Below are 56,176 nucleotides of genomic sequence, written 5' to 3'. Positions count from 1 at the left end.
GAGCAGGAAGACGGTGAGGACGATGTACGTCAGGACGGGGCGGCGACGTTCGATCATCACTTCTCCCTCATGAGGCGGAACTGGACGAGGGTGACGATCGCGATGACGAGGAAGGTCAGGTACGCCATGGCGCCCGCGACCCCGTAGTTGCCGAAGCCGAACTGGCTGTAGGTGTACATCGAGGCGGAGATCGTCGAGTTGAGCGGCCCGCCGTTCGTCATGACGAAGGGCTCCTCGAAGAACTGCAGGTAGCCGATCGACGTCGTCACGAGCACGAAGAGCAGCGTGGGGCGGATCGAGGGGACCGTGATGCTGCGGAAGCGCTGCCAGGCGTTCGCGCCGTCGAGCGCGGCGGCCTCGTGGAGCTGGCGGTCCACGGCCTGCAGGCCCGCGAGGAAGATGACCATCGAGGTGCCGAAGTTGCGCCACACCGCCATGATCACGAGCGAGAGCAGCGCGGTGCGCTGGTCGCCGAGCCAGTGCAGGCCGTCGATCCCGACCCAGCCGAGCACGGTGTTGACGAGGCCGTTCTCGGGCTGGAGGAGGAAGCGCCAGACCACGGCGACCGCGACGATCGAGGTGATGACGGGGGTGTAGAAGCCGACCCGGAACACGGCCCGGAGCTTCCCGACGCCCTTGTCCAGGGCGATCGCGGCGGCGAGCCCGGCGATGATCGTCAGCGGCACGCCAAGCAGCACGAAGACGGCGGTGTTGAGGGCCGCGCGGCGGAACACCGGGTCCTCGAAGGCGGTGAGGTAGTTCTGCAGGCCCACGAAGTTCACGGCGAAGGGGCTGCGGATGTCGGAGATCCGCATGTCCGTGAAGGACATGATCATCGACTGCAGCACCGGCCAGGCCGTGAACACGAGGAAGAGGACCACGAAGGGCAGGGCCAGCAGCAGCCCGGCCCGGGCCTCCGCACCGCCGCGGCGCGAGCGGCGGCGGGCGGGGGCGGAGGCGGAGGCCGGCGCCGGCGCGGTGGAGCTCGTCATCTCAGGCCCCGGTGCCGATGCCCTGGGCCTCGGACTGGGTGGTCGCCAGCGCGTCCGCGGGGGCGAGGCCGTTCTTGCAGACCTCCTCGATCTGCGCGTCGAACTTCGCGGCGACCTGTTCCCAGGTGCCGATGACGGGCGGGGCGAGGGCGGTGTCGAGCTGCTTCCGGAACACCTCGAACTTCTCGTTCGCGGCGACGGCCTTGTCCTCCCAGCCCTTCTGGAGGGAGGGGAGGTCCGTGGAGAGGCCGAACCACTCGACCTGCACCTCGGGGGTGGAGAGGTGCTGGACGAGCTTCCAGGCGGCGTCGCGGTTCTTCGTGCCCTGGAAGACGCCGAGGTTCGCGCCGCCGAGGAAGCTCGCGCTGGTCTCCTTCTGCGGCATGACGAAGACGCCGTACTTGTCGGCGAAGCCGCCCCCGCCGAGCGCCTCGACGGCGCTCATCATCCACGGGCCGGAGATGAACATGGGGACCGAGCCGGAGACGAAGTCCTGCTCGGTGACGCCGTCCGCCGGGGCGGGGTTGGCGACCTTCTCGGTGAAGTAGGACTGGTAGTAGGCGAGCGCCTCCTCGTTGGGGGCGGACTCGAAGGTGAACGCGGTGCCGGCCTCGTCGACGACGTTGCCGCCGTTCGACCAGATGAGCGGCATGAGGCTCTGCCAGGATCCCTGGCCGCCGGGCTGGAGGGCGATGCCCCAGGTGGCGTCGGCCTTCTGCTGGAAGGCCTGGGCGAGGGCGAGCAGGCCCTCCCAGTCGGTGGGCGGCTCGGTGATGCCGGCCTTCTCGGCGAGGTCCTTGCGGTAGAAGACGACGCGGGTCTCGACGTACCAGGGCACCCCGTAGACGGTGCCGTCGACGGTGACGGAGTCGATCGCGCCGGCGAAGTAGTCGTCGGTCGCGATCTCGGAGGGGGTGGGTTCGAGGGCGTCCAGGCCCACGAACTCGGCCATCCAGGTGGAGCCCACCTGGGCGACGTCGGGGGCGGTGCCGGCGGCGATCGCGGAGGTGAACTTGTCGTGCGCGCTGTCCCAGGGCACGGGGGTGACCTCGACGGTGACGTCGGGGTTCTGCTCCTGGAAGCCCTTGAGCAGCTCGGGGAGCTTCTCGCCCTCGGCGCCCATGGCCCAGACGGTGAGGCTGCCGGTCGCGGGACCGTCGACGAGGGGCTCGGCGCTCGCGGAGGCGCCGGCGGAGGTGCCGGCGTCGGGCCGGCCGCAGGAGGCGGCGAGGGCGGCGGTGGCGGTGACGCCGAGGCCGGTGAACGCGCGGCGGGAGAGGCGATCCATGGTGACTCCTTCGTCCGGGGCGCCGTCGGGAGGGGCCCGCGGCGCCGGCGCCTCACGTATGGAAGCGCTTACATCAAGCGGCAACGGTAGCGCAGGGCCGGGGAGCCCACAACTCCCCGGCCCGGTGTCAGGTGTCCGAATTCTCCGGACCGCTCCGGAGCGGCGAGGGCGCCTCGCCCCCGCCCTGCTCAGCGCTCGAAGCGGATGTCGATCGCGCGCCCGTGCGCGGGCAGCCCCTCGGCGGCGGCGAGCGTGGTCGCGGCGTGCCGGGCGCTCTTCAGCGCGGCCTCGTCGTAGTCGACGACGTGGATCCCGCGCAGGAAGGTCTGCACGCCGAGCCCGCCGCCGAACCGCGCGCTGCCGCCGGTGGGCAGCACATGGTTGGAGCCGGCCGCGTAGTCGCCGAGGCTCACCGGCGCGTGCGGGCCCACGAACACGGCGCCCGCGTTCGTGACCCGGGCGGCCACCTCGGCGGCCTCCGCGGTGTGGATCTCGAGGTGCTCGGCGCCGTAGGAGTCGACGACCTCGATCCCCTGTTCGACGTCCCGCACGAGCACGACGCCGCTCTGCTCGCCGCGCAGCGCCTCGGCGATCAGATCGGCGCGCGGGGCCTGCGCGACCTGCTCCGCGAGCTCCGCCTCGACGGCGTCGACGAGCTCCGGTGCATCGGTGACGAGCACGCTCGCGGCCATCGGGTCGTGCTCGGCCTGGGAGATGAGGTCCGCGGCGACGTAGGCGGGGTGCGCCTCGGCGTCCGCGAGGATCGCGATCTCCGTGGGGCCGGCCTCCGCGTCGATGCCGACCCGCCCGCGCACGAGGCGCTTCGCGGCGGCGACGTAGACGTTGCCGGGACCGGTGATCATGTCCACCGCGTCGAGGCCGCGGCCGTCGCCGAGGTCCTCCGCGCCGTGGGCGAGCAGGGCGATCGCCTGGGCGCCGCCCGCGGCGATCACCTCGGTGACGCCGAGCAGCGCGCACGCGGCGAGGATCGTGGGGTCCGGGAGGCCCCCGCGCTCCTTCTGCGGCGGGGAGGCGAGGACGATCTGCCGCACCCCGGCGACCTGCGCCGGGACGACGTTCATGATCACGGAGCTCGGGAGCACGGCGCGGCCGCCCGGCACGTACAGGCCCACGCGGCGCACGGGCACCCAGCGCTGGGTGACGGTGCCGCCGGGGACCACCTCGACGCGCTCGTCGGGCCGGCGCTGGGCGGAGTCCACGGCGCGCACGCGCGCGATCGACTCCTCGAGGGCGGTGCGGATCGCCGGGTCGAGCTCCGCGAGGGCTTGCTCGATCGCGGCGGCGGGCACGCGCAGATGCTCCGGCCGGATCCCGTCGAAGCGCTCGGAGGCGTCGAGCACGGCGGCGGCGCCGCGGGCGGCGACGTCCTCGACGACGGGGCGCACCGCCGCGGCGGCGGCCTCGACGTCGAGCTCGGCGCGGGGCAGCGCGGCGCTGAGCTCCGCGGCGCTGAGGCTGCGCTCGCGCAGGTCGAGGACGGAGAGGAAGGGAGCGGGATCAGGCATGGGCGCCAGTCTAGGAGCGGCGCCCGGTGCCCGGCCGAGGAGCCCGGCCCTCGGTCCCGGCCGAGCCCTCCCGCGTGCTCCTCCGCTCCCGTACCGTGGGCATGTCCGGACCGACGGGCGCCGAGGCCCCGCCCAGGCGCTGTCGATTAGTCTTGACGTCAAGACATCTGCCACGTCGACCCGAGGGAGCCCCCCGACACCATGGCGCGCATCATCTACACCCATACCGACGAGGCGCCGATGCTGGCGACGGCGTCGTTCCTGCCGATCCTCGAGGCGTTCTCCACCACCGCCGGGATCGACGTCGCCACCCGGGACATCTCGCTCGCGGGCCGCATCGTCGCGGCCTTCGGCGACCTCCTGCCCGAGGACCAGCGGGAGGCGGACGCCCTCGCCGAGCTCGGCGACCTCGCGAAGTCCCCCGAGGCGAACATCATCAAGCTGCCCAACATCTCCGCCTCGGTGCCGCAGCTGAAGGCCGCGATCGCCGAGCTGCAGGGCCAGGGGATCGACCTCCCCGACTACCCGGACAACCCCGAGACCGAGGCCGAGAAGGACGCCCGCGCCCGCTACGACGCGGTCAAGGGCTCCGCCGTGAACCCGGTGCTGCGCGAGGGGAACTCCGACCGCCGCGCCCCGCTCGCCGTGAAGAACTTCGCGAGGACCCACCCCCACCGCATGGGCGCCTGGAGCGCGGACTCCCGCACGCGCGTCGCCACGATGGACGGCCAGGACTTCCGCGACTCCGAGCAGTCCGTGGTCCTCGAGGAGGAGGACACCCTCTCGATCCTCCACGTTGCCGCCGACGGCGCCGAGACCGTCCTCAAGGCGGAGCTGCCCGTGCTCGCCGGCGAGGTCGTCGACTCGACCGTCCTGCACGCCGCTGCGCTCGACGCCTTCCTCCAGGAGCAGATCGCCGCCGCGAAGGCCGACGGCGTGCTGTTCTCCGTGCACCTCAAGGCCACGATGATGAAGGTCTCCGACCCGATCATCTTCGGGCACGTCGTCCGCGCCTTCTTCCCGACGCTCTTCACGCAGTACGGCGACGTGCTCGCCGAGGCCGGGCTCTCCGCCAACAACGGCCTCGCCGGCATCCTCTCCGGCGTGGAGGCGCTCGACGAGGCGACCCGCGAGGGCGTCAAGGCCGCCGTCGCGCAGGACCTCGCCGACGGCCCCGCCCTCGCCATGGTGAACTCCGCCAAGGGCATCACCAACCTCCACGTCCCTTCCGACGTCATCGTCGACGCCTCCATGCCCGCGATGATCCGCACCTCGGGCCACATGTGGAACGCGGACGACGCCGAGCAGGACACCCTCGCCGTCATCCCCGACTCCTCCTACGCGGGCGTCTACCAGGCGACGATCGAGGACTGCCAGGCCAACGGCGCCTTCGACCCGACCACCATGGGCACCGTCCCCAACGTGGGCCTCATGGCGCAGAAGGCCGAGGAGTACGGCTCCCACGACAAGACCTTCGAGCTCGACGCCGCCGGGAAGGTCGAGGTGCGCGACGCCTCCGGCGCCGTGCTCATGAGCCACGACGTCGAGGCCGGGGACATCTTCCGCGCCTGCCAGGCGAAGGACGCCCCGATCCGCGACTGGGTCCAGCTCGCCGTGCGTCGCTCGCGGCTCTCCGGCATGCCGGCCGTGTTCTGGCTCGACGAGTCCCGCGCCCACGACCGCAACCTCATCGCGAAGGTCGAGACGTACCTCGCCGAGGAGGACACCGAGGGCCTGGACATCCGGATCCTGAACCCGGTCGCGGCGACGAAGCACACCCTGGAGCGGGTGCGCCGCGGCGAGGACACGATCTCCGTGACCGGCAACGTGCTGCGCGACTACCTCACGGACCTCTTCCCGATCATGGAGCTCGGCACGAGCGCCAAGATGCTCTCCGTGGTGCCGCTCATGGCCGGCGGCGGCCTCTTCGAGACCGGGGCCGGCGGATCCGCCCCCAAGCACGTGCAGCAGCTCGTCGAGGAGAACTACCTGCGCTGGGACAGCCTCGGCGAGTTCCTCGCGCTCGCGGAATCCCTGCGCCACCTCTCCCGCACCGCGGACAACGCCCGCGCCGCCGTCCTCGCCGACGCCCTCGACCGCGCGACCGAGACCCTGCTGAACACGGGCAAGTCCCCGCAGCGCAAGCTCGGCTCGATCGACAACCGCGGCAGCCACTTCTACCTCGCCCTGTACTGGGCGCAGGAGCTCGCGCAGCAGAGCGAGGACGCCGAGCTGCAGGCGGCGTTCGTGCCGATCGCGAAGGAGCTCACCGAGGGCGAGGAGACCATCGCCGCGGAGCTGCTGGCCGTGCAGGGCTCCCCCGTGGACATCGGCGGCTACTACCGCCCGGACCCCGAGAAGGTCGCGGCCGTCATGCGCCCCTCGGCGACCTTCAACCGCATCCTCGAGGAGATCGCCGCGGCCCTCTGACCGCCCGCTCCCCTCAGGCCTGCCGGCCGGCCCCTCGGGCCGGCCGGCAGGTCCGTCCCGGAAGGATCCTCCGTGCCCGTCATCCCCTCCCCCGTCGATTGCATCGACCTGCGCTACGACGTGACCGGCGCGGGATCGCCGGTGGTGCTGCTGCACGGATCGGTGCTCTCCCGCGCGATCTGGCGGGGCCTCGGCTACCTCGCCCCGCTCGCGGCGGAGCACCGGGTGATCCGGGTGGACCTCCGCGGCCACGGCCGCTCCGGGAAGCCCGACGATCCCGCCGCGTACACCCAGGACGCCTTCGTCGCCGACCTCATCGCCGTGCTCGACGCGGAGGGGATCGACCGTGCCGCGCTCGTGGGCTACTCGCTCGGCGCGAGGGTCGCGCTCACCGCGGCGCTGCGCCACCCGGAACGGGTGACCCGCCTGGTGAGCCTCGGCGGGAGCGCTGCCGCCCAGCACGGCGCCGTCGACCAGGTGTTCTACCCGGGCGTGATCGACTCGGTGCGCGAGCACGGCATGGAGGAGTTCTGCGCCGAGCAGGGCCTGGGCCCCGAGGTCACCTCCCGCCGGGGGGCGGCGACCCGGGCGGCGTTCCTCGCCGCGGACCCGGCCGCGATGGCGGCCCTGCTCGCCGCGACCGATGCGACCCCCGCGATCCCCGAGGAGGACCTGCGCGCGCTCGCGGTCCCGTCGCTGTGGATGGCCGGCGGGGACGACCACCCGCGCTGCGAGGAGTCCCGGGAGTCCGCCGCGGTGATCCCCGGGGCCCGCTTCGTGGAGCTGCCGGGCCGCACCCACGGCGGCACGCTCAGCCCCGCGGAGCCCGTGCTGGCGGAGGTCCTGCCCTTCCTTCGGTGAGCGCCGCCGGAGGGGCGGGCTCGGGGCTCAGAGCACCTGCCGCACGAGGGCCACGATCGCGACGAGGACGATGATCCCGCGCAGCACGCCCTCGGGCAGCTTCTTCGCGAGGCGCGCCCCGAAGTAGCCGCCCAGCAGGGCGCCCACGGCGATCGCGGCGGTCGCGATCCACACGATCTCGACGCCGAGCACGACGTGCGCCACGAGGTAGACCGTGGCCGCGGCGGCGTTGACCACGAGGCTCGCGAGGTTCTTCACGTGGTTGACCTCGCCCATCGGCCTGCCCGTGATGGCGCCGAGCACGCCGAGGTAGAGGATCCCCTGGGCGGCGGTGAAGTACCCGCCGTAGACGGAGGCGCCGCCCATCGCCGCGAGCAGCGGCGGGGAGCGGTACGGGCTGCCGGAGTGCTCCGCGCTCACGCGGCCGGCGCGTCGGGCGGCGATCGCCCGGGTGATGGGCTTCTGGAGGACGACGAGCAGCAGCGCGAGCACGATGAGGACGGGCACCACCACGTCGAGCGCGTCCGAGGGCGAGAGCAGCAGCAGCACGGAGCCGGTCGCGGCGAGCACGGCCGTCGTGACGATCAGCGGGACCAGGGCGCGGCCCTCGGCGGCGATCTCGCGGCGGTACCCGGTGACCGAGCCGATCGTCGAGAAGAGGATGCCGATCGTGTTGGTGCGCACGGCCGTGCCCGGCGGGATCCCAAGGGCTAGCAGCACGGGGAGGGTCAGCAGGGACCCCGAGCCCACGGCCGCGTTGATGGCGCCCGCGAGGGTGCCCATGATCAGCAGGACGAGCAGGGAGAGGGGATCCACGGCCGCTGACCCTACCGCCGGCCACGGCGGGGGTGCTCAGGCGTCCCGGGAGCCCTGCGTCTCCTCGAGCACCTCGCGCAGCACGAGGGCGTGGTTGTGCTCGGCGTCGGCCGCGGCGTAGAGGAGGCTCAGGCGCTCCGTCCCGGCCTCCCGGGCGGCGGAGAGCAGCGCCTCGGCGGCGCCGCTCTCCGCGAGCTCGGCACGGTAGCGCTCCGCGAACGCCTCGAAGCCCAGGTCCCCGCCGTGGAAAGCCGTGCGCAGCTCCGTGCTGGGGGCGACGTCCTTGTCCCAGCGGTCGTGCACGAGGCGGTCCTTGCGCACCCCGCGCGGCCACAGTCGGTCCACGAGCACGCGGGACGTGCCGGCCGCGGCGCCGCCGTCGTCCAGCACGTCCCGCACGCGCTCGAGATCGATCTCCATGTCAGGCGAGGGCGGCCTTCGCGGCCTCGTAGTCGGGCTCCTCGGAGACCTCGGCCACCTGCTCGGTGTAGGTGACGGTGCCGTCGGCGTCGGCGATGACGACCGCGCGGGAGAGCAGGCCGGCGAGCGGGCCGTCCTGCATGGTGACGCCGAAGTCCTCGCCGAAGGAGGAGCGGAAGGCGGAGCCGGTGACGACGTTCTCGATGCCCTCGGCGCCGCAGAAGCGGGCCTGCGCGAAGGGGAGGTCCTTCGAGGCGCAGACGACGACGGTGTCCTCGAGGCCGGCGGCGATCTCGTTGAAGGCGCGCACGGACAGGGCGCAGGTGCCGGTGTCGAGCGACGGGAAGATGTTCAGCACGATGCGCTTGCCGGCGAGGTCCGCGCTCGAGACGGGGGCGAGGTCCTGGCCCACGAGCTCGAAGGCGGGCAGGGCGGAGCCGACGGCGGGGAGCTCACCGACGGTGGTCACGGGGGTGTTCTTGAAGGTGATGGAAGCCATGCCCCCATCCTCACCCCCGTGCGGGGGAACCTCAAGCCGGCTCCGCGCCCACCCTGCCCGGACCCGTCAGTCGAGGGTCGCCGTGAGACGCTCGAGCTCGCCGCGGATGTCGAAGTCCGCCGCGGGCCACTGCGGGTCGATCCCCTGCAGGGCGTCGAGCAGCAGCTGCTGCACGGCGATCCGCGCGTACCACTTGCGGTCCGCGGGGACCACGTGCCAAGGGGCCGCCTCGGTGGAGGTCGCCGCGAGCGCCTTGTCGTAGGCGTCCATGTACTCCTCCCAGCGCAGCCGCTCGTCGACGTCGCCGGGGTTGTACTTCCAGTGCTTGTCCGGGCGCTCGAGCCGCTCCATGAGCCGCTCGCCCTGCTCCGCGTGGGAGAGGTGGAGCATGACCTTGACGACCGTCGTCCCGGCCTCGACGAGCTCCTTCTCGAAGGCGTTGATCGCGGCGTACCGGTGGCGGATCTCGTTGCCGTCGGCCCAGCCGTGCACGCGGTGGATGAGCACGTCCTCGTAGTGGGAGCGGTCGAAGACGCCGATCATGCCGGGGCCGGGCACGCGCTTGCGGATGCGCCAGAGGAAGTCGTGGCGCTTCTCCGCCCGGGTGGGTGCCTTGAAGCCGGTGATCTGCACGCCCTGCGGGTCCACGCCGCCCACGACGTGGCGCATGATGCCGCCCTTGCCGGAGGTGTCCATGCCCTGCACGACGAGCAGCACCGAGGGGCCCTCGCCGGTCGCGCGGGACTGGGCGTACAGCCGCTCCTGCAGCTCGTCGATCGGGGCGTCGAGCTCCGTGAGCCGCTGCTGGCCGTCCTTCTTCTTCCCGTCGAAACCCGGGGTGGAGCGCGGATCGATGTCGCGGACGGTGCCCGTCCAGCCCGGCTCGATGAGCACCCCGCGGGGAGGGTCCTCCGTGTCCTTCTGCTTCTTCGCTGACATGGGCACACTCTAGTCACGGGCGCTCACCCCGCTTGACCTGCGACGCGCCCCGGGGAAGGGTGCGGGGATGAGCACCCTCGCGATCACGAACGCCCGCCTCCTGCCCGTCTCCTCCCCCGCCGTGGACGGCACCGTGATCGTCGAGGACGGACGGATCGCGGCGCTCGGCGCGGGCGTGGCCCCGCCGCCCGGGACGGAGGTGCTCGACGCCGCGGGCGCCTGGCTCACCCCGGGCCTCGTCGACGCGCACGTGCACCTCGGCGTGCACGAGGAGGGCGAGGGCTGGGCCGGGGACGACACCAACGAGATGACCGATCCGGTGATGGCCGCGGCCCGCGCGATCGACGCGATCAACCCGCTGGACCTCGGCTTCGACGACGCGATCATCGGTGGCGTCACCGCCGTGAACATCAACCCCGGCTCCGGCAACCCCATCGGCGGGCTCGCGGTCGCGCTGCGCACCCACGGCCGGGTCGTGGACGAGATGGTGCTGCGCGAGCCCTCGGGGCTGAAGGCGGCGCTCGGCGAGAACCCCAAGCGGGTGTACGGCGAGAGGAAGCAGACCCCCTCGACCCGGCTCGGGGTCGCGCTGACGATCCGCACGGCGCTCGCGAAGGCGCGCGCCTGGGCGGCGGAGGACCCCGAGGAGCGGGACGTGGACCTCGTCTCCGCGGCGCTCGCGCGGGTGCTCGCTCGCGAGATCCCGTGGCGCCAGCACTCCCACCGGGCCGACGACATCGCCACCGCGCTGCGCCTGGCCGAGGAGTTCGGCTACGACCTCGTGCTCGACCACGGCACCGAGGCGCACCTCATCGCCGACCGGGTCGCCGCCGCCGGGGTGCCCGTGCTGTACGGGCCGCTGATCGTCTCCCGCTCGAAGGTCGAGGTGCGCCGCCGCACCCCCGCCGCGCCGGGGATCCTCACCCGCGCCGGGGTGGAGGTCTCGATCATCACCGACCACCCGGTGGTGCCGATCGAGTTCCTCGTGCACCAGGCGGCGCTCGCGGTCAAGCACGGCATGGACCCCGCGGACGCCCTCGCCGCGATCACCCTGCACCCTGCGCGGGTGCTCGGGATCGACGACCGCGTGGGCAGCCTCGAGGTGGGCAAGGAGGCGGATCTCGTGCTCTGGGAGGGCGATCCGCTCGACGTCCGGAACCGGACCCTGCGCGTGTGGCAGTCCGGCCGGGAGGTCATGCACCGCGGGGCCGACGGCGAGCCGGTCATCGCCCCGCGCTGAGCGAGGAGGGCGCCGGGACCGAAGGCCTTCCCCCTCACCGTCCTCGAGCCGTAGCGTTGGCGACGCGGACGCTTCCCGCCCGCTTCCGGTCCCCTGCTCCAGGAAGGCACCATGAACACCGCTACCGTCTGGCCGAACTCTCCGTCCCACGCACCCTCGACGGAGGAGCTGACCGCTCTCCACGCCTGGTGGCGCGCCGCGAACTACCTCTCCGTGGGGCAGATCTACCTCATGGACAACCCGTTGCTGCGCACCCCCCTCACCCGGGACCACGTGAAGCCGCGCCTGCTGGGTCACTGGGGCACCACCCCGGGCCTGACCTTCCTCTACGCCCATGCGAACCGGGCGATCGCGCAGCGCGACCTCAACGCGATCTTCGTGACCGGCCCCGGTCACGGCGGCCCGGGGCTGGTGGCGGCGAGCTACCTCGAGGGCACCTACACGCAGACGTACCCGGCGATCACGCAGGACGAGGCCGGGCTCAAGCGCCTGTTCACGCAGTTCTCCTTCCCGGGCGGCATCCCCTCCCACGTGGCACCGGAGACGCCGGGCTCGATCCATGAGGGCGGCGAGCTGGGCTATGCCCTCTCGCACGCCTACGGCGCGATGTTCGACAACCCCGACCAGATCGCCTTCACCGTGGTGGGCGACGGCGAGGCGGAGACCGGTCCGCTGGCCACCTCGTGGCACTCGAACAAGTTCGTCAACCCTCACTCCGACGGGGTCGTGCTGCCGATCCTGCACCTGAACGGCTACAAGATCGCCAACCCGACCGTGCTGTCACGGATCGGGGACGCGGAGCTCGAGGCGCTCATGCGCGGCTACGGGCACGAGCCGTTCGTGTTCACCGGCGGGTTCGACGACGAGGACCCGCTCGAGACCCACGCCCGCTTCGCCGCCCTGCTGGACGAGGTGCTGGACCGGGTCGCCGCGATCAAGGCGGAGGCCGCCGCGGCGGCGGAGGCCGGGCGGGAGTACGAGCGCCCCGCGTGGCCGATGATCGTCTTCCGCACCCCCAAGGGCTGGACCGGCCCGAAGCAGATCGACGGGAAGAAGACCGAGGGGTCCTGGCGCTCGCACCAGGTGCCGCTCGCGAGCGCCCGCGACACTGACGAGCACCTCGCGGACCTCGACGCCTGGCTCCGCTCCTACCGGGCGGAGGAGCTGTTCGACGAGGACGGCGCCCTGCGACCGGAGATCGCCGCGGCGGCGCCGACGGGGACGCACCGGATGTCCGCCAACCCCATCACCAACGGCGGCGCGGTGCTGCGCGCCCTGCGTCTGCCGGCCTTCCAGGACTATGCGGTGGACGTCCCCCACCCGGGCGGCAGCGTCTCCGAGCCCACCCGCGTGCTGGGCGACTGGCTGCGGGACGTGGTGGCGCAGAACCCGGACAACTTCCGGATCTTCGGTCCCGACGAGACCGCCTCGAACCGTCTGCAGGCCGTCTACGACGTGACGGACAAGCAGTGGAACGCGGACTTCGTGCCCGAGGACCTCGAGGAGCACCTGGCGCGCAGCGGCCGCGTGATGGAGATGCTCTCCGAGCACCAGTGCCAGGGATGGCTCGAGGGCTACCTGCTCACCGGGCGCCACGGCCTGTTCTCCTCCTACGAGGCGTTCATCCACATCGTCGACTCGATGGTGAACCAGCATGCGAAGTGGCTCAAGGTCACCAACGAGATCGAGTGGCGCCGGCCGCTGGCCTCGTTGAACTACCTGCTCAGCTCGCACGTGTGGCGGCAGGACCACAACGGCTTCAGCCACCAGGATCCTGGCTTCATCGACCACATGGTCAACAAGAAGGCGGAGATCGTGCGGGTGTACCTGCCGCCGGACGCCAACACGCTGCTGTCCACCTACGACCACTGCCTGCGCTCGCGTCAGTACGTGAACGTGGTGGTGGCCGGGAAGCAGCCGAACCCGAACTGGCTCACGATGGAGGAGGCCGTGCTGCACTGCACGCGCGGACTGGGCATCTGGGACTGGGCGGGCACCGAGGTCGAGGGCGTGGAGCCGGACGTGGTGCTCGCGTGCGCCGGGGACATCCCCACCATCGAGGTGCTCGCGGCCGCGCGGATCCTGCGCGAGGAGATGCCCGAGCTGAAGGTGAGGGTGGTCAACGTCGTGGACCTGATGCGCCTGCAGGACGACTCCGAGCACCCGCACGGGCTCTCCGAGAAGGACTTCGACGGGATCTTCGGGAAGGACGTTCCCGTCGTGTTCGCCTACCACGGCTACCCCTGGCTCATCCACCGCCTCGCCTACCGCCACGACCGGAACGGCCGGATCCACGTGCGCGGCTACAAGGAGGAGGGCACCACCACCACGCCCTTCGACATGCTCATGCGCAACGACACCGACCGCTTCCACCTGGTGATGGACGTGATCGACCGCGTGGACGGCCTGGGCACCCGCTCCGCCGGGCTGCGCCAGCGGATGGCGGACGAGCGGATCCGCGCCCGCGCCCACGCCTACGCCCACGGGGAGGACCTCCCCGAGGTCGCCGGCTGGCAGTGGGACGACAACGCCGACGAGGCCGACGCCGGGAAGGGCACCATCGCGGACACCGGCGGCGACAACGAATGAGCGGTGACGACGCCCTGCGCCGGGTCGTGCGGGTGCACGGCCGGGTGCAGGGGGTCGGCTTCCGCTGGGCGACCGCGCAGGAGGCGGAGCGCCTCGGTGTCGCGGGGACGGTGCGGAACCTGCTCGAAGGCACCGTCGAGGCCGACGTCGAGGGGCCGGCCGCCGAGGTCGCGTCGCTCGTGGACTGGCTCGGCCACGGGCCGCCGTCGGCGCGGGTCGAGCGCACCGAGGTGACGGTGCGGGCACCGCGCCCCGCTCCCCCGTCGGGCTTCCGGGTGCTCTAGGCCGTGCGGGGCCCGGGCCGGGCCCGGTAGCGGGCGACGAGCGCGGTGCCCGCGGCGCCGAGGAGCACCGAGACGGCGAGCATGCCGGTACGGCCCGCGGTCTCCAGGAGGATTCCGCCGAGGGCCGCGCCGAGCGCGATCGAGACGTTGAAGGCCGCGCTGTCCAGCGCCGTGCCCTCCTCGACGCGCGCCCCGGCCTCGGAGTCCACGAAGGACTGGATGGTGACGGAGGCGGCTCCCGCGAAGAGCCCCCACGTGGGCAGCAGGAGCACGGCCGCGACGGGGGTGCGCAGCAGCACCGCGACCGCGAGCAGGGAGAGCGTGAGCCCTGCGGCGACGACGAGCACGGCGGTCGGGGCGCCGCGGCGGCGGATCACCGGGGCGATCGCGACGTTCCCGATCATCCCCGCGATCCCGAAGAGCAGCAGGAGCAGGCCCGTGCGCCCGAGCGGCACCCCCGCCTCCTGCAGCAGCGGGCTCACGTAGCTGTAGGTGGCGAACTGGGCGACGATCAGCAGGAGCGTGAGGCCGACGGCGTGGCGCACCCCGCGCTCGCGCGCGGCCTCCCGCATCATCGCCGGGGTCACGGGGACGGCCGCCCGCACGGGCCGCACGAGCACCGCGACAAGCAGCGCCATGACGAGGGCGGCGGCGCCGACCACCGCGAAGGCCTCCCGCCAGCCCAGGTGGGTGCCGATCCAGGTGGCGAGCGGGACCCCGAGCACGAGCGCGCCGCCGGTGCCGCTGAAGGCGAGGGTGAGGGCGGTCGCGTGCCGGGCGGGGTCCACCTGCCCCACGGCGACGATCGGCAGCACCGCCCAGTACAGGCCGATCGACACCCCGGCGAGGACCCGCGCCACGAGGACCACGCCGAAGCCCGGGGCGAGGACGGTCAGCAGCGACGAGGCCGCGACGCAGAGCAGCGCGAGGACCAGCACGAGCCGGCGGTCCAGGCCCCGCACGAGGACGGGGGTCGTCACGGAGGTCGCGGCCGCGACGAGACCGGGCACGGTGACCGCGAGACCGGCGACCCCCTCGGGGATGCCGAGCTCCGCGGACATCACCGGGAGCACGCCGATCGGCAGCTCCTCGATCGTGATGAGCACGAAGATCCCCACCGCGAGGGACGTGACCCCGGACCACTTCCGCATCGGCTCCCGCTCCTCCTGCTCCTCGTCGCCCCGCCGTCCCCGGCGGCGCGCAGCGCGGACAAGCCTACGGCCGGGCGACCGACTACGCTGTGGCCCTGAGCCGCCGCCGCGACCAGCTGGGCCGGCGCACGACGACTCCCGAGGGGGACCCGCATGGCCGGAGGCCTGGCTGCACTGCTCGACGACGTGGCCGCGATCGCGAAGATGGCGGCCGCGAGCACGGACGACGTCGCCGCCGCGAGCGCGAAGGCGTCCGCGAAGGCGGCCGGCGTGGTCATCGACGACGCCGCCGTCACCCCGCAGTACGTGAAGGGGCTGAATCCCTCCCGCGAGCTGCCGATCATCTGGCGGATCGCCCGGGGCTCGTTCATCAACAAGCTCGTGATCATCCTGCCGATCGCGCTGCTGCTCTCGTGGCTCGCGCCGTGGGCGCTCACGCCGATCCTCATGATCGGCGGCACCTACCTGTGCTTCGAGGGCGCGGAGAAGGTCTGGGAGCTCGTCTCCGGCGCCGAGCACGAGGAGCAGCCCGCCGCGGCGAAGGGGGCGGACTCGGAGAAGGGGATCGTCTCCGGCGCCGTGCGCACGGACCTCATCCTCTCCGCGGAGATCATGGTGATCTCCATGAACTCGATCGACGCGGACTCGATCTGGATGCGCGCGATCATCCTCGCCTCCGTCGGCATCCTCATGACGGTCGCCGTCTACGGCGCGGTCGCGCTGCTCGTGAAGATGGACGACGTGGGCCTGGCCCTGTCCCGCCGCGAGCGGAAGGGCAGCCAGAAGCTCGGCGAGGCGCTGGTGCGGGCGATGCCGGTGGTCATGACCGTCATCAGCTACGTCGGCATGGTCGCGATGCTGTGGGTGGGCGGCCACATCATCCTCGAGGGCCTGCACAACTTCGGTCTCGCCCAGCCCTACGGCCTGGTCCACCACCTCGAGGAGGCCGTCGCGGGCGTCCCGGGCGTGGGCGCGGCGCTCGCCTGGCTGGTCAACACGTTCTTCAGCTTCGTGCTGGGGCTCGTGTGGGGCGCGATCATCGTCGCGGTGCTGCACGTGCTGCCCTTCGGCAACAAGGAGCACGGCGGATCGTCCGAGCACGGCGCGGCGGGCACCGACGAGGCGGCGGGGGCCGCCCCGCGCACCGACCACTGAGCCCGGAGCCCTGAGCGAAGGGAGAGGGCCCCGCACCGGACGGTGCGGGGCCCTCTCTCCTGTGCGGGTGGGCTCAGGCGCGGCCGACGGCCTCCGCGATCGGCGTCTCGCCCGAGTTGAAGGCGATGAAGCGGCCGTGGGTGTCCTCGCGGTCCACGACCTCGGCGATGACGGCGGCGACGTCGGCGCGGCTCACGGTGTCACCCTCGGCGGCCTGCGTGTCGATGCGGCCGGTGGGCTCCTCGAGGGTGAGACCGCTGGGCCCGAGGATCGTCCAGTCGAGGTCGGTGCCCTGGAGGTGCTGATCCGCCGCGGCCTTGGACTCGGCGTAGGCGAAGAAGCCGTCCTCCGGGTCCACGCCGTGATCGGGGCCGGCCCCGAAGTAGCTGACCATGACGTAACGGCGGGCGCCCTGGCGCCCCGCGGCCTCCATGGACGCGATGGCCGCGTCGCGGTCCACGCGGTACGTGCGCTCCGGGGCGCCGCCGCCGGCACCCGCGGACCACACGACGGCGTCGCTGCCGGCGAGCAGCGCGTCCCAGCCGGAGTCGTCGAGCGTCTCGATGTCCGTGACGACGGGCGTCGCGCCCGCCTCCTCGATCTCGGCGCGATGCTCCGGGTTGCGGATCACCGCGCTCACCTCGTGGCCGGCCTTCGCGAGCAGCGGCTCCGCGAGCAGCGCGACCTTGCCATGTCCTCCGACGATCATGATCTTCATGGGACCCACCCTGCCACCGCGCGGCGCCGAGCGGCAGGGGTTCGGCGGTCCGCGAACTCGTCGCTCGCCCCGCCCGCCGCACACTCCCCCATAAAACAACAGATCCACATGTTGCTCTGTGTGGGCTTCAGGGCTAAGGTGGGCACACCCCGCAGCACCCTCTCCTCCGACGACGCAGGTGATCGATCCCCATGTACGCCCCTCAGCGCCACCGCGCGATCCTCGACGCCCTCGCGACCGAGGGCCGGGTCGCCGTCTCGGATCTCGCCGAGCAGTTCGAGGTCACGACCGAGACCGTGCGCCGCGACCTCGACCAGCTGGACCGCCGCGGCGTCCTCGCCCGCGTCCACGGCGGCGCCATCCCCCGCGCCGCCGCCGTGCTCGAGCCGGACCTCGCCTCCCGCCGCGACACCCGCACCGACCTCAAGGCGCGCATCGCCGCGGCCGCCGCGACGCTCCTGCCGCTGGACCCCGAGGCCGCCGTGCAGCTCGACGCGGGCACGAGCACCCTCGCCCTCGTCCCCCACCTCTCCGAGCGCACCGGCGCCGTGGTCACCCATGCGCTCGACGTCGCCCAGGCGCTGCTCGCCCTCGACGGCCCGCCCGTGCACCTGCTGCCGGGGCGGCTGCGCCCGGGCACCGGGGCCGCCGTCGGCGCCGCGACCGTCGACGCGATCCGCGCCCTGCGCCCCGAGGTCGCCTTCCTCGGCTGCAACGGCTTCGACGCCGAGGGCCTCTACACCCCGGACCCCTCCGAGGGCGCCGTGAAGACCGCGCTCCTGCAGCAGGCAGGCCGGCGTGTGGTCCTCGCCGACTCCTCGAAGGCCGGCGCCCGCCGGCTCGTCCGCATCGCCGACCTCGAGGAGATCGACGTGATCGTCACCGACGACGGCCTCGCCCCCGCCCTGCGCGGCGAGCTCGAGGCGACCGGGGTGGAGGTCGTGATCGCATGATCATCACCCTCACCGCGAACCCGTCCCTGGACCGTACCGTCACCCTCACCGCCCCGCTCGTCCCCGGCGGCGTGCACCGCATCGCCGAGGACGCCACCCAGGCGGGCGGCAAGGGCGTGAACGTCTCCCGCGCCCTCCACCAGGCCGGCGAGGACACTCTCGCCGTGCTCCCCGCCGGCGCCCAGGACCCCTTCACCGCCCTGCTCGCCGGCGCCGACCTCCCCCATCGCACGGTGCCCGTCGCGGGCCCCGTGCGCACGAACCTCACCGTCGTCTCCCCGCCCGGGGTGACCACGAAGATCAACGAGCCCGGCCACGCCCTGACCCCGGCGGAGGCGGAGACGCTCGCCACCGCGCTCCACGGCGCCACCCGACCCGGCGATTTCGTCATGCTCTCCGGCTCCCTCGCCCCGGGCCTGCCCGCGGACTGGTACGCCCGCCGCATCCAGGAGCTGCACGAGGCCGCGGTCCCGGTGGGCGTGGACACCTCCGACGCCCCGCTCGCCGCCCTCGCCGCCGCCTGGCGGGCGGACCGCTGCGCCGCCCCGGACCTGCTGACCCCGAACGCCGAGGAGCTCGGTCAGCTCACCGGGGCCGACGGCGCCACGATCGAGGCCGCCGCCGAGCAGGGCGAGCTCGCCCCCGTAACGGAGGCCGCCCGCGCCCTGCACGCCCAGGGCGTCGGCGCCGTGCTCGTGACCCTCGGCGCCGCGGGCGCCGTGCTCGCCACCGCGGAGGGGACCTGGCACTGCGCGGCCGTCTCCGGTGAGGTCCTCTCGACCGTCGGCGCCGGGGACTCCGCGGCCGCCGGATACCTCCTCGCGAGGGTCCGCGGCCGCGAGGAGCCCGAGCGGCTCGCCTGCGCCGTCGCCTACGGCACCGCCGCGGTGGCGCTGCCCGGCACCACGATCCCCCGCCCCGACCAGGTCGCCGTCCGCGAGGACCTCGTCCGCGCCCTCTGAGCATCCCCGCCGTCGGCCTCCCGGCCGTCGGCCCCTCCCCGGGACACCCCCGGGCCACCAGTGAAGGAGCTGGCATGTCCGCACTCATCACCGCCGACCTCGTCCGCCTGGACGTCGCACCGGCCGGCGACAAGCTCGCCGTCATCGGTCAGATGGCCGATCTCATCGCCTCCACCGGCCGCAGCGAGCGGGACGGTCTCGAGGCCGGCCTGCTCGCCCGCGAGGAGTCCTTCGCGACCGGCATGCCCGGCGGCTTCGCGATCCCCCACTGCCGCACCGAGGCGGTCCACGAGGCCGCCCTGGGCCTGATCCGCCTGAGCGAGCCGGTGGACTTCGGCGCCCAGGACGGCCCGGCCGACGTCATCATCGGCATCTCCGCCCCCGCCGGGACCGACGACCAGCACCTCCAGCTGCTCGCCCAGCTATCCCGCGCGCTGATCCGCCCCGAGTTCCTCGCCTCGCTGCGCGCCGCCACCACCTCGCAGGAGGCGGCGGACCTCGTGCTCGACGTGCTCGAGCCCGCCCAGCGCGGCGAGCAGCCCGCTGCCGCCCCCGTGGCCGAGGCCGCCCCTGCCGACGCGACCGCGGAGGACCTCCCCGTCCTCCTCGCGATCACCTCGTGCCCCACCGGCATCGCCCACACGTACATGGCCGCCGAGTCGCTCGAGAACGCGGCGAAGGAGCGCGGCGTCGAGCTGCACGTCGAGACGCAGGGCTCGGGCGGCATCACCCCGTTCACGCCCGAGCAGATCGAGCGCGCGGGCGCGCTCATCGTCGCGGCCGACGTCTCGATCTCGGGCCGTGACCGCTTCGCGGGCCTTCCCCTCGTGGAGCATCCCGTCAAGCGCGCGATCTCCCACGGCCCGCAGATGATCGACGAGGCGATCGACGCGGCCGGGGACCCCGCCGCGCGGCGCGTCCCGGCGACGACCGGCGCCGCCGCCGCGTCCTCGTCCTCCGGCGGCGAGCAGCAGCAGTCGTGGCCCAAGCGGATCCAGGCGGCCGTGATGACGGGCGTCTCCTACATGATCCCCTTCGTCGCCGCAGGCGGCCTGCTGATGGCGCTCGGCTTCCTGCTCGCCGGCTTCGACGTCGCCTTCGTGGCGCAGGACGTCGCGACCGGCAGCAGCCTCACCGACCTCCCCGGCCACGTCACCTACGACGGCGCTGCGGGCGAGCTCCTCTCGAAGCGCTCGGGCCTGCTGCTCTACCTGGGCTCGGTCGCCTTCCTGCTCGGGAACACCGGCATGGGCTTCCTCGTCGCCGCGCTCTCGGGCTACATCGCCTTCGGCCTCGCCGGGCGGCCGGGCATCGCGCCCGGGTTCCTGGGCGGTGCGATCTCGGTGCTCGTGGGCGCCGGCTTCCTCGGCGGTCTCGTGACGGGCCTGCTCGCCGGGCTCATCGCGCTGTGGCTGACGACCTTCCGCCCGCCGCGCTGGCTCGCGGGGCTCATGCCCGTGGTGATCATCCCGCTCGTGACCTCCGCCGTGGTGGGCGGGGCGATGCTGCTGGCCATCGGCCGCCCGCTCGCGTGGGTGATGACGACCCTGCAGGATGCCCTCACCGGCATGAGCGGCTCCTCCGCGATCCTGCTCGGCGCGATCCTGGGCCTCATGATGTGCTTCGACCTGGGCGGCCCCGTCAACAAGGCGGCCTACCTCTTCGCGACGGCGGGCCTCTCCCAGGGCACCGAGGCGTCCTTCGAGATCATGGCGGCCGTCATGGCCGGCGGCATGGTCCCGCCGCTCGCCATGGCCCTGTCCACGACGATCGCCCGCCGCCTCTACTCCCCCGTGGAGCGGGAGAACGGCACGACCGCCTGGCTGCTGGGCGCGGCCTTCATCTCCGAGGGCGCGATCCCCTTCGCCGCGGGCGACCCGCTGCGCGTCATCCCCTCGATGATGGCGGGCGGCGCCCTCACGGGCGCCCTCACGATGGCCTTCGGCGTCGGCTCGCAGGCCCCGCACGGAGGCATCTTCGTGTTCTTCGCGATCTCCCCGCTGTGGGGCTACGTGGTCGCGATCCTCGCGGGCACCCTGCTCTCCGCGGCGCTCGTGACGCTTCTGAAGGCACGCCACGCCCGCACGTCCGCCGCCGCCGTCGCCGCCTGAGGCGCGCTGCCGCCACCGCATCCGGAGCGGGGGCCGCACGGGGAGCTAGCCTCCCGGTGTGGCCCCCGCTCCATTCGCGCGCATGACCCCCTACGGCACCGAGCATCTCGTGGTGCTCGCCCTCACCGCCGTGGCGGCCGTGCTGCTCGTGCGCTGGGCGCGCCGCACCCCCGCCGAGCGCCGGGACCTGGTGCTGCGCCGCGCGGGAGGGGTGCTGCTCGTGAACAACCTGCTGTGGATCCTGTGGGGCTTCGCCCCGTGGTCCTGGAACATCGACGAGTCGCTGCCGCTGCACTTCTCCGACGCCCTGCGCGTGCTCACCCCGATCGCGCTCATCACCCGGGCCCGCTGGGCGGTCGCCGTGAGCTGGTACTGGGGGCTCACGCTGAACCTGCAGTCCGTGCTCACCCCGGACGTCAACTTCTTCGTGTGGCCGCCGCTCGAGCTCGCCGAGTACTGGATCGGGCACAGCACGGCGCTGCTCGCGCCGATCGTGCTGTGCTGGGGCTGCGGCTTCCGGCCCACCTGGCGCGCCTACGGCCTCGCCTATGCGGCGACCGTCGGCTGGGCGGGGGTCGCCTTCGTCGGCAACCTGCTGAGCGGCGCGAACTACGCCTACCTCATGCACGCCCCGGCCGGGCCGAGCCTGCTCGACGTGCTCGGGCCGTGGCCGTGGTACCTGCTCGTGGAGGCCGCGGTCATCGCCGCCGTGTGGGCGGCGATGACCTGGCCGTTCACGCGCTCGGGGTGACCGGGGGCTCCGCGGACCACGGGAAGACGATCCAGCGGTCGGTGCGGCGCCACGCGAAGTCGGGGGCGATCACCGAGGCGGACTTCGCGTAGAGCACGGCGCTGCGGGCGTCCGCGCCGGTCTCCCGCAGCAGGTCGAGCACGAGCGCGAGGGTGCGCCCGGAGTCGGCGACGTCGTCGACGACGAGCAGACGCTTCCCGGCGATCGACTCGGTGTCGAGCATCGGGGCGAGCAGCACCGGATCCGGCAGCGTCTCGTGGACGTCGGTGTAGAACTCGACGTTGATCGCGTCGGAGAGCTTGAGGCCCAGCGCGTAGGAGAGCGAGCCCGCGGGCAGCAGGCCGCCGCGCGCGATCGCGATGATGATCTCCGGGGCGAAGTCGGAGTCGGCGATCTTCTGCGCGAGCTCCCGGGAGGCGGTGCCGAACTGCTCCCAGGTCAGCACCTCCTTCTCCGCGAGATCGGAGGAATCGGCGTGGTAGGCCTGGGTCATCGTGGGACAGCTCCTGGATCGGTGGGGCGCGAGGTCCCCGATCGTACCGATGCCCTCAGGCGAGCAGCTCCGCCTGGGCGAGCCGCACCGCCGCCCCGGTGCCGCGCAGCACGATCCGGTGGTGGGCGACGGGCGCGTGCTCCGGCAGGGCGAAGGGCCGGGTCTGCCGCCGCCACGGGAAGGTCAGGCCCTCGCGGGCGTCGAGCAGCTCCCAAGCGGCGCCGTCGGAGGAGATCTCGAGCCGCCAGGCGATCGGGTCCGCCCCCTCCTCGGCGCCCGAGGTGAGGGTGAGGAAGCGGGCCGCGGACGGCTCCTCGAGCTCGGGCAGCACGATCGTGATCTTGTCGGCCCCGGCCGGCTCGGCCCCGGTCAGCTCGACCTCGGTCCGGGAGTCGTCGTCCAGGAGCGGATCCGCACCGTCGCGCGGCAGCAGGTCGAGCAGCGGGCGGGGGCTCCGGCCGGGCGCCGTGGGCGAGGGCGGCACCTCGCCCCAGCCGGCCGGCTCCCCGGCGAGCGCCATCGCGATCTCGCCGCGCAGGTCACCGTGCTCGATCCAGGCCTGGGGATGGTCCTGCCCGCGCACGGTCATCGCGGTGACAAAGGGGTGGTCCGGGGCCTGCCCGGTCGCGGTCACCGTGAACGCCTCGCCGCCGAGCGGCCGCACGCGGGCCTGCGCGAACAGGGGCGCGACGAGGTGGTAGCGGGGCGTGCCGAGCTGCAGCGGGTACAGGCCGAGCGCCGTGAGCAGCCACCAGGCGCTCATCTCGCCGTTGTCCTCGTCGCCGGGGTAGCCCTGGCCGATCTGCTCGCCGACGAACAGCCGGCGCTGCACCTCCCGCACGACCTCCATCGCCCGCTCGGGGGCGCCCGCGTGGTGGAAGAGGAACGGGATGTGGTGGGAGGGCTGGTTGGACATGCCGAACTGGCCCATCCTGACGGCTCGCGCCTCGTCCATCTCGTGGATCGCGTGGCCGTAGGTGCCCTTGCGGTCCGCCCGCTCCGGGGTCGCGAAGAACTCCTCGAGCTTCGCGCGGAGCCCGTCGCGGCCGCCGTACAGGGAGGCGAGGCCCTCGCCGTCGTGCGGGACGTGGAAGGCGAAGTTCCAGCCGTCGGTCTCGGTGAAGTCCCCGCCCCAGGAGAGCGGGTCGAACTCCTCGGGCGTCTGCGCGACGGCGCCGTCGGCCCGGCGGCCCTGGAAGAAGCCCACGGCGGGGTCGAAGAGCAGCGGGTAGTTCGCGGAGCGGGCGCGCAGGTAGGCGGCCTCCTCGCGGATCTCCCGGCGGCGCGCCTCGGGCAGTGCGGGGCCGGCGGCGAGGAGCTCTGCCTGGGCGGCGAGGCCCGCGTCGTTGATGTGCGCCTCGAGCGCCCAGGAGACGGACTCCTCGGTGTCGGTGTCGACGTAGCCGGTGAACACGGAGCGCTCCCCGCCGCGGCGGCCCACCTCCCCCGCGCTCGGGGTCACGGTCGCATTGCGCAGGCCGGCCTCGTAGGTCGCGAGCGGGTCCGGCAGCGGGACGCCTTTCACCTGGAGGTCCGCGAAGGAGATGTCGGAGCTCGTGCCGGTCATGCAGTCGGCGTAGCCCGGCGCGGACCAGCGGGCGATCCAGCCGCCCTCGCGGTGCTGCTGGACGAAGTCGTCGGCGAGCTGCGCGGCGAGCTCGGGGTAGAGCAGCGCGTAGGCGGGCCAGGCGGTGCGGTAGGTGTCCCAGAAGCCGTGGTTCACGGCCATGCGTCCGTCGACGATCTGCGCGTTCGTCGCGTCGTCGCTCGCCTCGCCGAGGACGGGCAGCACGGGGCTCGCGTGCACGGGGCGCGGCGCGCCCTCCTCCCCCGCGTCCTCCCAGTGGGAGTTGGGGTAGAGGTTCAGGCGGTAGAGGCTCCCGGTGAGGGTGCGGCGCTGCGGGGGCGTGGCCTCGGGCACCTCGATCACGGAGAGCCGCTCGGTCCAGGCGGAGTGGGCGGCCTCGCGCACCTGCTCGAGGGTGCGTCCCGCGAGCTCCCGTGCGAAGGTCCGCTCGGCCTGCTCCTGGCCCACGAAGCTCGTCACCCAGCGCACGGTCACCGCGGTGGTGCCCTCGGCGAAGCGCAGCACGGCCGCGCCGGGCGTCGCCCCGGGCGCCGGCTCGACGGCGACAGGGGCGGGGTCGAGCTCGGCGCGCACGAACATGCGGGTCGTGCCGTCGGCCCGAGCGAACCCCTCGTCGATGCCGGAGTCCACCCAGGCGCGGACGAGGCCGCGGCCGACGGCGTCCTCGGTGAGCACCCGGGAGTGCTCGTCGACGCCCTCGAGCAGGAGCCGCGGGGCGGGACCCGCGGGGGCGCCGACCTCGATCACGGCGCCGTGGTCGGTGGGGGCGAGGCGCAGGGTGTGCGCGCCGTCGAGGGTCACGGCGTAGAGGTCGGGGCGGGCGACCTCGTCGGCGTGGGAGAAGCCGAGCGCACGGGCGGCCGGGGAGGCGTCCGCGGCGTCGGCGTCCAGCGGCATGAGCAGGAACTGGGCGCGGTCCCCCATCCAGGGGCTCGGCTGGTGGGAGATGCCGAGGCCCTCGAGGCGGGGCCGGTTGTCGGCGCCGTTGCGGCGGTGGTACTCGTACACCCAGCGCCGGGTGCGGGCGTCGGTCATCGGGGTGAAGAAGGCGAAGCCGTTGGGCCAGGCGGTGAGCGGGAGGTTGTTGCCGCGCGAGAAGTCGCCCGAGGCGTAGGTGCCGCGGCGGGTGTCCACCCAGGCGACCGGGTCGTCGAGGGGAGGATCCGCGGGGAGCGGGCCCAGGTACGGGCCGTCGATCCAGCCGCGCAGCTCGGGGTCGCCGCCCGCGGGGGCGTCCGCCGCGAGGAGCACCCCGGTGATCGTGCGGCCCGCGGCGGCGGCGAGGTCCACCTGCACGTCGTTCCACTGGTCGGCGTAGAGGATCCGGCCCTCCCCGAGGCCGCTCGCGGTGGCGGGGGTGCCGTGCTGGTCGCGGGGGTCGAGAGCGGAGAGGCGGGTGCCGTCGTCGAGCTCGAGGTCGATCGCGACGTGGGTCGCACCCCAGGTCTGGGCCTCGTCGAGAGCGGGGAACAGATAGGTGCGCAGCACGTCTCCGGGGGCGATGCGGCGGCCCACGATGCTCTCGACCCCGTCCTGCGCGGGCAGCGGCGCCTCGGCCCTCTCCCCCGGGGCGAGGCGGTAGGCGAGGGCGGTGGGCGCGAGGAAGCCCGCGCCGTCCCTGCTGGTGGGGGTCCCCTGGGGGCCGGCGTCGACGGTGACGATCATGGGGACGAGCCTAGTGGCGCCCCCTCCCCGGGCCGTCCGCGCGGTCCGCCCTCCGGACGGGCACCTCTCGGGACGCGGGCTAGGGTGCCGGGGTGATGCCCCGACGCCCCTCCCCGCTCCGCGGCCGACGCCCCACGAAGGACGACCTCGCCGAGGTCCCCACCACGGATCCGGACGTCATCGACGACCTGCTGCCGGACCCGTCGGCCGATCCGGCGCTGCGCCTGCTGATCGTGGGCATCAACCCGGGGCTGTGGACCGCCGCGGTGAACGCGCCCTTTGCCCGCCCCGGCAACCGCTTCTGGCCCTCGCTGCACGCCGCCGGTCTCACCTCCCGCCCGGTGGACGCCTCGCGCGGACTCGAGGACGAGGACGCCGCGGACCTGCTGGGCCGCGGCGTGGGCGTCACGAACCTCGTGGGACGGGCGACGGCGCGCGCCGACCAGCTGCGCCGCGAGGAGCTGCGCGAGGGCGGGGCCGGCCTCCTCTCCCGACTGCCTGCCCTCGCACCGCGGGTCGTCGCGATCGCGGGCATCACCGCGTACCGCCAGGCCTTCGACCTGCCGAAGGCGCGGCTGGGCCGCCAGGAGGAGGTGCTGCCGGACGGCTGGCCGGAGGGGCCGACGCTCTGGGTGGTGCCCCAGCCGAGCGGTCTGAACGCCCACGCCACGATCGCCTCTCTCGCGGCGACGTGGCGCGAGGTCGCCGCGGAGGCCGCCGTGCCGCTCGCCGAGCACGCCTGAGCCCTCGACAGCCCCGCGTCGACGGTGGAGGATCGAGGCACGGGGCGTCCCGTCCCCGCCCGCCGACGGAAGGAGCGGCCATGCCGCAGCAGGCCTGGAGCGACAAGCGCGAGCGCCAGTACGAGCACGTGAAGGACAGCGCCCTCGAGCGGGGCGAGGACGAGGGCACGGCGGAGGAGATCGCCGCGCGCACGGTCAACAAGACGCGGGCGCAGGCGGGTGAGGCGGAGGAGGCCTCCCGCACCTCCCTCGAGGACGACTCCCCCTCCCGCCGCGGCGGGCGCCGCTCCCACGAGGGGGCGCAGGGCCGCACGAAGGAGCAGCTCTACCAGGACGCGCGGCGCGAGGGGATCGAGGGGCGGTCCCGCATGAGCAAGGCGGAGCTCGAGCAGGCTCTCGAGGACCGCTGAGGCCCCTGAGCCGGCGATGCCCGCTGAGCCGTCGGTGCCCGTCCCGTCCGCGCCGCCGGTGGCGACGAGGGCCGGTGGGGCTGGTGCAAGGACCGCTGGGGCGTGAGCTCGCAGATCGTCCCGCAGCGCCTCGACGACCAGCTCGCGGAGTCCGGACCGGTCGCCACGGCGGTGACCGCGGAGATGTTCGCGCAGCGTCGCCTGGACACCGCACGGCTCGAGGCCGCCGCGGAGGCAGCCCGCTCCTGAGGTGGACGCTCAGGGCCGCTCGTGGTGGAGCAGCTCCCGGCCCGCGCCGCCTCCAGCACGGGATCGACGAGGTCGGGGCCGAAGAACTGCGCCTCGTCGATCGCGAGGAGATCCGGCGCGCCCGCCCGGAGCAGGTCCCGCAGCGCGGGGGCGTCGGCCACGGCGCGGGCGGGGATCCGGTCCCCGGTGTGCGCGGTGATGCCCTCCGCGTAGCGGGTGTCGAGGGCGTGGGTGAGGACCTCGACGCGGAGCCCGGCGAGGTGCGCGCGGCGCACCCGGCGGATCAGCTCCTCCGACTTCCCGGCGAACATGGGCCGCGGCGAGCGGGGCGGCCGTCTCCCGCGTCCGTGCGAGCGGGGAGGCGTGGAGAGCGTCGATCCGCGTCCCCTCGAGGCGCTCGACGAGGGCGCGCGCCTGCTCCCGGCCACTCGGGGCGAGGTGCAGGCCGGGGGTGCGGCCGGGCAGAAGGGACCCGGTGGTGGCGGTGGTGCCGTGACGGATCAGCAGCACGGTGGTGGCGGGGGCGGCGCGGGAGCTCATCGCGGCCACCGTACGACCGGGTGGGCCGCTCGAGAAGACCGCTCCGCGCCGTCGCGGTATTCCCGCCGAGGGTGGTGCTGTCGGGGCTCCCCACCGGGCCGCGACCGGGTCTAGCGTGGGAGGGTGACCCAGAGCACCACCACCCCCGACCCTGCCCTCACGACCCTCGGCGCGCTGCGCGAGTCGGGACACACCTACCGGCCCCTGCGTGAGGAGCTGCGGGAGAACCTGCTCGACCGGATCACCGGGGGCGAGGACCCGTGGCCCGGGCTCCACGGCTTCCGCTCCACGGTGCTGCCGCAGCTCGAGCGCGCGCTCATCGCCGGGCACGACGTGGTGCTGCTCGGCGAGCGCGGCCAGGGCAAGACCCGCCTGCTGCGCACCCTCGCGGGGCTGCTCGACGAATGGACCCCAACGATCGCGGGCTCCGAGCTGCACGAGCACCCCCTCGCCCCGTTCACGCAGGCGTCCCTCGACGCCGTTGCCGTGCAGGGCGACGCACTGGAGATCGTGTGGCGGCACCGATCCGAGCGGTACGTGGAGAAGCTCGCGACCCCCGACACCTCGGTCGCCGACATGATCGGCGACGTGGACCCGATGCGGGTAGCGGAGGGTCGGCGCCTCGGGGACCCCGAGACGATCCACTACGGGCTCGTGCCGCGCGCGAACCGCGGGATCGTCGCGATCAACGAGCTGCCCGACCTCGCCGAGCGGATCCAGGTCTCGCTGCTGAACGTCATGGAGGAGCGCGACGTGCAGATCCGCGGCTACGTGCTGCGCCTGCCGCTGGACGTGCTCGTCGTGGCCTCCGCGAACCCTGAGGACTACACGAACCGCGGCCGGATCATCACCCCGCTCAAGGACCGCTTCGGGGCGGAGATCCGCACCCACTACCCGCTCGAGCTCGAGGACGAGGTGGCGGTGATCCGCCAGGAGGCGCAGCCGGCCGCCTCGGTGCCGGGCGTCCTGCTCGAGGTCCTCGCCCGCTTCACCCGCCTGCTGCGGGTCTCGAGCGCGGTGAACCAGGGCTCGGGCGTCTCGGCCCGCTTCGCGATCTCCGGCGCGGAGACGGTCGCCGCGGCGGCGCGCCTGCGCACGGCGCTCACCGGGGACGTGGCCGTCGCCCGGCCGGTGGACCTCGAGGCGGCGCTCGACGTGCTGCGCGGCAAGGTCGAGTTCGAGACCGGGGAGGAGGGGCGGGAGGCGGAGATCCTCCGCCACGCCCTGCGCCGCGCGACCGCGGACACGGTCCGCGAGCGCCTCGCCGGTCTCGAGATGGGACCGCTGGTGGACGCGCTCGACGGCACCCGCACCGTCACCACCGGTGAGCGGGTGACGGCGGCGGCGCTGCTCGCGGACCTGCCCCAGCTCTCCGTGCCCGGGCTGTACGACGAGATCGCCGAGCGCATGGGCTCCGGCAGCGAGGGCGGCGACGGGGAGCGGGCCGGCGCGATCGAGCTCGCCCTCGAGGGCCTCTTCCTCGCCCGTCAGCTGTCCAAGGACTCCGGGGACGGGGAGACCATCTATGGCTGAGCAGGAGCGGCGCCCCCGCCGCACGGGCTCGGCGCGCTACGGCCGCTACGCGGGCGGTCCAGACCCGCTCGCCCCGCCCGTGGACCTCGGCGAAGCGCTCGCGGTCATCGCCGACGACGTCATGGCCGGCTACTCCCCGAGCAGGCGCTCCGGGAGCACCTGCGGCGCGGCGGCCGGGACGGGCAGGGCCTGGACCGCCTCGCGGGCGCCGTGCGACGGCGCCGGGAGGACCTGATGTCCCGCCACCGGCTCGGGGCGACCCTCGCGCAGGCGCGGGAACTGCTGGACCGGGCGGTGCTCGCCGAACGGGGCCAGCTCGCCCGGGACACGACCATGGACCCCACCGACCGGACCCTCCGGGAGATGCAGATCGCGGACCTCCCGCGATCCACGCCCGCCGCGGTCATGCAGCTCTCCGACTACGACTGGGCCTCCGCGGAGGGTCGCGCGCTGTACCAGCAGATCCAGGAGCTGCTGGGGCAGGACCTGCTCGACGCCCGCTTCCAGGGCATGAAGCAGATGCTCGAGAACGCGACCGACGCGGACCGCGCCGAGATCGAGGAGATGCTCGCGGACCTCACCGCCCTCCTCGAGATGCATGCGCGCGACGAGGACGGTCCGGAGGACTTCTGGGCATTCATGGCGAAGCACGGTCAGCACGTCCCCGAGCAGCCCGAGGACGTGGAGGAGCTCATCGAGATCCTCGCCGCCCGCTCCTCCGCCGCGCAGCGGATGCTCCGCGGCATGAGCGCCGAGCAGCGGGCGGAGCTCATGGCGCTCTCGCAGCAGGCCTTCGGCTCCCCCGCGCTCATGGACCAGCTCGCCCGGATGGACGCGGCCCTCGAGCAGCTGCGCCCCGACCTGGACTGGGACGGGGGCGAGGACGTGGACCTCGACGGCCTGACCGGCCAGGGCCCGCTGGGCGACCTCGCCGAGCTCGACGCCCTCGCCGCGCAGCTGGGCCAGGACTACCCGGGCGCCTCCCTCGGCGACCTGGACCTCGACGCCCTCGCCCGGCAGCTGGGCCCGGAGGCGGCCGCGGACGCGGCGACCCTCACGCGGCTCGAGCGGGCGCTGCGGGACTCGGAGCTGCTGCCCCGCGGCAGCGACGGGGACCTGCGGCTGTCGCCGGTGGCCATGCGGCGGCTCGGCGCGAGCCTGCTGCAGGACGCGGCGACGCGGCTCGCGAGCCGCTCGGGCCGGCGCGACGCACGGCTGGCCGGGGCGGGCGGGGAGCCGTCGGGAGCGAGCCGGGACTGGGCCTTCGGGGACACCGAGCCGTGGGACGTGACCGCGACGATGACCCGTGCGATCACCCGCACCGCCGCGGAGGGCGGGGATCCCGCCTCCGCGCTGCGCCTGCGCATCGAGGACGTGCAGGTGCAGGAGACGGAGGCCCGCACCCGCTCCGCGGTGGCGCTGCTCGTGGACACCTCCTTCTCCATGGTGCTTGAGGACCGCTGGACGCCGATGAAGCGGACCGCGCTCGCCCTGCACCACCTGCTCTCCACCCGGTTCCGCGGGGACGAGCTCGAGGTGATCGGCTTCGGCCAGTACGCGCAGCGCCTGGACATCGCCGAGCTGACGGCGCTGCCGCCCCGCCACGAGCAGGGCACGAACCTGCAGCACGCGCTCATGCTCGCCCACCGGTTCCTGCGTCGGAACCCGGACCGACAGGGGGTGGTCCTCGTGGTCACCGACGGGGAGCCGACGGCGCACCTGCTGCCGGGCGGGCAGGCGTTCTTCGACTGGCCCTCGGACCCGCGGACGATCGCGCTGACCGTCGCGGAGCTCGACAAGGTCGCCGCCCTCGGGGCGCGCACGACGTTCTTCCGGCTCGGCGAGGACCCGGACCTGGCGAGGTTCCTGGACTCCTTGGCTCGGCGGGTCGACGGGCGCGTGGTCGCCCCGGAGGCTGATGACCTGGGCGCGGCGGTGGTCGGCGAGTACCTCAGGCGTCGCCCGCGCGGCCGCGGCGCGGCCTGAGCAGCTGCAGCGCGAGCCGCGGGCAGGCGCCCACCGCCTCGCGGGCGGCGGCGACCTCCTCGCGGGCGATCGGCACATCGGTCCGCTGACCGGGCGGCCGACCGACGGCGAGGGGGAAGCCGTCCTCGTCGCCGACGAGCGTGCCCTCGAGGAGCTCGAGGCACGCGCCGCGTGCCTCGCAGCGGGTCCAGTCGAGGTGGAGGCGGGCGGCCTCCCGGCGCTCCCCCGTCATCGCCGCCACCCCGTGCAGCGGCCGGCCGCATGGGCGGTGAGCTCAGGACCGAAGGCCGTGAGCGTAGAGGCGGCGAGCTGCGCGGTGCCGTCGGGGTGACGGCAGGCGCCGCGGCCCGCGACGGCCTCGAGCCGTCGCCGGAGCCGTGCGGGATCGCCGTGTCCGGCCTCGAGGTCGTGCATCGACGCGGCGATGCGCGGCAGGCCCAGCACGCAGGGGCCGCACTGCCCCGCGGACTGCGCGGCGAGATGATCGAGGATCGCCGTGGTCACGGCCAGCGGGCAGCGGCCCCGGTCCAGGAGCATCAGCACCCCGGCGCCCGCGCCGTGCACGCCCGGGGCGGGGCGAGGTCCGAGCGGCAGGTCGAGCTGTTCGGGCCGTGCCCAGCGCCCGTGGTAGCCGCCGACCAGCACGGCATCGAGCATGCCGGGCTCCGTGCCCGCGAGGTGCAGCACCTCGCGGAGGGTGGCTCCGCCGGGCACCTCGAGGACGCTCTCGGCTCCCTCGGGGCGCGCGATCGTCACGAGCCGGGTCCCCGGGTCCTCCGCGCTGCCGGCGGAGCGGAACGCCTCGGCGCCGTGACGGGCGATGCGGGCGACGTGCGCGAGGGTCTCGGCGTTCTGCACGAGCACCGGGCCGCCGCGGAGGCCCTTCTCGGTGAGGTGGTGCGGGTGGTCGGCGGGGATCTGCTCACCGCCGGCGAGCGCCGCGGCGACCGCGGTCGCCTCCCCCGCGACGAAGCGCTCCTGGGCGACCTGCAGCCGCACCCGGTGTCCGTCGGGGCGTGCGGCGAGCGCGGCACGCACCCCCGCCGCGGACCGCGGGTGGACCATGATCGTCAGGGCGGCGCGCGGGGCGAGGGCGTCGGAGAGCAGCAGGAGGCCGTCGATCACCGCGTGCGGGGACTCCCGCAGGAGCACCGTGTCCTTCGCGCTGAGCGGCTCCCCCTCCGACGCGTTCGCGACGATCGCGGCAGGAGGACGTCGCAGCGCGGCGATCTTCGCACCGACGGGGAAGCCGGCGCCGCCGCGTCCGGTCAGCCCGGAGCGGGTGATCTGCGCGGGCAGGTCGTCCGCCCTGGGCAGCGGCTCCGGGCGGGCGGGGTCGAGCAGGCCGGGGGCCGGGAGGGCGAGAGTGCTCATCTGAGGCTCCGTTCGGGGGTGCGGCGGGCGCGCGCCGCCGGATGGGTGCGGAAGGAGGGGGCGAGCAGCCGCCAGAGGGTCGCCGCGAGCACGATCGCCGCGGACGCGGCGGCGAGGACGCGGAACCAGAGCGTGCCCGCGTCGGTGCCCGATCCGAGGGCGTGCAGCAGCGCGATCCCCCACAGCGGCAGGACCGCGAGATGGACGGTGCGGAACACGGCGGCCGGGAGGCGCCTGCGGAGCAGAGCGGTGACGATGACGGCGAGCAGCAGGTCGAGGGCGGTGGTGCCGAGCCCCTGCCAGAGCGCGTCGCGCGCGGCGAGGAAGGGGACCATCAGGTCGACGAGGCGGAGTCCGGCGTAGCTGTCGCCGAGCAGGGTCACCACGTGCAGGGTCAGGAACGCGGTGGCGAGCAGGGAGGCGTCCCGGTGGAGGTGGGCGACGGCGAAGCGCGGCAGCCCGATCATCGGCCGGCCGCCCCGGGTCAGGATGCCCAGCACCACGGAGAGGGTGAGCAGCACGAGGGCGACGACCCCGCTCGCCCGCGCGGTCGCCCACAGCACCTCATCCATGGCGGACCTCCGCGGGGACCGGGCTGGGCCAGGAGGAGGTGGTCAGCACCTGGCGGTCGGCCGCGACGAGGCGGGCAGGGACGCCCCGGGCCTCGAGCCAGTCGGGAGCATCCCACCCGAGCACGATCGCCGCGGTCGAGGCGGTGTTGGCGGCGGCACAGGTCGGCGCGGCGCAGCTCACCGTGCGCCAGGTGTCCGTCGCCGGTCCGAGGTGCCGCGGGTCGAGGATGTGGTGCACCTCGTGTTCCCCGAGCAGGCGGCGCCGGTGGAGGGTGCTGGAGGTGGCCAGGGCTCCGCCGTCGTGGAGTCGGACCTGCTGGCCGGGCTCGCCGGCGCCGTCTCGCACGTCGATCTGCCAGCCGCCGTCGGGTCCGCTGCCGGTGGCACGGAGGTCCCCGCCCAGGGACACCAGCACGCCGTGGTGGATGCGGGGGTCGTCCCGCAGGTGCTCGACGAGGAGGTCCGCGGCGCTCGCCTTGCCGGTCGCGCCGAGGTCGAAGCGCACGCCGGCGGGGGCGGTGAGCCGCCCCGCGTGCAGCGAGACGTCCCGCCAGGTGGCCCGGTGCACGACGGCCGCCCGCACCCCGGCCGCGCCCGCGAAGCCGTGCACCTCGAGGCGGTCGCCGAGGGTGGGGTCCACGAGTCCGTCCGTGCGGCGCGCCGCGTCGATCGCGTCCTCGAGCAGGCGGGCGAGGACCGGGCTGACCGGCGCGTCGACGAGGTCGCGCCCCTCGAACGCCCGCAGCTCGGCGTCGTCCCGGTGCCTCGAGCAGGTGCGCTCGACCTCCGCGAGGACGGCGTCGGCGAGCTCGCGCGCGATGCGCAGCTCGGAGGGGTCGACGACGACGAGCTCCGCGGTGGCGCTCCAGAGCGACCAGCTGATCCGAGCGGTCATCTCAGGACCCCTGGCTGGAGGCGTGGGAGGAGCCGCCGGAGCCGCGGGACACGGTCGGCGAGGAGGCCTGCGAGGACCTGTCCGACGACGACCTGTCCGACGACGACGTGTCCGACGAGGACGTGTCCGACGACGACGTGCCGGACGAGGACGTGCCGGCCGTGTCCGTCGACTGCGTCGACTGCGTCGACGGCGTCGTGGTGGGGTCCGTCGGCGCGGCGCTGCTCGTGGCGACCGGGGTCGTCGCGGCGGCCGACGTGCTCGCCGCACCCTGCTCCCCGATCCACAGCGCACCCGCACCGATCCCGGTGGCGGCGAGTGCGGTGCCCGCGATCACGCCGGTCGCCACGCGGCCATGACGTCGGCCACTCTCCCTGATGCTCATCGGAGCCTCCTTCGGCATCGGGTCCGTCCCGATCCTGTGCACAGCGTGGCGGTGGAGTCTTCCGGTTCTCTTCCGGATCGGGCCTCAGGGGGCCGGAGGGAGCGTCACCTCGATCACACCGCCGGGCGCGGAGCGATCGATCCGCACCTCCCCCTCGAGGCGGCGGACGACGTCCGCCACGAGGGACAGGCCCAGGCCGTAGTGGTGGCGTGACGCCTCACCGCTGCGCTGGGAGGCGAAGCGCTCGAAGACGGCGTCCCCCGCGGGGAAGCCGGGGCCGTCGTCGGCGATGCGGAGCACGCCGCCGCGCGGCCCCGTGGAGACGTGGAGCTCCACCCGGCTGCGGGTGTGGTCCAGGGCGTTGGCGAGAAGGGACTGCACGATGCGGCGGACCCCGACGGTGGTGGCACGGACGTGCACCGCGCTGTCCCCGGCGAGACGGAGCTCGACCCCGGCACGCTCCGCCTCGGCGCCGGCCGAGTCCAGCGCCGCCTCGGCGAGGGCGCGGAGGTCCACGTCCTCGAGCTCGACCTCCCGGTCGTCGGCAGCCTCGAGCAGCTCCTCCAGGAGAGCGGTGAGCGATGCGGCGTCCTGCTGGATCGCGGCGATCTCCCGGTCCGTCGCCTCCGGGTCGCTCTCCCGCTCGCGACGACGGCGCAGGATCTGCACACGCGTGCTGAGCAAGGTCAGCGGGGTGCGCAGCTCGTGGCCGGCGTCGGCGACGAATCGGCGCTGGCGAGCGAGGGCGTCGGCGAGGGGACGCATGGCCCGTCGAGCGAGGCGGTCCGCGACGAGAGCGGCGACGACCACACCGGCGATGCCGCCGATGCCGAGCGCCGCCCCCACCCGCTGCAGCTGCTCCCGGTTGCCGCGGGTGTCGATGGCGACCTGCACGATCTCTCCCTCCCCACGGCTGGTGCGCACCACGTAGCGGTGGCCGTCGGCCTCGACGCGGGTGTCCACGCGCTGCTCCCCCGCCTGCACGCGGTCGAGGGCGTCCTCGTCGGGCAGCCCGGTCGGGAGGTCCTCGGCGGCGGTGAAGGTCCCCTCGTGCTCGCGGATCACGTAGGTGCCGGCACCGAGCTCGTCGCCGCGGGCGTCGTCCCGCACGGAGGTGAGCTCCTGGTCGGTGGCGCGCGACAGGGAGGCGGCGACGAGACCGAACGCGGTCGCCCCGACGATCGCCACCACCGCGGCCATGACGACGGCGATCTGCAGGGAGAGGCGCCGGGCGGTGCGGCGCAGCTGATGGGCGTCCGCCTCGCCGAGCGGTCGGGTGCGCTCGATCATGACGCCCCCAGCCGGTAGCCCACCCCGCGCACCGTCGTCACCGCGTCGCGGCCCAGCTTCCGGCGCAGGTAGTGGACGCAGGTGTCGACGACGCCGAGGTCCTCCGCCCCGGGGAGCGCCCGACGCAGGAGGGTCTCGCGCTCGAACACCTGGGACGGGGAGCGAGCGAGCACCTCGAGCAGCGCGCTCTCGCGCGCGGTGAGGGACACCCGGGCCCCGTCCCCGATCACCTCGTGCGCCCTCACGTCGAGGCTGCGGCCGTCACCGATCCGCAGCAGCTCCGCGGTCTCGCGGTGCCGGCGGCGCAGCGCCCGCAGCCGGGCGAGGAGCTCCGCGAGGTCGAAGGGCTTGGCGAGGTAGTCCTCGGCGCCGGCGTCGAGCCCGTCCACCCGGTCCGCGGGGTTCCCGCGCGCGGAGAGCACGAGCACGGGCACGTCCACCCCGGCGCCGCGGAGTCGGCCCAGCAGGTCGAGACCCTCGAGCCCCGGGAGTCCGCGGTCCAGGAGCATCAGGTCGAGGTCACGGGTGAGGGCGAGGTGCAGGGCCCGATGGCCGTCCGCGGCGGTCGTCACCGCGTACCCCTCGTCCTCGAGGAGTGCGGAGAGCATGTCCCGCAGCTGCGGGTCGTCCTCGACGAGCAGGAGCTGGGGAGGGGCGACAGGATCCATGGCGGAACGGTACTGCCCTGGACGCGAGCGGCGCGCCGGGGAAGGATGCCCGTCATGACCATCGTGCGGACATGTCTCTGGTTCGACGGCGGGGTCGACGCCGCCGCCGATTTCTACACCACCCTGCTGCCTCTCTCGCGCGTCCTCTCGCGCATGCCCTACACCGAGGTGCCGGACTCCCCCGGCGCCCCACCGGCCGACGGCGGCTCGCTCGCGGTCGTCCTCGAGCTGGGCGGCGCCCAGTACACGCTGCTCAACGGCGGGCCCGCCTTCCCGCAGTCGGAGTCCGCCTCGATCGAGCTGATCGTGGACTCGCAGGCGGAGGTGGACCGACTGTGGGACACGATCGTCGGTCACGGCGGCGAGGAGTCCATGTGCGGCTGGTGCAAGGACCGCTGGGGCGTGAGCTGGCAGATCGTCCCGCAGCGGCTGTACGACCTGATCGCGGAGTCCCCGCGGGTCGCGGCCGCGGTGACCGCGGAGATGTTCACGCAGCGTCGCCTGGACACCGCACGGCTCGAGGCCGCCGCGGAGGCCGCTCGCTCCTGAGGCAGGGCGCTCAGGACCGCTCGTGGTGGAGCAGGCACCGCGCCCGGTAGCTCTCCGCACCGCCCACGGATCGCACGCCGATCTCGAGGCCGTCCTCGTCCCCCGCGCGGATCCGCTGATGGTAGGCGGCGTCGCGCCCGCACACGGAGCAGACGGCGGTCAGCTTGCGGACGTCCTCGGCGAGTGCCATGAGCGCGGGCAACGGCGGGAAGGGGTCGCCGTCGAAGGTGACGGAGAGCCCGGCGACCACCACGATGCTCCCGGCCCGCGCCGCCTCCAGCACGGGATCGACGAGGTCGGGGCCGAAGAACTGCGCCTCGTCGATCGCGAGGAGATCCGGCGCGCCCGCCCGGAGCAGGTCCCGCAGCGCGGGGGCGTCGGCCACGGCGCGGGCGGGGATCCGGTCCCCGGTGTGCGCGGTGATGCCCTCCGCGTAGCGGGTGTCGAGGGCGTGGGTGAGGACCTCGACGCGGAGCCCGGCGAGGTGCGCGCGGCGCACACGGCGGATCAGCTCCTCCGACTTCCCGGCGAACATGGGACCCGCGATCACCTCGACCCGTCCCGTGCGTGTGACTGTCGTCACATCGTGGAAGGTCGGGGCACCCGGCCCCGGCGGGTCGTCCAGCACCCTCTCAGCCTCGGCCGAACCGCCGTCGTCACCTGGTGCTCTCCCCATGGCGGACACGGTACTCACCACCTCTGCCGACACGCCGAAGACCGTACCTCCCACTCCTTACTTGACACCCTGACCTGCGGTTTCGCCGCGACAACGCGAGGATCGACTCTCCGCCGTGACCTTCCTGTGACCGAGCAGACGTGCTTGGTCAAGCCTCCTTCAAGCCTCGTCCACGACGCTTGAGCGCCCCCCGGGGGGCGCTCGTAGGTTGAGTCCTGCGTTCGCCGCGGACGCACCCGCAGCGCTCCCGCTGATCGGTTCCGTGCGTCGCGGCCCCTACGTCGAGCATCCTGAGGAGCACCCCATGACCACCAGCACCACCGAGCGCAAGTCCCTCCTGGGCCGCACCGCGCTGACCCTCGCCGGCGGCGCCGTCGTCGCCGCCGGCGCCTTCGCCGCCGCTCCCGCCCAGCAGGCCGACGCGGCCGGCGGCTGGGATCAGGTCGCGCAGTGCGAGTCCAGCGGCAACTGGTCCACCAACACCGGCAACGGCTACTACGGCGGCCTCCAGTTCTCGAAGTCGACCTGGCAGGGCTTCGGCGGCGGCCAGTACGCCTCCACCGCGGACAAGGCCACCAAGAGCCAGCAGATCGCCGTCGCGGAGAAGGTCCTCGCCGAGCAGGGCGCCGGCGCGTGGCCCAACTGCGGCAAGTACCTCACCGGCGGCGCGGACACCTCGTCCTCCCCGTCCTCGGACTCCAGCTCCTCGGACTCCGATTCCTCGAAGTCCTCCGACTCGAGCTCCTCGAGCTCGAGCGAGTCCCGCTCCTCGGAGAAGAAGTCGGACCGCTCCACCGAGCGCACGTCCACCTCGAGCTCCTCCGAGAAGAAGTCCACCGAGAAGAAGTCCACCGAGAAGCAGGGCGACTGGTCCTGCGACGGTGACGGCATCGCGGACAACTGCACGGACAACGGCTTCACCAAGAAGACCGGGAAGAAGTCCACCTCCTCGGAGTCGACCTCCTCGAAGAAGTCCACCTCCTCGGAGAAGAAGTCCACCTCCTCGAAGACGTCCACCTCCGAGTCGACCTCCTCGAAGAAGTCCACCAGCTCCTCGAAGAGCGCCGTGGGCAACCCCGACCTGCAGGTCGCGGGCACCCTCGAGGTCGACGGCAAGATGGGCCCCGAGACCATCACCGCGCTGCAGGACTGGCTGGGCGTCGAGCAGACCGGCGAGCTCGACGAGACCACCACGAAGGCGCTCCAGGCCTGGGTCAAGACCGACCAGGACGGCGTCATCGGCAAGGACACCGTCAAGGGTCTCGAGCACGAGGTCGGCGCGAGCCACACCGGCTCCGACGAGGTCGACGGCTCCACCGTCAAGGTCCTCCAGGCCTTCCTCAACCTGTACTGAGCACCCCTGAACCCAGGATCCTGAGCAGCGGCGGGCACGTCCCGCCGGCTCCGGCACCACGAGGCCGGGTCGTCCTTCAGGACGGCCCGGCCTCGTGCATGTCACAGGGGGCGCTTGAGCCCCACGTGGCTCGCCTCGTAGCCGAGCCGCGCGTAGAACTGCTGCGCCGCGGTCCGCGTGCCGTCGGTGGTGAGCTGCGAGAGCGCGGCCCCGCGGGAGCGGCCGTGCTCGTGCGCCCAGGTGAGCATCGCCGTGCCGAGCCCGTGCGAGCGCTCGGCCCTGGCGACGCGCACCCCCTCGATCTGCAGGCGGGTCGTGCCGCCGCGGGAGAGGCCGGGGATGATCGTCAGCTGCATGGTGCCGACGATCCGCTCCTCGGCGTCGCGCACGACCGCGAGGTAGTGGGCGCCGTCGCGGGAGAGCACCTCGTGCGCCGCCTCGTACCGCTCGAGGTCGGCGCCCTCCCGGGTGCGGCCCAGCTCGTCGTCCGTGAGCAGGGCGACGATCGCGGGGACGTCGGCCAGCCGGGCACGGGAGACGCGGTACTCGCGGCCGCCGGCGAGCAGCCGCGTGCCGGCGGAGGCGCGCGCCGTCGAGCGCAGCAGCGCGACGAGCGCGTCGAGCCAGGTGCCCACGCTCTCCCGGGCCTGCGAGGTGTCCGGGTAGCGGCAGCGCAGGTGCACACCGGCGTCGTCGAGGATGAACCAGAGCATGACGCCGGAGGTGCGGATCCCGGAGCTCACGTACTGCGCCTCGAGCCCGATGTCGTCGATCCGCACGGGGAGGCGCCGCAGGTCCAGCCAGGACAGCGCGAACATGCCGGGCGCCTCGGGCATGCCGCCCCAGGGGGCGAGCACCTCGCGCAGCGGCCAGGAGCCGAGCGCGATGGCCTCCTTGACCGCGGCGGCGGCCGCCTGCGGGGACGCGTCGGCGCTCTCGAGCACGGAGTTCGTGATGAACCAGCCCACGGAGTCGTGCCAGGTCTTGTCGTAGCGGCTGTGCACGGGGAACACGGCGCGCAGCGGGGCGTCAGCGAGGTCGCGCGTCACCTGCGTCATGAGGGACGTGGTGAGGGCGAGGGTGGAGACGCCGTCGGCCCGCGCCTGCGCGCTGAGGGCGGCGGTGTCGTCGACGTCCAGCACGTCGCGCACCTCGACCCGCTCGGGCTGCGGGGCCGGGTCGCCGAGCGGCAGTGGGAAGCGCGGCATGACGTCCTCCCCCGCGGCGAGGATCTCCGCCCAGCGGCGGTGCACCTCCTCGGGCACCGCGGTGCGCCGCTCGAGCACGGCGGTGTGCTCGGCGAACTCGGGGACCCAGCCCTCGGTGGGCTCCCTCCCGGCGCGGATGTCCGCGAGAGCGGCGAGCAGGTCGCGGGCGAGGACGAGCATCGACCACATGTCCACATGGGCGTGGTCGGAGGCGATGACGAGGGTGGGGCCGACGGCGGTGTCGATCGTGCAGAGCCTGTGCGAGGGCGCGGAGAGCGGGCGGCAGCTCGCGTCGAGCACCTCCTGCAGCGCGGCGTTCATCGAGCGGCCGGGGGCGATCTCGTGGTCCTCCCAACGGCCCGGGCCGATCCGCAGCCGGCGCAGGTGCACGCCGCCGTCCTCGTCCTGCACGAAGCCGGTGCGGAGCGTGCCGTGGCGGGCGACGACGGCGAGCCAGGCGGCGGCGAGGTCCTCCGGGACGACGGGCTCGCGCAGGCGGATCGACACGGCCATCCAGGAGCCGGGGCGGTCCCCGGCACCCACGTGGCGCGCCTGGTCGAAGGAGACGGGCAGCTCGGCGGCGGCCGAGCCCGCGGGCTCCGGGGTCGCCGTGACCTGGTAGCTGCGCAGGGCACCGAAGGGGAGCCGGAGCTGATCGACGTGGGTGAGCCGCATGACGGTACGGTAAGCGCCACCTGTTCCCCCTCGCCATCGGAGGCCGCGTTGTCATCGTTCCGTGTCCCGGGAGCGGAGCTCGCCACCTCCTTCAGCGACGAGCACGGGCATCCCGTGGTCCAGCTCCACGGGCTCACCTCGTCGCGGGCGCGGGACCGCATGATCGACCTGGACCTGGGGCGCGGGCTCTCCGGCACGCGGCTGCTGCGCTACGACGCGCGCGGCCACGGGGACTCGACAGGGAGGACGGTCCCGGAGGACTACACCTGGCCGCGGCTCGCGGAGGATCTGCTCGCGCTGCTCGAGGACCGCTTCCCCGGGGAGGCGGTGCACGGGGCGGGGCCGTCGATGGGGAGCGCGACGCTGCTGCACGCGGCCGTGCGGGATCCGGGCCGGTTCAGTTCGCTCACCCTGCTCATCCCCTCCACCGCCTGGGGGACCCGGGTCGCGCAGGCGGAGAACTACGAGCGTCTCGCGGACTTCGTCGAGCAGCACGGGATGGAGCGCTTCCTCGCGGCGAGCCGCGACGTGCACCGACCGCCCGCCCAGATCGGCACGCCGGAGACCCTGCCGCAGGTGCGGGAGGCGCTGCTGCCCTCGGTGTACCGCGGGGCGGCGCTGAGCGACCTCCCCTCCCCCGAGGCGATCGCCCGGATCGACGTGCCGGTGACGATCCTCGCCTGGACCGACGATCCGGGGCACCCGGTCTCGACGGCGGAGCGCCTGCACGAGCTCCTGCCGCAGTCGTCCCTGCAGATCGCCTCGACGCGCGCGGAGGTCGCCGGCTGGCCGGCGGTGCTCGCCGCCGACGTCGCCCTCGCCGCGGGCTGAGCTCCTCCGCGCGCTCGGCCGGGACTCGTCGGGCTCAGCCGCGCAGCTCGGCCGCGACGCGACGCAGGGACTCCGCGGACTCGTGGAGCCGGTCGAGCTCCTCGGGGGCGAAGGGCGTGCCCGGCAGCGGGCGCGCACCCGCGGCGTCGACCACGCAGGGCACGGAGAGGGCCACCCCGTCCAGGCCGTGGACCCCGTGCAGGACGGGGGCGACGGGGAGCACCGCGTGCTCGTCGCGGAGGATCGCCTCGACGATCCTCGCGCTGGACAGGCCGATCGCGTAGTTCGTGGCACCCTTCCCGCGGATGACGGTGTAGGCGGCGTCACGCACATCGGCCGCGATGGCGTCGAGGTCCTCGCGGATGAACAGGGGCGCGCCGTCCTGCGTCCAGTCGAGGATCGGGACCGTGCCGATCGTCGCGCTCGACCACAGGGCGAGCTCCGTGTCGCCGTGCTCGCCGACGATCTGCGCGTGGACGCTCGAGGTCGCGACCCCCGCGCGGCGCGCGATCTCCCAGCGCAGCCGCGAGGAGTCCAGGGTGGTGCCGGAGGCGAAGATCCGCTCCGGCGGCAGCCCGCTCGACTCCGCAGCGAGCATGGTGAGCACGTCGCAGGGGTTCGTGACGACGACATAGATCGCGTCCGGCGCGACCTCGAGCAGCTGCGGCATGAGCGCGTCCATGATCCGCGCGTTCGTCGCGGCGAGCTCGATGCGGGTCTGCCCGGGCTTCTGCTTCGCCCCCGCGGTGATGACGACGACGTCGGAGCCCGCGGCGACGGACACGTCGCTGCCGCCGGTGATCTCCCCGCTCCCGGCGAAGAAGGAGCCGTGGGCGAGGTCGAGGACCTCCGCCTCCGTCTTCTCCGGGGCGATGTCGTAGAGGGCGATGTGCCGGGCACTGCCCCGGATCATCGCGGCATAGGCGACGCTCGATCCGACGGCGCCGGCTCCGACCACGGTCAGCTTGGAGGTTCCACTCATGGCACCGAATCTAGCCCTCGCGCCGCGGCGCGGCACGGGACCTTCGTCGGTGTTCGAGGTCCCGGGCCCGGGGGCCGCCCGTCGGGACCACGGAGGCGGAGGTGGGAGGATGGGCATGCACCGAGACCGCAGGAGAAAGGCCCCCGGATGATCCTCATCAACGTCAAGTTCCCCGTGAAGCCCGAGTTCGCCGATCGCTGGCCGGAGATCTCCCGCCCCTTCACCGAGGCCACCCGCGCCGAGGAGGGCAACAAGTGGTTCGAGTGGTCCCGCTCCGTCGAGGACCCGAGCACCTATGTGCTCATCGAGGCGTTCACCGACGAGGGCGCCGGCCCGCACGTGGAGTCCGCGCACTTCAAGGCGATGCAGGAGGAGTTCCCGCAGTACCTCACGGCGACCCCGCAGATCGTCTCGGAGCAGGTCCAGGCCGAGGGATGGGGGCCGATGGGCGAGATCCAGGTCGACTGAGCCGCACGGCACAGCGCTCGGGCCCGTCGTCGGCTGCACCGATGGCGGCCCCGAGCTCCGCTCGATGTGAGCCGGTCACGATCCGATCGCACCGGCCCGCGGAGGACCGGCGGTGGGCGACCGGCGGCTACCGTCTCCCCGTGAGCACCGATGTGACGGTCCGCGCGGCGGATCTCGAGGACCCTGACCTGGTCGCCTTCCTGGCAGCGCATCTCGCGGAGCTGGAGCCCACCGCCCCGCCGGAGTCCCGTCACGCGCTGGACCTCGAGGGGCTCCGCTCCCCCGCGGTGCGGATGTGGGAGGCCCGGGTGGCCGGGCAGGTCGCCGGGACGATCGCGCTCGCGGACCTCGGCCCGGGGCATGCGGAGCTGAAGTCGCTGCGCACCTCCCCGGCGCTGCGCGGCCGCGGGATCGGCGCGCTGCTGCTCGAGGTGGCGCTCGACGACGCGCGCTCGCGGCAGCTGGGCCGGGTGTCGCTCGAGACCGGCAGCGCGCCGCTGTTCGATCCGGCGCGGCGGCTCTATGCACGGCGGGGCTTCACGGTGTGCGGACCGTTCGGCAGCTATGTCGAGGACCCGCACAGCGTGTTCATGACGCTCGAGCTGCCCGTCGCGGAGCCTGCCGCCGGCTGAGGGGTCAGCGCGGCAGGGTTCGGCCGGGAACGGCTCAGAACGGCGGCGGCTCGTCCTCGGGCAGCGGCGGCGGTGGCGGCGGGTCCGTCCCGGGCGGCCCCTCCCAGTGCGTGTAGTGGGCGACGAGATGGTCGCCCCACCGCTGCCGCCGGCGCTCAGCGGCGTGATCCGCGGGGGTCACGGGGATCACCCCCTCTCTCCGCATCTGGGCGAAGACCTCGGCCTCGTGGAGCCGCTCCTGGAACACCCTCCATGCCCGCGCGAGGTCCCGGGCGAGGGTCTGGGTGACGAGGTCGCGGTTGCGCGCGACGTCCATCCAGTGGGTCCCGTGCACGCTCCAACGGGTGGAGCGCCCGCCCGCCGTGACATCCGGGTCGAGGTCGCCGCGGGTCTTCGCGCGGTGGTGCTCACGGCACAGCCCGTGCAGGTTGGCGGGGGTCGTCGGCCCACCGTCTCGGGGGTGGAGGTGGTCGAACTCCTCGATGTGGTCGACCTCGCCGACGTCGGCGAGGCGCCGGGTGCAGCCCGGGAGGGCGCAGGTCGGGTCGATGAGCTTCACGTGCTCGACCATCGCGGCCGTCGGCCGGTACTGCTGCGCGGCCACGGGGAGGAACTCCCCGGTGACGGGGTCGGTGAGCACACGGTGCCAGACGGCCGCGTCGGCGCACAGATCCCGCGCCATGGCGATCGGGACGGGGTGGACGCCCTCGAGGGTGGCGGGGGCGTCGGACAGCCCCAGCAGGGAGAGGACGGGCACCACGAGGTTCATGCGCAGCGGCATCCTGGGTACGGGGACGCCGTCGGTCCCGATCTCCGAACGGGTCATGAGCACGTAGCGGATCGCGCCGAGGCTCATCGGCCGCCCGGTCGCCGCGGCCTCGCCGTGGAGGTCCCAGGGGATGTGCTGGTCCTGGCCACCCTCGGCGATCCGCGCGAGCGCCTGCCGCTGGGCGTCCTGCACCGAGTGCGCCGCCCGGTCCAGGCGCTTCGTGAGGTCGAGGATCTCGGGGATCGGACCGGTGACGGTCATGCAGGCGGTGCCGTCCGCCGAGGCGGTGAGATCCGTGCTGACGTGGCGCGACGCGGCGGGGGTCGCGGCCGCGGCCTCGGGCCCGCACCACAGGACCAGGTGCCGCAACAAGGTGCGGAAGCGCTCCGGCGGCAGGGCCTCCAGCTGCCAGGCGGAGACCTTCTCGTCCACCTGGTGCCGCTGCTCGGGGAGGAGGTCGCGGACGGAGCGGATGAGCTGGTCGAACCACTCCGACGGCAGGTCACCGGACTCGACCCGGTCGAGGCAGAGGGGGAGGTCGCGGATCGCGATGCCGGCATCACGGAGGCGCAGTCCGGCACGGCCGAGCCTCGTGCGCAGGACCATCCCCGCGGCGATCGCGTTCGTCTCGTGCGAGGGTCCCGGGTCCGGGTCGCCCAGCGATTCCGGGTCAGCGAGCGCCGCGAGGTCACGGAGCTCGGCGACGTACAGGGCGGCGTGCGCGGTGCGGCGACGCTCGAGGATCCGCCGCAGCACGAGGGCATCGGAGGAGTCCTCGGCGACGAGGGCACGACGCGCGATGTTCTCGGTGGTGACCTCGCTGCGTCCCCGCACCGGCCGGCGCAGCTCGCGCGGCAGAGCCGCGCCAGGACGGCGGGCAGGACGGCGGGCAGGAACGGGCACCGAGCCTTCCGGCTGGGGGCAGGCCCCCGCGTTGACCGGCTGCGTGGCACGCCCGAGCTCCGTCGCCGTCATCGACCCACCTCCCCCCGCTCCGATATCCGCAAAATCCCCCGAATGACAGAAGGGGACCGTTCCGCGACGACACACATGAGTACATCCGGGGAACCATCGATCCCGTGCCACCATTTTATGCCGTCGCACCGCCCGAGACCAGACCCACGGGCAGATCGACGAAAATTGTGGATAACCATGGAGTGGGGAGGAACGACCGTCGGCGATGCGCGGCGGGGAGGGCGACATGTCGGACGACGGCAGCACCGCCGCCCCACCGGCGCGCCACCGACCGCCGCCCCACCGTCGACCCACCGACCCCCGCGCCGCCGGCCCCTCCCCGCAAGCGGCGAGGGGCCGATGCCCGACCACCAGGCGCCACACTCGCCGACGCCTCAAGGACCTCCGGCGGTCACCTCCGGAACACCCTTGCCCCACACCCGCCCCCCCAGCCCCTGGCTCACCCTCGGGCGACCCGACGGATCGCTCCCGACAGGAGCACCCGGAACTTCCAGATCCGCCGAACCGGAATATCCGATCGACGACCCAGAGATAAACGGACCACAAATTTCCGGATATGCACGCGGCATACCCGGAGACGTTCCATGAGCACCCCATCACTATCCGCGGGCCGCACTCCGCGAATACCGATCGGAGCGTCCGGCGAATCCTCCTTGCGCACCCGCTGCCCTCCGGTCGGCGTGAGCGGATCGGCGGTCCGCGGGGCGACCGCAGCGTCCCCTGCGCCCCGGGAGCGTCCGTCGGGGAGCATCTCCGTGCACGGCCGCGGACCGGCGACGACGTGGCCCGCACCGCCGGGTGGCGGCGGCGACACGCCGACTGCAAACTCCGGCAACAAGCCCCGTCCTCCCCGCCGGGCAGGAAGGATCGACCCATCAGCACCGACCCCTCAGCAGCGAGCGCACGTGCCGGAACGAACCGGCACCGCGCGCCCTCCCGGACCGCACCGGCGCGGCCGTCGGCCACCCCGTGCCCGACCGCCCGCCGCGCGGACGGCGAGCAGCTCCGGTCCCGGCGGGACCACCGAACCCTGGGCCACCAGCGCCCATCGACGATGAAGCACGAGAAGGAGACACCATGACGGAGACCCAGGACAGGACGGTCCGGCTCGGCATCATCGGGCTCGGCGCGCAGGGAGGCATGTACGCCGGCCTCCTCCAGGAGGGCAAGGTCGCGGGCATGAGCCTCGGCGCGGTCGCCGACATCGATCCCGCCAAGCGCGAGCTCGCCGCCGAGAAGCACCCGGGCGTGCCGGTGTACGAGGACTACGAGGCGATGCTCGACTCCGGGGACGTCGACGCGATCGTCACGACGGTGCCGCACTTCCTCCATGCGGAGATCACGATCGCCGCGATCGGCAAGGGCATCCACGCCCTCACCGAGAAGCCCGCGGGCGTGTACACGAAGCAGGTCGAGGAGATGAACGCCTTCGCGGCGGCGCATCCGGAGACCACCTTCGCGATCATGTTCAACCAGCGCACGAACCCCGTGTACACGGACCTCAAGGCGCTCATCGACTCCGGCGAGCTCGGGAAGCTGCGCCACACCTCGTGGATCATCACGACCTGGTGGCGTCCTCAGGCGTACTACGACCAGTCGGCGTGGCGCGCGACCTGGGGCGGCGAGGGCGGCGGCGTGCTCGTCAACCAGGCGCCCCACCAGCTGGACCTGTGGCAGTGGCTCGCGGGCACCCCGAAGAAGGTCTTCGCGAAGCTCGCCTTCGGCTTCCAGCGCGACATCGCCACCGAGGACGAGGTCAATGCGGTCGTCGACTTCGGCGACGGCGCGACCGGCCACTTCATGACCTCGACGAACGACATCATCGGCACCGATCGCCTCGAAATGCTGTTCGACGCCGGGAAGATCGTCGTGGAGGGCTCGAAGAAGGTCACCATCACGCGGCTCACGAAGGACGAGCGCTCGCTCTCCGACGGCATGTCCGCGGAGGACGTGGGCCGCCTGTTCCGCGGCATGATCGACACCTCGGAGCTCTTCACCACCGAGGAGAAGGACTACGAGTCCCAGTGGGGGCACCAGCACGTCGCCGTCCTCGAGAACTTCGCCGCGCACGTGCTCGACGGGACCCCGCTCATCGCGGACGGCGCCGAGGGGATCAACGGCGTGCGCCTCGCCTCCGGCATGCAGCTGAGCGCGTGGACCGGCCGCGAGATCGACCTCGTGGACTACCCGGCGGAGGAGTACCTCGCCGAGCTCAACGCCCGCATCGAGGCCGAGGGCCAGTTCCCCACGCGGTCCTGACCGCCGCCCCGCCACCGCTCCCCCACACCGCTCGAAGGAGAGAACCATGCCTGTGCTCGGACTGCAGCTGATGATGCTCAAGGACCGGATCAACGAGAAGGGGATGTTCGAGGTGCTGCGCCAGGTGCACGACCTCGACATCACGGCCGTCGAGGTCTCGCAGGTCACGATGACCGACGAGCTCATCGACGACCTCGTGCGCGGCAAGGAGGAGCTCGGCGTGGAGACCGCCGCCATGAGCGCCTCGATCGCGCCCGGCGGCAACGGCTTCGCGCTCGAGACCGAGTTCGACCGCGCCGTCGACGCCTGCCGCCGGACGGGGTCGCGCTACCTGCGGATCGGCATGATGCCGTTCTCCGCGATGGTCTCGAAGGAGGCCTGCGAGGCGTGGGCCGCGGAGGTCGAGCCGTACGCGGCCCGGCTCGCGGAGCAGGGTGTGACGCTCTGCTACCACAACCACCACGTGGACCTCATCCGGTTCGACGGCGAGCGCATCTTCGACATCGTGCGCCGTGTCGCGCCGTCGCTGCTGTTCGAGGTGGACCTCCACTGGGTGCAGCGCGGCGGCATGGCGCCGCTGGACATGCTCAAGGCGTACACCGGCGCCTGCAAGCTCATCCACGTGAAGGACTTCCGCATCGCCCCGCTGCCCGCGGAGGTCTACGCGAAGTTCGAGGCGAAGGAGCTCGAGGGCAAGGACTTCTACGACGTCTTCCTCGGACTCGCCCAGTTCGCGGAGGTGGGCCAGGGCAACATGAACTGGCCCGAGCTGCTGCCTGCCGCGGAGGCCGCCGGCGCGGAGTACTTCCTCATCGAGCAGGACGACACCTACGGCCGCGATCCGATCGACTGCATCCGCGAGTCCCGCGAATACCTGCGCTCGATCGGCTACTGATCCCGCGCGGCCCCGGGCCGCACCTCCACGAGGCCCGTCGACCCCGCGCATGACCGGGGCCGACGGGCCTCGTCCGCGTCCTGCATGAGGCCGGTCACGTCGGACGACCGACGGCACCCGCACCCGAGTCGCCGCCATGACCTGCGACGATGCCGGCGACATGCCCTCGACGGAGAGCCGACCAGCCGGTTGACAGGTCGCCGGAGCGTCCCCCTATGGTCAAGGGGCCGCGACGCCGCGCCCTCGCGATCCGCTGGAGGGCAGGGCGACGCCGGCACCGTCCCCGCGCACGGACCCGGGAGGCCCTGCCTCCGGGCGTCCGACTCGCGCCCGCCGACCGAGAGGCCCCCATGACCGGAGCAGCCGAGAGCCCACCGCCCGCGTCGACACGAGCATCCGGAGGCGGGGGCGACGAGCCCGCCACCACCCGCTCCCCCGTCAACTGGCCCGTGTTCCTGGGGACCTCGGTCATCATCGTCGCGTTCGTCGCCTGGGCGGCGCTGCAGCCCGACGCCGCGGCGACCGCGATCTTCGGGGCGATGGGCTGGATCGCGACGCACTTCGGCTGGTACTACGTGCTCACCGCCGCGGTGGTCGTCGTGTTCGTGCTCGTCGTCGCGTTCTCGCGGGTGGGTGAGACCCGCATGGGCCCCGACCATTCGCGCCCGCGGTTCAACATGTTCACCTGGGCGGCGATGCTCTTCGCCGCCGGGATCGGCGTGGACCTCATGTTCTTCGGGATCTCCGGCCCGGCCACGAACGTGCTCACCCCGCCGGAGGCCCCCGTCGGCTCCGACGAGGCCGCACGGATGGCGCCGATCTGGACGATCTTCCACTACGGCATCCCCGGCTGGGCGATGTACGCGCTCATGGGCATGGCCTTCGGCCTCTTCGCCTACCGCTACCACCTGCCGCTCAGCATCCGCTCGGCGCTCGCGCCGATCTTCGGCCGCCGCATCCACGGGGCCGTCGGCCACACCGCGGAGATCGGCGCGACGATCGGCACGATCTTCGGCATCTCCGTCTCCCTCGGCATCGGCGTCGTCTTCCTCAACTCGGGCCTCACCGCGCTGTTCGGGATCCCCAGCTCGCTCGCCGTGCAGATCGCGCTCATGGCGCTCGCCGTGTTCATCACGATCGCCTCGACCGTGACCGGCGTGGACAAGGGCATCCGGCGGCTCTCCGAGCTCAACGTGCTGCTCGCGATCGTGCTCATGCTGTGGGTGCTGATCTCCGGGAACACGCACCGCCTGCTCGACGCGCTCGTGCAGAACATCGGCGACTTCTTCTCCCGCTTCCCGGGGATGCTCATGAACACGATGGCCTACACGGACGGGGCGGCCGCCGAGGGGTACCCGGCGGATCAGTGGATGGCGGACTGGACCCTGTTCTTCTGGGCCTGGTGGATCGCCTGGGCGCCCTTCGTGAGCCTGTTCCTCGCGCGCATCTCCCGCGGCCGCACCCTGCGCCAGTTCGTGGTCGGGGTCCTGCTGATCCCGTTCTCCTTCATCCTCCTGTGGGTCTCGATCTTCGGGAACGCGGCGATGAGCTTCTTCGACGACCCGACGTTCCTGGACACCGCGGCGAACCAGCCGGAGGCCGGGTTCTTCCTGCTGCTCGAGCAGTACCCGGGGGCGATCTTCACGATGTCCCTCGCGCTGCTCACCGGCCTGTTCTTCTACGTCACCTCCGCGGACTCCGGCTCGCTCGTGATGGCGAACATGACCTCGAAGGCCTCGGTGTCCGACGCCGACGGCCCGCCGTGGCTGCGTGTCGTCTGGGCGGTCATCACGGGCGCCCTCACGGTCGTGATGCTGTTCATCAACGGCGTGTACACGCTGCAGGCGGCGACGGTCGTCGTGGGGCTGCCGCTCTCCGTGCTCATCTACCTCGTCATGTTCAGCCTCTGGAAGGTGCTGCGCACCGAGCGCGCGAACCTCGACTCGCGCCGCGCGGCGCTGCCCTCGCTGCTCACCAGCCGGGTCCGCGAGGGCGGGGAGAAGGTCTCCTGGCGCCAGCGCCTGCGCCACCGCATGAGCTATGCGGACGCCGCCCAGGCGACCGCCTTCGTCGACGACGTCGCCGCGCCCGCGGTGGAGGAGGTCGCCTCCGAGCTGCGGGACCTGGGCGCGGAGGTCGCCTGTCACCGCGGCGTCCACCCCGACAGCGGCATCCCGTACGTGGACCTCGTGGTCTCCTTCCCGGAGGGCGAGGACTTCAAGTACCAGGCCTACCCCGTCGCCTACGCGGTCCCGAGCTTCGCGGCGAACATCTCCGCGGTGCGGGACACCTTCTACCGGATCGAGATCTTCTCGATCCTCGGTTCCCGCGGCCGCGACATCATGGGCACCACGAAGGATCAGGTCATCGCCGACGTCCTCGACGCCTACGACGCCCATCTCACCTACCTGACCATGAGCGGGGACCTCGGCACCGCGACCGGCGCGGTCTCGGCCGTCGTCCCCGAGGAATGGGACGACGCCGGCGTCCCGCTCCCTGCAGAGACCACCCCGACCCGAGGAGAGTCATGAGCACCGACATCACCACCCTGTACATCGACGGCGCCTGGAGCGCCGCCGCGGCGGGCGGCACCCGCACGATCACCTGCCCGGCCGACGGCACCGAGGTGGGTGTGGTCTCCGAGGCGACCGCCGCAGACACCGAGCGGGCGATCGCCGCCGCCAAGCGCTCCTTCGAGTCCCGGGTCTGGGCCGACGTCCCCGCCGCCGAGCGCGGCGACCTCCTGCTCGCGGTCGCGGCCGCGCTCGTGGAGCGCAAGGAGGAGTTCGCCCGCGCGGAGGCCCTGGACACGGGCAAGCGCCTCGTCGAGGCCCGCATCGACATGGACGACATCGCCGCCTGCTTCCGCTACTTCGGGAAGATCGCGGACCAGCACCCAGGCCGGCTCGTCGACGCGGGCGACCCGACGGTGCTCTCCCGCGTGGTGCGCGAGCCCGTGGGCGTGTGCGGCATGATCACGCCCTGGAACTTCCCGCTGCTGCAGGCCGCGTGGAAGGTCGCGCCGGCCCTCGCGACCGGGAACTCCTTCGTCCTCAAGCCCGCCGAGCTGACCCCGCACACCTCGATCCTGCTCCTGGACGTGCTCGACGGCCTCGGCCTTCCCGCCGGCGTCGGCAACCTCGTCCTCGGCGACGGGGCCGAGGTCGGTGCGCCGCTCTCCACCCACCCGGACGTGGACCTCGTCTCCTTCACCGGCGGGCTCGTCACGGGACGCCGGATCGCGGAGACCGCGGCGACCGGCATCAAGAAGGTGGCCCTCGAGCTGGGCGGCAAGAACCCCAACGTCGTCTTCGCCGACGCCGACTACGAGGCCGCCCTCGACAACGCCCTGAACGCGGGATTCCTCGACTCGGGGCTCGTGTGCTCCGCGGGTGCCCGCCTGATCGTGCAGGACTCGATCGCGGAGCGCTTCGTCGACGACCTCGTGGCCCGCGCCGAGGGGATCGTCATGGGCGGTCCCTTCGACGACGCCGCGCAGACCGGCCCGCTGATCTCCGCCGCGCACCTCGAGAAGGTCACCGAGCACGTGCGCCGCGGCGTCGAGGCCGGCGCCCGGCTGCGCACGGGCGGCCATCGCGGCGGCCCCGAGCACGAGGCGGGCTTCTTCTTCGCCCCGACCGTGCTGGACCGCTGCGACGCCGAGAACCCCGCCGTGATCGAGGAGGGCTTCGGCCCCGTCATCACGGTCGAGACCTTCTCCACCGAGGAGGAGGCGATCGCGATCGCGAACCACACCGAGTACGGGCTCGCCGGCGCCGTGTGGACCTCCGACCGCGGCACCGCGCACCGCGTCTCCCGCCGCCTGCGCCACGGCACCATCTGGATCAACGACTACCACCCCTACCTCCCGCAGGCGGAGTGGGGCGGCTTCAAGATGTCCGGCGTGGGGCGCGAGCTCGGCGCGAGCGGCCTCGAGGAGTACACCGAGGCCAAGCACATCTACGAGAACACCGAGCCCGCCGTCTCCGGCTGGTTCCCCCGCACGCACTGACCCGACCCTCCCGACAGGAAGCAGGACACATGACCGATCAGCCCCTGACGTCCGAGAACCCGATCGCCGAGTACGACTACATCATCGTGGGCGGAGGCTCCGCCGGCGCCGTCGTCGCATCCCGCCTGAGCGAGGACCCGCAGCTCCAGGTGGCGCTGCTCGAGGCCGGCCCCGACGACCGCGAGCACGACGAGGTCCTGCAGCTGAAGCGCTGGCCCGAGCTTCTCGAGTCCGGCCTCGACTGGGACTACCCCATCGAGCCGCAGGAGAACGGCAACTCCTTCATGCGCCACGCCCGCGCGAAGGTCCTCGGCGGCTGCTCCTCCCACAACTCGTGCATCGCCTTCCACCCGCCGGCGGAGGACATGGACCTCTGGGAGAGCCTGGGCGCGGAGGGGTGGAACGCCGCGACGATCCATCCCCTCATCGAGCGGCTCGAGACGAACAAGGACCGCACCGGTCCCGGCCACGGCACCGACGGCCCCGTGCACCTCATGGACGCCCCGGCGGAGGACCCGGTCGGGATCGCCCTGCTCGAGGCGTGCGAGCAGGCGGGCATCCCCCGGGCGCGTTTCAACGACTTCGAGACGGTCGTCGACGGCGCGAGCTGGTTCCAGGTGAACCGCCGCGAGGACGGGACCCGGTCCTCCTCCTCGGTCTCCTACCTGCACCCCGTGCTCGAGCGCGAGAACCTCCACGTGCTCACCGGCCACCAGGTCATGCGGGTGCTCTTCGACGAGGAGCAGCGCGCGACGGGCGTGGAGTACATCGACAACGCCTTCGACCGCTCCTCGGTGCTGCGGGCCCGCCGCGAGGTGATCCTCTCCGCCGGCGCGATCGACTCGCCGAAGCTGCTCATGCTCTCCGGCATCGGCCCCGCCGATCACCTGCGCGAGGTCGGGATCGACGTGCGCGTCGACTCCCCCGGCGTCGGCTCCCACCTCCAGGACCACCCCGAGGCCGTCATCTCGTGGGAGTCGACGCAGAAGATGACCCGCGACACCACCCAGTGGTGGGAGATCGGCATCTTCGCCGCCACCGAGGAGGGCCTGGACCTGCCGGACCTGATGATGCACTACGGCTCGGTGCCCTTCGACATGCACACCCGCCGCCAGGGCTACCCCACCTCGCCGGAGTCCTTCGCGCTGACCCCGAACATCACCCACGCCCGCTCGCGGGGCACGGTGCGGCTGCGCACGATCGACTACCGCGACAAGCCGAAGGTGGACCCGCGCTACTTCACCGACGAGGACGGCCACGACATGCGGGTCGCCCTCGCCGGCATCCGCCGGGCACGGGAGATCGTCGCGCAGAGCGCCATGGACGGCTTCCGCGGCCGGGAGCTGTTCCCCGGGGAGGACGTGCAGACGGACGAGGAGATCGCCGACTACGTCTCCCGGACCCACAACACCGTCTACCACCCCGCGGGCACCGTGCGGATGGGCGCGGTCGACGACCCGGACTCGCCGCTGGACCCGCAGCTTCGCGTCAAGGGCGTGCAGGGGCTGCGCGTGGTGGACGGCTCGGTCATGCCGCAGCTGGTCGCCGTGAACCCCAACATCACGACGATGCTCATCGGCGAGCGCGCGGCGGACCTGCTGCGCGCCGACCTCGACGCCTGAGCCGACCAACGAGGACGCCCGGCACCCCCGCGAGGGGTGCCGGGCGTCTCGCGTCCGGGCGAGGAGACGTGATTCACTCCAGCCGGCATCCACCCGCTCGGCACTCCCCTGCCCAGCACCGCAGCGGCTCCCCGGGATATCCGGACAGGTGTCCGTCATCGGCCGTCGCACACCGGAATGCCCGGCCTGACCGGAGCCTGGACGCTTCCTCACCGCCGTGGTGAGACGCCTGCGGTAGCGTCGCCCGCCGCATCCCGCCGACTCCCCTCCCAGGAGGCCAGCACCATGACGTCCCGCACCACCCCGAAGCTCCCCCGGACCGTCGCCCTGCGACGGACCCTCGCCGCCGTCTCCCTCGCCGCCGCGGTGGCGATCACCGGCTGCACCCAGCAGTCCGACTCCTCCGGCGCCTCCGACGCCGGCGGAGCGAGCGACGCCGGCGGCCAGCAGCAGAGCCAGCAGCAGGCGTCCGACGGCGGCGGCGCCCAGGGCGCCGCGCCGGACCTCTCCGACGTCCCCGACCCGGTCGCGGAGGTCAACGGGGAGACGATCTCGAAGGAGGACTTCTCGACCTCCTTCGAGCAGCAGTACGAGCAGGCCGCGATGCAGCAGCAGAGCACCGGCCAGTCCGTGGACGAGGACCAGCTGAAGCAGCAGGTCGCCCAGCGGCTCGTGGACAACCTCCTGCTCCAGCAGGGTGCGGAGGACGCCGGCATCGAGGCGAGCGACGACGACATCGATGCGACGCTGGAGCAGATCGGCGCGCAGAACGGCATGACCTCCGCCGACGAGGTCGTGAAGGCGCTCGAGCAGCAGGGCATGGACGAGGAGCAGATCCGCAGCGAGGCCGCGAAGCAGTTCACGATCACGACCTTCATCGACAAGAAGGCCGGGATCGGCGATCCGACGGACGAGGAGCTGAAGACCGCCTACGACCAGATGGTGCAGCAGCAGGAGCAGGCGGCCGCCCAGACGAGCGAGTCCGGCGGCGAGCAGGCGCAGACCCCGGCGTTCGAGGACGTCAAGGACCAGCTCGCCCAGCAGGTGAAGGCCCAGGAGGAGGGCGAGGCCGCGCAGAGCATCGCCGACGAGCTCGAGAAGAGCGGGGACGTGACGATCAACCTCTGACGGGGTCTCCCGCCGGAGGCTGGGACAGGAGGGCGCGGGCGGCTCAGCGCTCGGTGACCCGCCCGCCATCGACCTGCCAGCGGCGGTCGATCCGGACCGCCTCGATCATCCGGCGGTCATGGGTGACGAGCACGAGCGTGCCGTCGTAGGCGTCGATCGCCTGCTCGAGCTGCTCGATGGCCGGGAGGTCCAGGTGGTTCGTCGGCTCGTCGAGCACGAGCAGGTTCACGCCGCGCGCCTGCAGCAGGGCGAGGCCCGCGCGGGTGCGCTCCCCCGGGGAGAGCTCGTCCATGCCGCGGCCCACGTGGTCCGCGCGCAGGCCGAACTTCGCGAGCAGGGTGCGCACCTCCGCCGGGGTCATCTCGGGGACCTGCGCGCCGAAGGCCTCCGCGAGCGGCACGGCGCCCGCGAGCAGCGAGCGGGCCTGGTCGATCTCGCCGATCTGCACGCTGGTGCCGAGGCTCGCGCTGCCCTCGTCGGGGGTGCGGCGGCCCAGCAGCACGCGCAGCAGGGTCGACTTCCCAGCGCCGTTGGGGCCGCTGATCCCGATCCGCTCCCCCGCGTTCACCTGCAGGGAGACGGGTCCCAGGGTGAACTCGCCCTGGCGCACCACGGCCCCGGAGAGCGTCGCGACGACGGTGCTCGAGCGGGGCGCGGCGCCGATGCTCATCTCGAGCCGCCATTCCTTGCGCGGCTCCTCGACCTCCTCGAGGCGGCTGATGCGGCTCTCCATCTGGCGCACCTTCTGGGCCTGCTTCTCGCTCGACTCGGACTGCGCGCGGCGGCGCACCTTGTCGTTGTCCGGGGACTTCCGCATCGCGTTGCGCACGCCCTGGCTGGACCATTCGCGCTGGGTGCGGGCGCGGGAGACGAGATCCGCCTTGGTCGCGGCGTACTCCTCGTACCTCTCGCGGGCGTGGCGGCGCACGGTCGCGCGCTCCTCGAGGAAGGCGTCGTAGCCGCCGCCGTAGACGCGGTTGCTGTGCTGGGCGAGGTCGAGCTCGAGCACGGTGGTGACGCAGCGGGAGAGGAACTCGCGGTCGTGGCTCACGAGCACGGCGCCGC

49 protein-coding genes and 3 pseudogenes (2 of these 52 only partly in view) are annotated in these 56,176 nt (G+C 73.4%); 27 read left to right on the top strand and 25 right to left on the bottom strand.

Annotated elements, in window-relative coordinates:
- The 4 genes from C1N80_RS07905 to hisD all read right to left on the bottom strand — a co-directional run.
- On the bottom strand, positions 1–57 hold the start of the coding sequence (locus tag C1N80_RS07905; protein WP_137770267.1) for a carbohydrate ABC transporter permease. It extends 762 nt beyond the left edge of the window; the window shows 57 of its 819 coding nt (coding positions 1–57); its start codon is at positions 55–57; its stop codon lies off the left edge, out of view.
- Complete coding sequence (locus C1N80_RS07900) at positions 57–992, bottom strand: carbohydrate ABC transporter permease (RefSeq protein ID WP_137770266.1); 936 nt, start codon at positions 990–992, stop codon at positions 57–59. The genes C1N80_RS07905 and C1N80_RS07900 overlap by 1 nt, the downstream gene beginning before the upstream one ends.
- A 1-nt stretch (position 993) precedes the next feature.
- Complete coding sequence (locus tag C1N80_RS07895; protein ID WP_137770265.1) at positions 994–2,280, bottom strand: sugar ABC transporter substrate-binding protein; 1,287 nt, start codon at positions 2,278–2,280, stop codon at positions 994–996.
- 188 nt (positions 2,281–2,468) lie between these two features.
- Complete coding sequence (gene hisD, locus C1N80_RS07890) at positions 2,469–3,806, bottom strand: histidinol dehydrogenase (protein ID WP_137770264.1); 1,338 nt, start codon at positions 3,804–3,806, stop codon at positions 2,469–2,471.
- A gap of 201 nt (positions 3,807–4,007) precedes the next feature.
- On the opposite strand from hisD, the gene C1N80_RS07885 reads away from it, so the two are divergent.
- The gene (locus tag C1N80_RS07885; protein ID WP_137770263.1) at positions 4,008–6,236 is read left to right on the top strand and encodes an NADP-dependent isocitrate dehydrogenase; all 2,229 of its coding nucleotides are present in this window, start codon (positions 4,008–4,010) and stop codon (positions 6,234–6,236) included.
- A gap of 72 nt (positions 6,237–6,308) precedes the next feature.
- Positions 6,309–7,097: an alpha/beta fold hydrolase gene (locus tag C1N80_RS07880; protein WP_137770262.1), complete on the top strand. Its 789-nt coding sequence runs from the start codon at positions 6,309–6,311 to the stop codon at positions 7,095–7,097.
- 27 nt (positions 7,098–7,124) lie between these two features.
- Here C1N80_RS07880 and C1N80_RS07875 read toward each other — a convergent pair whose 3' ends face one another.
- From C1N80_RS07875 to C1N80_RS07860, 4 genes are all read right to left on the bottom strand, one after another.
- Positions 7,125–7,913, bottom strand: a complete 789-nt coding sequence (locus C1N80_RS07875; RefSeq protein WP_137770261.1) for a sulfite exporter TauE/SafE family protein — start codon at positions 7,911–7,913, stop codon at positions 7,125–7,127.
- Positions 7,914–7,949: 36 nt separating this feature from the next.
- The gene (locus C1N80_RS07870; RefSeq protein ID WP_137770260.1) at positions 7,950–8,333 is read right to left on the bottom strand and encodes a DUF488 domain-containing protein; all 384 of its coding nucleotides are present in this window, start codon (positions 8,331–8,333) and stop codon (positions 7,950–7,952) included.
- Position 8,334: 1 nt separating this feature from the next.
- On the bottom strand, positions 8,335–8,832 hold the full coding sequence (gene tpx, locus C1N80_RS07865; protein ID WP_137770259.1) for a thiol peroxidase: 498 nt from the start codon (positions 8,830–8,832) through the stop codon (positions 8,335–8,337).
- Positions 8,833–8,898: 66 nt separating this feature from the next.
- Complete coding sequence (locus tag C1N80_RS07860) at positions 8,899–9,771, bottom strand: polyphosphate kinase 2 family protein (protein WP_137770258.1); 873 nt, start codon at positions 9,769–9,771, stop codon at positions 8,899–8,901.
- A gap of 67 nt (positions 9,772–9,838) precedes the next feature.
- Between C1N80_RS07860 and C1N80_RS07855 the strand changes: the two genes are divergently transcribed.
- The 3 genes from C1N80_RS07855 (at position 9,839) to C1N80_RS07845 (ending at position 13,884) form a co-directional block, all read left to right on the top strand.
- Complete coding sequence (locus C1N80_RS07855; RefSeq protein ID WP_137770257.1) at positions 9,839–11,011, top strand: amidohydrolase; 1,173 nt, start codon at positions 9,839–9,841, stop codon at positions 11,009–11,011.
- Between the two features lie 111 nt (positions 11,012–11,122).
- Positions 11,123–13,600, top strand: a complete 2,478-nt coding sequence (locus tag C1N80_RS07850; RefSeq protein WP_137770256.1) for a phosphoketolase — start codon at positions 11,123–11,125, stop codon at positions 13,598–13,600.
- Complete coding sequence (locus C1N80_RS07845) at positions 13,597–13,884, top strand: acylphosphatase (RefSeq protein WP_137770255.1); 288 nt, start codon at positions 13,597–13,599, stop codon at positions 13,882–13,884. Before C1N80_RS07850 ends, C1N80_RS07845 begins: the two co-directional genes overlap by 4 nt.
- Here C1N80_RS07845 and C1N80_RS07840 read toward each other — a convergent pair.
- A complete protein-coding gene (locus C1N80_RS07840; RefSeq protein ID WP_137770254.1) occupies positions 13,881–15,035 on the bottom strand; it encodes an MFS transporter in 1,155 nt (384 codons plus the stop codon). The genes C1N80_RS07845 and C1N80_RS07840 overlap by 4 nt on opposite strands.
- Before the next feature lie 153 nt (positions 15,036–15,188).
- Between C1N80_RS07840 and C1N80_RS07835 the strand changes: the two genes are divergently transcribed.
- Positions 15,189–16,190 (top strand): DUF808 domain-containing protein, encoded by a 1,002-nt coding sequence (locus C1N80_RS07835; protein ID WP_137770253.1) that lies wholly within the window; start codon positions 15,189–15,191, stop codon positions 16,188–16,190.
- A gap of 73 nt (positions 16,191–16,263) precedes the next feature.
- Here C1N80_RS07835 and C1N80_RS07830 read toward each other — a convergent pair whose 3' ends face one another.
- Positions 16,264–16,908: an SDR family oxidoreductase gene (locus tag C1N80_RS07830; protein WP_137770252.1), complete on the bottom strand. Its 645-nt coding sequence runs from the start codon at positions 16,906–16,908 to the stop codon at positions 16,264–16,266.
- Positions 16,909–17,099: 191 nt separating this feature from the next.
- On the opposite strand from C1N80_RS07830, the gene C1N80_RS07825 reads away from it, so the two are divergent.
- From C1N80_RS07825 to C1N80_RS07810, 4 genes are all read left to right on the top strand, one after another.
- Positions 17,100–17,861: a DeoR/GlpR family DNA-binding transcription regulator gene (locus C1N80_RS07825; RefSeq protein WP_137770251.1), complete on the top strand. Its 762-nt coding sequence runs from the start codon at positions 17,100–17,102 to the stop codon at positions 17,859–17,861.
- Entirely contained in the window at positions 17,858–18,823 is a 966-nt protein-coding gene (locus C1N80_RS07820) for a 1-phosphofructokinase family hexose kinase (RefSeq protein WP_137770250.1), read from the top strand. Before C1N80_RS07825 ends, C1N80_RS07820 begins: the two co-directional genes overlap by 4 nt.
- A 74-nt stretch (positions 18,824–18,897) precedes the next feature.
- A complete protein-coding gene (locus C1N80_RS07815) occupies positions 18,898–20,934 on the top strand; it encodes a fructose-specific PTS transporter subunit EIIC (protein WP_137770249.1) in 2,037 nt (678 codons plus the stop codon).
- Positions 20,935–20,992: 58 nt separating this feature from the next.
- Complete coding sequence (locus C1N80_RS07810; RefSeq protein ID WP_240811058.1) at positions 20,993–21,685, top strand: TIGR02206 family membrane protein; 693 nt, start codon at positions 20,993–20,995, stop codon at positions 21,683–21,685.
- Here the strand turns inward: C1N80_RS07810 and C1N80_RS07805 are convergent.
- Positions 21,669–22,178, bottom strand: a complete 510-nt coding sequence (locus C1N80_RS07805) for a phosphoribosyltransferase (RefSeq protein ID WP_137770248.1) — start codon at positions 22,176–22,178, stop codon at positions 21,669–21,671. The two genes, C1N80_RS07810 and C1N80_RS07805, sit on opposite strands and share 17 nt — an antisense overlap.
- Positions 22,179–22,233: 55 nt before the next feature.
- Positions 22,234–25,431 (bottom strand): GH92 family glycosyl hydrolase, encoded by a 3,198-nt coding sequence (locus C1N80_RS07800; RefSeq protein WP_137770247.1) that lies wholly within the window; start codon positions 25,429–25,431, stop codon positions 22,234–22,236.
- 95 nt (positions 25,432–25,526) lie between these two features.
- On the opposite strand from C1N80_RS07800, the gene C1N80_RS07795 reads away from it, so the two are divergent.
- The 3 genes from C1N80_RS07795 (at position 25,527) to C1N80_RS07785 (ending at position 26,833) form a co-directional block, all read left to right on the top strand.
- Complete coding sequence (locus tag C1N80_RS07795) at positions 25,527–26,174, top strand: mismatch-specific DNA-glycosylase (protein WP_137770246.1); 648 nt, start codon at positions 25,527–25,529, stop codon at positions 26,172–26,174.
- Between the two features lie 80 nt (positions 26,175–26,254).
- A complete protein-coding gene (locus C1N80_RS07790) occupies positions 26,255–26,584 on the top strand; it encodes a plasmid stabilization protein (RefSeq protein ID WP_137770245.1) in 330 nt (109 codons plus the stop codon).
- 102 nt (positions 26,585–26,686) lie between these two features.
- Positions 26,687–26,833 carry a hypothetical protein gene (locus C1N80_RS07785; RefSeq protein ID WP_240811322.1) on the top strand — a complete coding sequence of 49 codons (147 nt, stop codon included), beginning with the start codon at positions 26,687–26,689 and terminating at the stop codon, positions 26,831–26,833.
- Between the two features lie 125 nt (positions 26,834–26,958).
- Here the strand turns inward: C1N80_RS07785 and C1N80_RS07780 are convergent.
- Positions 26,959–27,144: pseudogene (locus tag C1N80_RS07780) on the bottom strand (thymidine kinase); the annotation flags it as partial.
- 58 nt (positions 27,145–27,202) lie between these two features.
- Positions 27,203–27,373, bottom strand: a pseudogene (locus tag C1N80_RS07775) (histidine phosphatase family protein); the annotation flags it as partial.
- A gap of 123 nt (positions 27,374–27,496) precedes the next feature.
- Here C1N80_RS07775 and C1N80_RS07770 point away from each other — a divergent pair.
- Positions 27,497–28,906: a sigma 54-interacting transcriptional regulator gene (locus C1N80_RS07770; RefSeq protein WP_137770244.1), complete on the top strand. Its 1,410-nt coding sequence runs from the start codon at positions 27,497–27,499 to the stop codon at positions 28,904–28,906.
- Positions 28,899–30,892, top strand: a pseudogene (locus C1N80_RS07765) (VWA domain-containing protein). The gene C1N80_RS07770 and the pseudogene C1N80_RS07765 overlap by 8 nt, the downstream one beginning before the upstream one ends.
- Here C1N80_RS07765 and C1N80_RS07760 read toward each other — a convergent pair.
- Genes C1N80_RS07760 through C1N80_RS07745 form a run of 4 tightly spaced genes read right to left on the bottom strand, consistent with a single transcriptional unit; the run spans position 30,858 to position 33,733 of the window.
- Positions 30,858–31,124: a ferredoxin gene (locus tag C1N80_RS07760; RefSeq protein ID WP_137770243.1), complete on the bottom strand. Its 267-nt coding sequence runs from the start codon at positions 31,122–31,124 to the stop codon at positions 30,858–30,860. The pseudogene C1N80_RS07765 and the gene C1N80_RS07760 sit on opposite strands and share 35 nt — an antisense overlap.
- A complete protein-coding gene (locus C1N80_RS07755; protein WP_137770242.1) occupies positions 31,121–32,266 on the bottom strand; it encodes an NADH-ubiquinone oxidoreductase-F iron-sulfur binding region domain-containing protein in 1,146 nt (381 codons plus the stop codon). Before C1N80_RS07755 ends, C1N80_RS07760 begins: the two co-directional genes overlap by 4 nt.
- Positions 32,263–32,838, bottom strand: coding sequence for a ferric reductase-like transmembrane domain-containing protein (locus C1N80_RS07750; protein ID WP_168198059.1), 576 nt, complete (start codon positions 32,836–32,838; stop codon positions 32,263–32,265). Before C1N80_RS07750 ends, C1N80_RS07755 begins: the two co-directional genes overlap by 4 nt.
- Positions 32,831–33,733 carry an FAD:protein FMN transferase gene (locus C1N80_RS07745; protein WP_137770241.1) on the bottom strand — a complete coding sequence of 301 codons (903 nt, stop codon included), beginning with the start codon at positions 33,731–33,733 and terminating at the stop codon, positions 32,831–32,833. Before C1N80_RS07745 ends, C1N80_RS07750 begins: the two co-directional genes overlap by 8 nt.
- Before the next feature lie 107 nt (positions 33,734–33,840).
- Between C1N80_RS07745 and C1N80_RS07740 the strand changes: the two genes are divergently transcribed.
- Positions 33,841–34,092, top strand: a complete 252-nt coding sequence (locus tag C1N80_RS07740; protein WP_137770240.1) for a hypothetical protein — start codon at positions 33,841–33,843, stop codon at positions 34,090–34,092.
- Positions 34,093–34,202: 110 nt separating this feature from the next.
- Here C1N80_RS07740 and C1N80_RS07735 read toward each other — a convergent pair whose 3' ends face one another.
- Positions 34,203–35,408: a HAMP domain-containing sensor histidine kinase gene (locus tag C1N80_RS07735; RefSeq protein ID WP_137770239.1), complete on the bottom strand. Its 1,206-nt coding sequence runs from the start codon at positions 35,406–35,408 to the stop codon at positions 34,203–34,205.
- Positions 35,405–36,076 carry a response regulator transcription factor gene (locus C1N80_RS07730; RefSeq protein WP_137770238.1) on the bottom strand — a complete coding sequence of 224 codons (672 nt, stop codon included), beginning with the start codon at positions 36,074–36,076 and terminating at the stop codon, positions 35,405–35,407. Before C1N80_RS07730 ends, C1N80_RS07735 begins: the two co-directional genes overlap by 4 nt.
- 54 nt (positions 36,077–36,130) lie before the next feature.
- Here C1N80_RS07730 and C1N80_RS07725 point away from each other — a divergent pair, with 54 nt between their 5' ends.
- Positions 36,131–36,625 (top strand): VOC family protein, encoded by a 495-nt coding sequence (locus tag C1N80_RS07725; RefSeq protein ID WP_137770237.1) that lies wholly within the window; start codon positions 36,131–36,133, stop codon positions 36,623–36,625.
- Between the two features lie 10 nt (positions 36,626–36,635).
- On the opposite strand, the gene C1N80_RS07720 is transcribed toward C1N80_RS07725, so the two are convergent.
- On the bottom strand, positions 36,636–37,208 hold the full coding sequence (locus tag C1N80_RS07720; RefSeq protein WP_255430866.1) for a thymidine kinase: 573 nt from the start codon (positions 37,206–37,208) through the stop codon (positions 36,636–36,638).
- 397 nt (positions 37,209–37,605) lie between these two features.
- Between C1N80_RS07720 and C1N80_RS07715 the strand changes: the two genes are divergently transcribed.
- The gene (locus C1N80_RS07715) at positions 37,606–38,655 is read left to right on the top strand and encodes a transglycosylase family protein (protein ID WP_137770235.1); all 1,050 of its coding nucleotides are present in this window, start codon (positions 37,606–37,608) and stop codon (positions 38,653–38,655) included.
- Between the two features lie 101 nt (positions 38,656–38,756).
- Here the strand turns inward: C1N80_RS07715 and C1N80_RS07710 are convergent, their stop codons facing one another.
- Complete coding sequence (locus tag C1N80_RS07710; protein ID WP_137770234.1) at positions 38,757–40,538, bottom strand: GNAT family N-acetyltransferase; 1,782 nt, start codon at positions 40,536–40,538, stop codon at positions 38,757–38,759.
- A gap of 48 nt (positions 40,539–40,586) precedes the next feature.
- On the opposite strand from C1N80_RS07710, the gene C1N80_RS07705 reads away from it, so the two are divergent.
- Positions 40,587–41,369, top strand: coding sequence for an alpha/beta fold hydrolase (locus C1N80_RS07705; RefSeq protein WP_137770233.1), 783 nt, complete (start codon positions 40,587–40,589; stop codon positions 41,367–41,369).
- Between the two features lie 34 nt (positions 41,370–41,403).
- Here the strand turns inward: C1N80_RS07705 and C1N80_RS07700 are convergent, their stop codons facing one another.
- Complete coding sequence (locus C1N80_RS07700; protein ID WP_137770232.1) at positions 41,404–42,351, bottom strand: L-lactate dehydrogenase; 948 nt, start codon at positions 42,349–42,351, stop codon at positions 41,404–41,406.
- Between the two features lie 147 nt (positions 42,352–42,498).
- Between C1N80_RS07700 and C1N80_RS07695 the strand changes: the two genes are divergently transcribed.
- Positions 42,499–42,819, top strand: a complete 321-nt coding sequence (locus C1N80_RS07695) for a putative quinol monooxygenase (RefSeq protein ID WP_137770231.1) — start codon at positions 42,499–42,501, stop codon at positions 42,817–42,819.
- Between the two features lie 140 nt (positions 42,820–42,959).
- Positions 42,960–43,451 carry a GNAT family N-acetyltransferase gene (locus C1N80_RS07690; RefSeq protein ID WP_240811268.1) on the top strand — a complete coding sequence of 164 codons (492 nt, stop codon included), beginning with the start codon at positions 42,960–42,962 and terminating at the stop codon, positions 43,449–43,451.
- Positions 43,452–43,485: 34 nt separating this feature from the next.
- On the opposite strand, the gene C1N80_RS07685 is transcribed toward C1N80_RS07690, so the two are convergent.
- Positions 43,486–45,195, bottom strand: a complete 1,710-nt coding sequence (locus C1N80_RS07685; protein WP_240811267.1) for an HNH endonuclease signature motif containing protein — start codon at positions 45,193–45,195, stop codon at positions 43,486–43,488.
- Positions 45,196–46,272: 1,077 nt separating this feature from the next.
- Between C1N80_RS07685 and C1N80_RS07680 the strand changes: the two genes are divergently transcribed.
- The 6 genes from C1N80_RS07680 (at position 46,273) to C1N80_RS07655 (ending at position 55,111) form a co-directional block, all read left to right on the top strand.
- Complete coding sequence (locus C1N80_RS07680) at positions 46,273–47,454, top strand: Gfo/Idh/MocA family protein (RefSeq protein ID WP_137770229.1); 1,182 nt, start codon at positions 46,273–46,275, stop codon at positions 47,452–47,454.
- 46 nt (positions 47,455–47,500) lie between these two features.
- Positions 47,501–48,349, top strand: a complete 849-nt coding sequence (locus tag C1N80_RS07675; protein WP_137770228.1) for a sugar phosphate isomerase/epimerase — start codon at positions 47,501–47,503, stop codon at positions 48,347–48,349.
- Between the two features lie 350 nt (positions 48,350–48,699).
- Positions 48,700–50,880 (top strand): choline BCCT transporter BetT, encoded by a 2,181-nt coding sequence (betT, locus tag C1N80_RS07670; RefSeq protein WP_137770227.1) that lies wholly within the window; start codon positions 48,700–48,702, stop codon positions 50,878–50,880.
- Positions 50,877–52,361 (top strand): aldehyde dehydrogenase family protein, encoded by a 1,485-nt coding sequence (locus tag C1N80_RS07665; RefSeq protein WP_137770226.1) that lies wholly within the window; start codon positions 50,877–50,879, stop codon positions 52,359–52,361. Before betT ends, C1N80_RS07665 begins: the two co-directional genes overlap by 4 nt.
- Before the next feature lie 29 nt (positions 52,362–52,390).
- Entirely contained in the window at positions 52,391–53,983 is a 1,593-nt protein-coding gene (locus tag C1N80_RS07660) for a GMC family oxidoreductase (protein WP_137770225.1), read from the top strand.
- Positions 53,984–54,268: 285 nt separating this feature from the next.
- Entirely contained in the window at positions 54,269–55,111 is an 843-nt protein-coding gene (locus C1N80_RS07655; RefSeq protein ID WP_137770224.1) for a SurA N-terminal domain-containing protein, read from the top strand.
- Positions 55,112–55,154: 43 nt separating this feature from the next.
- Here C1N80_RS07655 and C1N80_RS07650 read toward each other — a convergent pair whose 3' ends face one another.
- Positions 55,155–56,176, bottom strand: the 3' portion of a protein-coding gene (locus C1N80_RS07650; RefSeq protein WP_137770223.1) for an ABC-F family ATP-binding cassette domain-containing protein. 643 nt of this gene lie beyond the right edge of the window; the window shows 1,022 of its 1,665 coding nt (coding positions 644–1,665); its start codon lies off the right edge, out of view; it ends in the stop codon at positions 55,155–55,157.

This window comes from Brachybacterium sp. SGAir0954 (genome assembly GCF_005490785.1).
Lineage (GTDB): Bacteria > Actinomycetota > Actinomycetes > Actinomycetales > Dermabacteraceae > Brachybacterium > Brachybacterium rhamnosum.
This window is presented reverse-complemented; position numbering and strand designations above follow the sequence as displayed.

What these genes read in the sequence shown, in the direction of transcription:
- C1N80_RS07900 (WP_137770266.1), bottom strand. Translation starts at nt 992, where the DNA reads ATGACGAGCTCCACCGCGCCGGCGCCGGCCTCCGCCTCCGCCCCCGCC.
- C1N80_RS07895 (WP_137770265.1), bottom strand. Translation starts at nt 2,280, where the DNA reads ATGGATCGCCTCTCCCGCCGCGCGTTCACCGGCCTCGGCGTCACCGCC.
- hisD (WP_137770264.1), bottom strand. Translation starts at nt 3,806, where the DNA reads ATGCCTGATCCCGCTCCCTTCCTCTCCGTCCTCGACCTGCGCGAGCGC.
- C1N80_RS07885 (WP_137770263.1), top strand. Translation starts at nt 4,008, where the DNA reads ATGGCGCGCATCATCTACACCCATACCGACGAGGCGCCGATGCTGGCG.
- C1N80_RS07870 (WP_137770260.1), bottom strand. Translation starts at nt 8,333, where the DNA reads ATGGAGATCGATCTCGAGCGCGTGCGGGACGTGCTGGACGACGGCGGC.
- tpx (WP_137770259.1), bottom strand. Translation starts at nt 8,832, where the DNA reads ATGGCTTCCATCACCTTCAAGAACACCCCCGTGACCACCGTCGGTGAG.
- C1N80_RS07860 (WP_137770258.1), bottom strand. Translation starts at nt 9,771, where the DNA reads ATGTCAGCGAAGAAGCAGAAGGACACGGAGGACCCTCCCCGCGGGGTG.
- C1N80_RS07855 (WP_137770257.1), top strand. Translation starts at nt 9,839, where the DNA reads ATGAGCACCCTCGCGATCACGAACGCCCGCCTCCTGCCCGTCTCCTCC.
- C1N80_RS07850 (WP_137770256.1), top strand. Translation starts at nt 11,123, where the DNA reads ATGAACACCGCTACCGTCTGGCCGAACTCTCCGTCCCACGCACCCTCG.
- C1N80_RS07845 (WP_137770255.1), top strand. Translation starts at nt 13,597, where the DNA reads ATGAGCGGTGACGACGCCCTGCGCCGGGTCGTGCGGGTGCACGGCCGG.
- C1N80_RS07840 (WP_137770254.1), bottom strand. Translation starts at nt 15,035, where the DNA reads ATGCGGAAGTGGTCCGGGGTCACGTCCCTCGCGGTGGGGATCTTCGTG.
- C1N80_RS07835 (WP_137770253.1), top strand. Translation starts at nt 15,189, where the DNA reads ATGGCCGGAGGCCTGGCTGCACTGCTCGACGACGTGGCCGCGATCGCG.
- C1N80_RS07830 (WP_137770252.1), bottom strand. Translation starts at nt 16,908, where the DNA reads ATGAAGATCATGATCGTCGGAGGACATGGCAAGGTCGCGCTGCTCGCG.
- C1N80_RS07825 (WP_137770251.1), top strand. Translation starts at nt 17,100, where the DNA reads ATGTACGCCCCTCAGCGCCACCGCGCGATCCTCGACGCCCTCGCGACC.
- C1N80_RS07820 (WP_137770250.1), top strand. Translation starts at nt 17,858, where the DNA reads ATGATCATCACCCTCACCGCGAACCCGTCCCTGGACCGTACCGTCACC.
- C1N80_RS07815 (WP_137770249.1), top strand. Translation starts at nt 18,898, where the DNA reads ATGTCCGCACTCATCACCGCCGACCTCGTCCGCCTGGACGTCGCACCG.
- C1N80_RS07805 (WP_137770248.1), bottom strand. Translation starts at nt 22,178, where the DNA reads ATGACCCAGGCCTACCACGCCGATTCCTCCGATCTCGCGGAGAAGGAG.
- C1N80_RS07800 (WP_137770247.1), bottom strand. Translation starts at nt 25,431, where the DNA reads ATGATCGTCACCGTCGACGCCGGCCCCCAGGGGACCCCCACCAGCAGG.
- C1N80_RS07795 (WP_137770246.1), top strand. Translation starts at nt 25,527, where the DNA reads ATGCCCCGACGCCCCTCCCCGCTCCGCGGCCGACGCCCCACGAAGGAC.
- C1N80_RS07790 (WP_137770245.1), top strand. Translation starts at nt 26,255, where the DNA reads ATGCCGCAGCAGGCCTGGAGCGACAAGCGCGAGCGCCAGTACGAGCAC.
- C1N80_RS07760 (WP_137770243.1), bottom strand. Translation starts at nt 31,124, where the DNA reads ATGACGGGGGAGCGCCGGGAGGCCGCCCGCCTCCACCTCGACTGGACC.
- C1N80_RS07755 (WP_137770242.1), bottom strand. Translation starts at nt 32,266, where the DNA reads ATGAGCACTCTCGCCCTCCCGGCCCCCGGCCTGCTCGACCCCGCCCGC.
- C1N80_RS07750 (WP_168198059.1), bottom strand. Translation starts at nt 32,838, where the DNA reads ATGGATGAGGTGCTGTGGGCGACCGCGCGGGCGAGCGGGGTCGTCGCC.
- C1N80_RS07745 (WP_137770241.1), bottom strand. Translation starts at nt 33,733, where the DNA reads ATGACCGCTCGGATCAGCTGGTCGCTCTGGAGCGCCACCGCGGAGCTC.
- C1N80_RS07735 (WP_137770239.1), bottom strand. Translation starts at nt 35,408, where the DNA reads ATGATCGAGCGCACCCGACCGCTCGGCGAGGCGGACGCCCATCAGCTG.
- C1N80_RS07730 (WP_137770238.1), bottom strand. Translation starts at nt 36,076, where the DNA reads ATGGATCCTGTCGCCCCTCCCCAGCTCCTGCTCGTCGAGGACGACCCG.
- C1N80_RS07725 (WP_137770237.1), top strand. Translation starts at nt 36,131, where the DNA reads ATGACCATCGTGCGGACATGTCTCTGGTTCGACGGCGGGGTCGACGCC.
- C1N80_RS07715 (WP_137770235.1), top strand. Translation starts at nt 37,606, where the DNA reads ATGACCACCAGCACCACCGAGCGCAAGTCCCTCCTGGGCCGCACCGCG.
- C1N80_RS07710 (WP_137770234.1), bottom strand. Translation starts at nt 40,538, where the DNA reads ATGCGGCTCACCCACGTCGATCAGCTCCGGCTCCCCTTCGGTGCCCTG.
- C1N80_RS07700 (WP_137770232.1), bottom strand. Translation starts at nt 42,351, where the DNA reads ATGAGTGGAACCTCCAAGCTGACCGTGGTCGGAGCCGGCGCCGTCGGA.
- C1N80_RS07695 (WP_137770231.1), top strand. Translation starts at nt 42,499, where the DNA reads ATGATCCTCATCAACGTCAAGTTCCCCGTGAAGCCCGAGTTCGCCGAT.
- C1N80_RS07685 (WP_240811267.1), bottom strand. Translation starts at nt 45,195, where the DNA reads ATGACGGCGACGGAGCTCGGGCGTGCCACGCAGCCGGTCAACGCGGGG.
- C1N80_RS07680 (WP_137770229.1), top strand. Translation starts at nt 46,273, where the DNA reads ATGACGGAGACCCAGGACAGGACGGTCCGGCTCGGCATCATCGGGCTC.
- C1N80_RS07675 (WP_137770228.1), top strand. Translation starts at nt 47,501, where the DNA reads ATGCCTGTGCTCGGACTGCAGCTGATGATGCTCAAGGACCGGATCAAC.
- betT (WP_137770227.1), top strand. Translation starts at nt 48,700, where the DNA reads ATGACCGGAGCAGCCGAGAGCCCACCGCCCGCGTCGACACGAGCATCC.
- C1N80_RS07665 (WP_137770226.1), top strand. Translation starts at nt 50,877, where the DNA reads ATGAGCACCGACATCACCACCCTGTACATCGACGGCGCCTGGAGCGCC.
- C1N80_RS07660 (WP_137770225.1), top strand. Translation starts at nt 52,391, where the DNA reads ATGACCGATCAGCCCCTGACGTCCGAGAACCCGATCGCCGAGTACGAC.
- C1N80_RS07655 (WP_137770224.1), top strand. Translation starts at nt 54,269, where the DNA reads ATGACGTCCCGCACCACCCCGAAGCTCCCCCGGACCGTCGCCCTGCGA.